The sequence below is a fragment of the Collinsella sp. BG-O-102 genome (genome assembly GCF_023656745.1).
In the GTDB taxonomy this organism is placed as follows: Bacteria; Actinomycetota; Coriobacteriia; order Coriobacteriales; family Coriobacteriaceae; genus Collinsella.
In genome coordinates, this window is sequence record NZ_JAMOKO010000002.1 from 173,015 (window position 1) to 219,586 (window position 46,572).

Here is a 46,572-nt window from a genome sequence, read left to right on the forward strand (position 1 = left end):
ACGCAGTTTCCGCCAAAGACCGCAAAAGGAAAGCACATCCCATTCTGACGCCGGATTCCGGGTCGCGCTTTCCCAAGCGGCCTCAAAGCGGAAAACGCATCCCACTCTGAAGCCAAATTCCGGGACGCAATTTCCGCAGAGCCCTCAATAAAAGAAAAGGACCCCTTTGCAGAGGTCCTAGTCAATTCAAGGTGGCGGGGAAGGGAATCGAACCCCTGACACGAGGATTTTCAGTCCTCTGCTCTACCAACTGAGCTACCCAGCCATTTGAGGTGTGCCTTGTTTCAAGGCTTGATTAGTATAACCAAGGACGCGTTCCGGTCAACCGAGAATTTTAAAAAAGTTTTTGAGCACAGCCTCGGTTCTATAAATCGGCACGTCAGAGGCATCAGCCGGCAGCAAGAAGTTTTTCGCTCAGAGCCGCACGGGCAAACTCACTTGGCGTCATCCCCTCGGCAGCCGCCCGTCGACGAATGGCCTCCTTCATTCCCAGAGGAATCTTGACCGACAGCGTTGCCGTCCCCTCACCTGAGAGCGGGGGCCGTCCACGCACGATCCCACCAACGGTGTGTTCGCCATCCGGAAACTCTCCGCGCTCGTACGACTCGCACCACGCGTCAATCATTTCATCCGTTACAACCTGACCATTAGCGGCCGTATACGTCTTGCCCATCATCGACCCCTCTGCCGAGCTCGCTCGATCTCTTGCCAGAATTTCTTCTGGACTGGAGACAAGGCATGAATGATAAGCCACCCACGGACAAGCTCGACCGCAACAAGTTCCACACTTCGACCATCTGGAAGCCATCCAATGGCAAGCCATCTCGGCGGCTCGTCCTCCGACTCGCGGCGAATGCACTCAGTAACCGCGAACCAGGCACCTAGTACCTGCTTTTCCGTCAAGTGTTTTTTGGCGTTCGGATGGATCTCAACATCCATGCACCTTCTCCTCCATCTTACCCAATTTCGTATGACGAAAGTCCGCTGTCGCCAATCTCTTACGCCGGCACTTGTTGGAGGGCGGGAGGTGTAGCGAGGATTGAAGGGCGTTCCAATACCGCCCAGGCGCCGGGGCAGGAGCACATACACCAGGGACATACGTTTTCGTAGCGCGCGAGGATATTGCCGCGTGCATCGATGAAGGCGATGTCGATGGGATAGGCCATAAAACACGTATGGACCGAAGAGCAGCGTGGAAACGCCATGACGAGCGGCAGGCCGTTGGCGGCAACCGGACGCCGTCCCAGCATGCCGCGCAGGCGCACGACAAACGACTCCGCCACCACAAACTCGGCCGGCGTCCAACCCAGCCTATTGAGTGCCCGCGCGTAGACGATGTAGGACGAGACCGCGGTCACATGACCACCCCCGGACGCCATGGATCGACCGTCACCGCACGCTCGTGCGACAACGTTGTCGGCGCCCCCAGCGGAACGCCAGCGATGCTGAGAGAAGTCGGCCACGGCTCATAGTGCATGGTGCAGGTGTAGGTCCTAAACGTACCGGATAGGGAGAGCAGGCCACCATCCGATGCCTTCGCGCCTTGCTCGCTCGACACTTCGATCTGTAAGTCATAGCCTTCCATGGCATTCAGAATTTGAGTCTGAACCGTCGCCGAGGCATCGGCAGAGCTTTCGTCGCCCTCCCCCTCCGACGCCACGGCATGCGCTAGCACGATGTCGGGCACCACGCGGTCGAAGCGCGCGACAGCGCTGGCAAAGATCATGACGTTGTACACGATGAGTGCCAGCGCCAGCAAAACGGGCGTAACCACTGCCATCTCCACCGTCGCTTGGGCGTGCTCCTCGCGCAGACGCATGCGGATACTCATTACGACCCGCCGCCCAGAGCGCCAACCAGCGTGGCGACATCGACGGTGAGCGGGATGGAGCCGCCGCCGGGCAGAGGAATCTCCGCAAGCGTGAACACCGTACCGCTAATGGTGCGTTCGACTTGATATTCCAACGCCTCGCAAAGCGCCTTGGGATCGGTCACGCCCAACGGAATACTTCGCAGCTTGTCTTGAGCTTGAGAGAGACCAGCAATGTCAGACCCCGGACTCTTAATGACGTTGGCGGAATCGGTCAGCACCGGCTTTCGCAGGCGCAAGTCGCACGGTTCCAGACCCAACGCCGCCACGGACGCCGAAACGGTATCGCCAAGCCACGACGCAATGGAGCCCAACGCGCCGCTGCCCCCTCCTAGGCCTTTAATCATCTCGCCCATTAGTTCGTCGGCCGAACCTTGGATATCACCGTATCCCACAAGCAGCCGTCCCCAAACATCCATGACGCCATCGAGTACGCCGGCAACGCCACCCGAGCGTTCCTTCAATGTCGAGAAAAATCGCGAAAGCACGTTGTTTTGCGCCGTCGCCTCATCGGGCGCCAGCACCGCGGCAGAGATGGCACCGCGACCGCCAAGCCTGACTGCCGTGTTAAACGAAGAGTTGAGCTCATCGGGGCTCGAGATGGTACCCGAAACCGCAAAGGCAACCACGCCGTTGCGACCGGGCGGAGCGATACGCGGACGCTCGCCCGAAAGCGCTTTAATGGCCTGGTCAAACGCATTGCCTGCACGGTCGGCCTCGTCCTCGGTCTGACGCATGAGCTCAAGCTCTTTGTTCCGACATTTGACGTATTCCTCCAAGGCCTTTTTGAACTCGTCGAAGTGATATTCGAAGCCGTTTTCGATAGAGGTTGAAGGCGCCGCAACAGCACCAAGCGACAAAACGCCAAAATGGCATTTGCTGCATTTATCCTGTCCATCGTAATCGGCAACCGAAGCAAATCCGCTCGGCGTCCCTTTCTTATAGTTAGGGCAGGTCGTCCCGTAATGCAGATACGCCTTGTCATCGTTCACGCTCGTCGGCCACACCGCATCGGTATAGAGTTCCGTCGCCCGAACCTCATCAGAGTTGCGCGGCAGCAGCGGAATATAGGAGGAAACCCTGTCTCCGTTCTCGGTTATATGTGCCCGATCGACCTCCGCGCTCGCATAGGTATAAAACGCCTTACGCGCCGCAGACTCTGCCTTCATCTCGACACTCGAGCCGTGGGGCTTCTCATTTGTCAGACGCCAATGGTAGTAGTCCTTCGCGCGATCAAGGGCAACTTGGGGCTCCCACGTAACGCTCGATGAGTAATGCGGATTTTGAACACCGGAGAGATCCGTTAGGCTTTTCGCACGCTCCCACATGCAAGAACAGCTGCCGACCGAGCCCTTGTCAGACCCACCACAATCCGCCAGCCAAGCACGCTCTTTAGCCTTCGCCGTGTCCTCAGAAGCCTTCCGCAGCTCCTCGGCCGCACACTCTAAATCATCTGATGTGTCTTTAATGGTATCGGTCGAGATCTCGGAACCCTCGAGCGCAACAAAATCAGACTCGGATGTCCTGGGCACGGCAAGCGCCGTACCGGTATAGGTCACACTATCGGTATCCTGCGCCGACACCGCCTGCGTGGCACGCGCGGCGATCAGATACGGCAGAGCCGTCTCGATTTTCTGTAAGCCTTCCGATGCGCTTTTGGCAAACTTGTTGCGCGTTTTAATGATCTCAATCCCGGTGTCGACCATATTGCCGGCAACCGGTTCGGCACCCGGGATGAGGATGGCGACCAGGCCCGTCCCGATCGTGGCAAACCCCGCCAGCCCCAGACTCAAGATGCTCGCATCAACCACCGTGGCAGCCGTGTGATAGGACGACACTACGTTGGCACCCGCCAGCGCGCCGCTATCGGCCGCCACCTGGGCGTCCCCGGCACGCGACATGCTCCATATCGCCGCGGTCGACGAAAACAACAATGTGAGCACCACTAGGATGACCACGGCAGAAGAAAGCGTGGTATAGGCGCCGTCTTCGATAAACAGATCGACACCGGCTCGACCCATAAAGCCGCCTCGCTTGCGATGGCAGCTCGGACGGTGCGTCAAAACGCGTCTAGACCAGAAACGCTTAATCCCATGCAGCAATCCACGAATCATAATCTCCCTCCAGCCATTCGGGACGCGATTGATACGAGACATCGACCTTGAGCTCAACGTAGCCGCCCTCGGCGGTGCCACCCATAGCCTGCACAAACGCACCGATCACAGGCAACGGCTTGACCTCGCCGGAAACGGACACGGACGAGGCGCCACCCGCACCGACCCGGCCAAGCTCGATATCCCACGACAACGGCCCGCCGGCATGAAAGATCGAAACGTTGGGCACTGCGGCAAGTCGGCGGCGGGTGAACTCCTTAAGATCGTCGTCCTCCGCCGTCGTCGTGGTCATGAGCCGCGCGGTCTCGGCGGCGGCAGACTCCATGACCGCGCGCGTATAGAGCAGACACACCGGTTGCAGTGCGAGAAGGATGAGCGTCAGAAACGTCGGCAGCAAAAAAGCGGCCTCGACCGTAGACTGCGCCCGGTCCTCGCGCGCGATATCAATACAACGCGATGTCCTTAGCGCCCGCAGCGGCGTCGATAAACGACGTCGAGGCAACGCCATGGGATGCCGCCCGCTCAACCAGCGCCGCCAAGCGCCCATCGGTGCCAGCACGCCAAAGCCCCGCGATCGCCAGCACGATCGATAACAGCGCCACTGTAACGATGGCGTATTCCACAGTCGCTTGGGCAACCTCTTCACGCAGAACGCTATGCATTTCACGATCCCTCCTTTGAGCTTATTGTTTGCGGGACCAGACGCACGGCGCGCAGACGACACGAAGCATCGCCGGTGTCCGCGGCAACCGTCACCATATCGACCCAGCCGCGCCCATCGCGCACGATGGCGCCCCATACGTTGCCCTTAATATCGAGATAGCCGCTCAGGGCGAGCTGGGACGTTGGCACCTCGCGGTAGGCGCGTAACATATCCGCCGCTGCCTCGGTCATCGGTCGGTCCTCGGACCATGCAAGCCGGACCGCAATCGCGTTGTCCTCAGGCGAATCCGTCGCAGTGCCAGACCGCTTGTCGAGCATCCGCAGAAAGGTTTGCGCCGTGACAGCGACATCCGAATCGTCCGCATCTCGCATCTCATCTTTTTGAGACGCCACCGCCGAATCTGAGCCCGAATCGAAGGCGGCCCCAGGACGCTGCTGCCGCGCGGCGTTTAGCCCCCAAACCGCCACTGCCACCGCCACAACCACACAGGCAAACACCAGCAGTGCGCCGACAGGCCGCCTACCCTCTACAGGCTGTTGATGCCCTCGCTGATAGCGTTCCATAGATCTTGGACCTTGCCCTTAAATGCGACAATGGCAATGATGGCGATCACCACGAGCACGCCGACCAAGATGGCGTATTCGGTGGTGCCCTGCGCACTCTCCTCCTGCAGTAGCTCCCCGGCATGCTGGCGAGCGCGAATTGACTGGCAAACAGCCCAGCTCCAGACCTTGCCAGCAGCGTCAGTCATCGTGTTCATGTATTCCTCCCTACATCATCCCGCCTGCTCCCAGCAGCGGGCCCAATATGGACAGAAGCAACGCCGGCAAGATGAGCGTGCCGGTGGGAATCAGCAGCTTGACGGGCGCACGCTCGATCTCGCGCTCGACCGCAGCGCGATGAGCCGCACGGATCTCGCGACTTTGAGCGGCCAGCGTCTCGGCAAGTGGGGCACCCAGGGCGAGCGCCTGCCCCACCGTGATGGCAAAGGTCTCGAGCGCTCGCACGTCCAGGTCGCGCGCGGCGGCCAACAACTCGTCCTCACGCGTGCCCACGCCCACCTGCCACGCCATGCAGGCCCGCTCAAGGCGAAGAGCCAGCACTGACCGGCGGTTGGCGCAGAAAATCTCAAGCGCCGCATCAAACGAAAGACCGGCCGAAAGACCCAAGCGCACAACATCGATCATCTCGGACACTTCGCCGAGCGACACTCGCGCCGGGCCGCCCACTCCAACCGCGCCCTTCACTCGCGCGGTCAGGGCATCGACCACTGAGCGACCCGCGGCAGCGACCAGCACCGCCTCGCGCTTGCAGGCCCCTGCGATCTTGCGTGCATCCGCCCGATCCAAACCCGTCGCGACAAATACACTCAGGGCGCACAGGCAAGCCGCAACTGCAACCGGGGCGCTCATAGCTCCACCCGCATAATGCGTCGGATAACCACCAGGGCAACGGCATTGAGGGCAAGACCCAGCACCACAGCGCCCACGCCGGCAGGCGTCGCAAGACCGCGACGAAAATCTGCCGAAAGCAGCGCCAACACCGCGCACATGCCCGCCGGCATCGCCGCGACCATATGCGCAGACATGCGAGCCTGCGACGTCTTGACATCCAGGCGGCGCTTGAGCTCAATGCGCTCCCCCACCATGCTCGACGCCTCGGACAGTAAGTCGGCAAGCGGAGCACCGGTGCGCTGAGACACCTTAAGCGCCAAGGTCACAAGCGAAAGGCCGGGAGCGTCGATGCGCACGAGCAAGTCATCGAGCGCGTCGGTCGCCGAGATACCGCAATCGATCGCCGCCGCCGCCCGCAAAAACTCGGTATGCACCGGTTCTTGCGCATGAGCGCCCACAAAGCGCATGCCCTGGGCCAGCGAATGTCCCGAGGCAAGCGACATGGAAAGTGCGGTAAACGCCTCGGGCATTGCCTCTTCTGCATCGTGTTGCTCGCGCCGGCTCTCAAAGCCATCCCGAGCGGCGCCAGCGGCAATCGGAGCAACAAGTCCCAAGGCAAACCCGAGGGGCGATAACGACACCATCGTTAGTAAAACGCAGCAGACACCGCTCGATAGCAGTAGAAACGCCAAACGCCCCGAAGCATCTTCGATCACGAGGCCAAGGCGATGCGCCGGAGCCAGCGATGTCCACGAACGGGCGATCTTTTTCAGCAGATCGTTTTCCACCAGCTCACGCGGCAGCCTCTCTGCCACCGTCTCGAGCGCCTGACGCGCCAGCTCCGCCGGCGGCACCTGCGGCACACGAGGTTCCGCCCCGCACGCCGTCGCAACAGAAAACCCTGCCAAACCCCCTACGACGAGGGGCACAGCGACCTCCATTCGTCCACCTCCTCTTGTGTGAGCGTCCCCGACCGCAGGCCTTCTGCGATAAACGGCGGCTCGCGGTCAAGCGTCCAGGTGCGCTCGGCGGCATCGAAAGTCACATAGCGCTCGAGCTCTACGCCGCCCGACGCGGCGCGACGCACCCCCGAATACGAGGAGACGAAACGCCTGCCATCGGCGTGGCGCTCGGACATCACGATGCCGTCGAGCGCCATGGCAATCTGCTCCTCGATGAGCTCGCTCGGCAGATCGATGCCATAACGTGCAAGCAATGTCAGACGCACCACGGTCTCCTGTTCTGAACCCGCATGAAGTGTGGTGAGCGACCCGTCGTGGCCCGTGTTCATGGCCTGCAACATGTCGCAGCACTCGGCACCACGCACCTCGCCCACCACGATGCGGTCGGGGCGCATGCGCAGGGCATTAGTTACTAGGTCGCGAATCGTCACCGCACCCTCACCCTCAATTGAAGCCTCGCGCGCCTCTAGGCGCACCACGTGCGGATGATGCGCAAACTTGAGCTCGGCAGAGTCCTCGATCGTCACGATGCGCTCGCCGGTGGAAATCTCGCATGACAACGCGTTGAGCAGGGTGGTCTTACCAGATCCCGTGCCTCCCGCAACCGCCAGGTCCTGTCGCAGCGACACCGCGCACGACAGCAGCTGCGCATACCAAAGCGGCAGCGACCCCAGCCCCACAAGCTCGTCCAGTGAGCAGATGCGGTCCGAGAACTTTCGGATGGTGAGAATCGGTCCGTCAATCGCCACAGGCGGAATCACCGCGTTGACGCGATAGCCCGTTTTGAGGCGGGCGTTGACGATGGGGCTGCGTTCGTCGATACGGCGGCCAAGTGGCGAGATGATGCGGTCGATAAGCACACGGATCTGCTCATCATCCTCAAACGCATGCTCGATGGGGTACAAGACGCCACCACGTTCAAAGAAAGCCGAGCGGCAGCCGTTGATCATGATCTCGGTAACGGTGTCGTCCTCGATGAGCGGCTGCAACGGCCCCAAGCCCACCACGTCATCCAAAATCTCGTCGATGATGGTCTCGCGCTCGGGCGTCGCGAGATCGGTCGGTTCCTCAACATTGAGCGCCGCCTCCACCGCGGGACGCAATTCCGAGCGGGCAAGTGCCGGGTCGATATAGGCGCTGATACGCGCCACTTCGTCGTAACCCATGCGGTCCATCACGGCGCGCTTGGTGCGTCGTTTCACCGCGCGGCGACGCCCCGCATCTACAGGCGCTGCCGCCGCTGCAGCGCCGGCAGCCTTAATCCTCGTTTGCAGACTCATCGCTGATCACCCTCGCGCGACCAGGGAAGGCGGATACGCGGGCGCTCGGTACGCGTTGCACGGTCGGCGACCATATCGCTCCAAGGGCCGACGGCGCACCCCAGTTCCACGAGCATCTCGCGCGTAGCCTCGCGCACGCTGGTCGCAAAAGCGCTGGTCTGCCCCACTGCCTCGTCAGCGCGTCCAAACGCCATGAGCGCGGCGAGATCCTGCCCGCCATCGGCGATATGAATCTTGGAGCTCAACGCACAGGCAATCTCAAAGCGCATGGCGACGTCCTCGTCTGCCCCGCGCGCACCGAACCGGTTGAACACGGCGCTCATGCGCGTGCGCGGCACACCTACTCGACTTGCCAGTTCAATGACGCGCGACGCCGATGTCGCGGACGACACCGCCGCATCGCCAACGACCAGGCAACGGTCGCTCGCCGCCACCGCAGCCGCCACGGCATCGCCCCAAAAGACCGAGGTATCGATAAAGACCACGTCGGATTCGCGACGCAGGACATCGAGCAGCAGCTCCACCGGACGTGCCATGAGCTCAGCTTGCTCGGGCGCCGCGACGGGACCCCAGAGCGTAACGCCCGGGGCGACGCGCATCGATGCGGCCACGATATCCGGCTCGGTGAGCGTGCCCGCCGCCGACGGCTCGATAAGTGCCGCCATATCGTGCGGAGCATCGACGCCTAACAAGTCGTAAAGGTTTCCAAACATCAGGTCCAGGTCGAGCACGGCGGCACGCAAGCCCAACAGCGACGATGTGTGTGCCATGGTGGCAACGATCGTCGACTTGCCGCAACCGCCCGAACCCGAAATGGCGCAGATGACCGGAGCTCGATGCGGCGAAGCGGCAGCGTCTGCCGGCGGCATCGGAGGCGGCGGGGCGGGCGTCGGTGACAGCGTCCCCGTCTCCCCCGCCGCAACTACACGCTGCGTCCAAGCCGGCATGGCGGCTTGTTCGGTCTGCGAGGCAGGCTCGTTCTGCGCAATCTGCTCATGCTGCATCAGCGACAACTCGCCGCACCCGGCAAAGCCCTCAACTTCGTCGAGTTCATCCGCCAGATTCACGCCGCGCACGTATCCCATATCTACAGCCGGGGAGTCGCCAGCATGCTGCGCCGGTCCTCCAGCGTCATCGTATACAAGGGGGTTCCGGGGGCGCCGACCATGCTCGGCTTCCGCTTTTCCATAATCATCAACACGCGGGCCTCTTGTAGCGCGAGGCGCCCCGGGTTCCCTATCAACAAAAGCATCGGGCTCAATCGTCATGCGCCGATCGGAATCAACCGCTCCCTCGCCCGCTCGCCCGTTGCCGCATATACTGTGCGCAGCGATGACCTCGGTCGCCCCTGCGCGAAACAGCCCCTCGATATCCGACGGATCGAGTGCTTCTATCAACACGACCACGCGACTCACGCGGCCTTCGGCCGTCAGGCGCGCAACAGTCTTGCGCACATCTTCGGTATCAAACAGAGACGCCGCGATGATGGCAGCTCCGCGGCGCGACGGAAACGCCCGCGCCATGGAAACCAGCCCGTCCAGGTCACCCACGCGAAGCACCTGTGCACCCGTATCACGGCCCTCGACTTCCCGCTGCAACAGCCCGTAATCGCCGCACGCGCAGCACGCAAGCCAGATCGCCTTCATCACTCGTCGCCTCCGCTCTTTTTGCCGCGCGCCGTGGCGGGAATCGTCAAGCTGACCGTTCCCTTGCCCGAGGCTCCCAGCAGTTCCTTGACGTCTTCGGGGTCAGCCGCCAGCGTCACCCATTCGATCTTGCCCTCGCGCGTGGCACCGGAATCCTCACTGGTATCGATCACGTACGCGCCGCACAGTCGATCGGTTACGCCGTCTTTTTGCACATACACATCCACGTAGCTGCCCACGCCCGTAGCACCGCCGACCGAGTGCTCGGCATCGACCGCCACCGAAACGGCGACCTTGCCCTTAGGCACCTCGAGCTTGTGGCTCTCGGCCTTGGTGTAGACATTGCAGATCACGGCGTTTTTGGGAATACGCGAAGTCGTCACGTCGCCGCGCACCTGGCGCAGCTCGGTCGCCGCGTCACGCGGCAGCAGACTCGTCAGCCATTCCTGGGTTATGACATTGGTCTCATCGAGGGTCTCGCCCACATCGATATCGCGCGCCGCGACGCATACCTCGGCGCGATCGCCACCGTACTTGGCCAAGGTCTCAGCCTGGACCTGTTCGGCTTGCGAGCGAATCGACGAGCCGTAAACCATGCAGAGCAGCGCAGCGAGCACGCCCGCGACCAGACTGATGGCGATGCGCTTGCTCTTGTTCACGGCCGCTCCTCTCATGGCAGTGCCGGGCGAATGCCCGTACCACCATTGTCTGGGTGGTCAGAGTGCAAAGCGGCGCAATCGCGATCTCGGTATTCGATGTCAAACCAATCGCTGACCAAAAACTAACCAGCCCGTCAAGCTCGTGGCAAGGTTTTGGTCAGCACGTCAGCAAACTGCATGTTTCGAGGCTTTTTCGCAGCAAAAAAGCCGTCTCCCGAACAGTTGGAAGACGGCTGTCATAGGAAAAATCAATTACAGGTGGACATCGGGATCGAGCATTTGAGCACTCACGCGCATGGATGACGCCAGGTTTTGGAACGTTTCCAAACGCAGGCTGTCGATCTGCCCGGCGTCCTCGGCCTCGCGAACGGCACAACCCGGCTCATGGGTATGCGTGCAATCGCCAAACCGGCACGCGCGCGATGCCTCGACAATCTCGGGGAAGGCGCGCGCCAGACCCCGCTCGTGACCCACGAGCGGTAAGCTGCGCAGGCCCGGGGCATCGGCGATCACGCCGGCGTCGCCCGGCAGTGCCACCATCACGCGCGCGACGGTAGTGTGACGGCCCTGGTCGTCGCGTTCGCGCACACCGCCAGTCGCCAACGTATCGTGGCCCAGCAGCGCATTGAGCAGCGTCGACTTGCCGGCACCCGACTCGCCCAGAATCATGGCGCAGCTCCCGGCAGGCACGCAGGAACGAACCTCGTCCAGGCCGCGCCCCTCGGCAGAGGACGTCACGATCACGCGCACGTCCGGACCCACCAGGCGGCGCACGCGGTCCAGATCGCGCTCGAGCTCCTCGGCATCGCAGCGATCAGCTTTGGTGAGCACCACCACCGGCTCGGCATCGCAGTCGAGCGCCAACACCAGCGAGCGCGCCACGCGGTCGAGCAGCACCTCACCGGCACCGAGCGCCTGCACGATTAGCACGCTATCCACGTTGGAGCAGAGCACCTGGCGCTCTCCACGGGCACGGCCGCGCCAACGCTCAAAGCTCGTACGGCGTGGCAGCACGCACTCAATCACGCCCATATCGTGCCCGGGAGCGCGGCGCACCGCCACACGGTCGCCCACGGCAGGCAGCAGGACCTCGTCCTCGCCGCGCGACTTGGCAAACCCCACGGCATGCTCGGCGCGGAAGGCGTCATCGGCAGTCGCCACCAGCGGAAACCCGCGATCCAAGCGCACCACGGCGCCAAGCTGCATCTGCTCGGGCTCCTCGGCATGTGCGCAAAAGTCGTCAAATGCCGCCTGCTGAGCTTCATCGACCGGCAGGTCATCGAACGCCGGAACATCCTGCAGCGCGTCGAGTCCCGGCACGTTTGCCAGCAGCTCCTCGGCTGATGCGGGGGCCTCGGTCGCAAGCTTCCGACGACGATCGCGCTTAGCCCGCGCCCCCGTCGTCTTTTTCTTCGCTTTAGCCTTAGCCTTGCCCACAAGCGCCTCCCAGCACCATAAATCACAACTGAGCAGGTATTTTAAATCAAAAAGAGCTGGCCGGGCAAAGCCCGACCAGCTCACAAACTTTCCCTCAGCCCTTTTCATCCGCACGGGAGAAAAGCCAGCAAGGATACCGCAGGGCCCGCCCGCCGGGAGGGGTTTCCTAAGGGCACATCCCGCAGCCGCAAAGCGGCGAGGACGTGCCCGTGGAAACCCCGCAGGCGGTCGGGCCCGGACAGGTACGTTACTCCTTCTCGACCGCGCGCATGATCGCCTTGTAGATCTCCATAAGCGGGATGATCAGGAAGGCCAGACCCAGCGCGGCAAGAACGCCCTTGAGCTCAAGCGTCACAGGGCCGAAGAACATCTCGGCAAGCGTCGGCTGCACGGTCACGATCACCGTCAGCACCAGTGCCAGCGCGGCGGAAGCCCACAGCCACTTGTTCTGCTTCTTCATGGTGAACAGCGACGCACGACGGCTGCGCATATTGAAGCAGTGGAAAATCTCGACCATGTTGAGCGTGATGAACGCCATCATCACGCCTTCCTCGTCGGCATTGCCGGCGATCATATCGGCGATGTGGATGTAGCCCATGTCAAAGTACACGCCCACAAAGAAGCTCGCCAGCACCAGCACGGTGATGATCAGGCCCTGGACCACGCAGTCCAGACCCATATGTCCGGCAAAGACGCCGTCCTTGGCGTTGCGCGGCTTGCGCTTCATGATGTCGCCCTCGGCATCCTCCATGCCCAGCGCGAGCGCGGGGAAGCAGTCGGTGACCAGGTTCACCCACAGCAGCTGCACCGGCTGAAAGATGGTAAAGCCGATGAGCGTGGCGATAAACACCGAGAACACCTCGGCAAGGTTGGCCGAAAGCAGGAACTGGATGACCTTGCGGATGTTGTCGTAGATGCGGCGCCCCTCTTCGCAGGCACCGATGATGGTGGCGAAGTTGTCGTCGGCAAGTACCATGTCGGCGACGTTCTTGGTGACGTCGGTACCGGTGATGCCCATGCCCACGCCGATGTCGGCGCGTTTGATGGACGGGGCGTCGTTGACGCCGTCGCCCGTCATGGCCACGATCTGGTCGCGTGACTTCCATGCCTCGACGATGCGGGTCTTGTGCTCGGGCTGGACGCGGGCGTACACGCCGTAGTCCTCGATGTGCGCGTCGAGCTCCTCGTCGCTCATGCGATCGAGGTCGGCACCGGTGATGGCATGGCTGCGATCGGTGACGATGCCCAGCTGCTTGGCGATGGCCACGGCGGTGTCGATGTGGTCGCCCGTAATCATGACGGTGCGGATACCGGCGTCGTGCGCCTCGCGGATGGCGTCGGCGACCTCGGGGCGGACCGGGTCAATCATGCCGGACAGGCCGCAGAAGACCAGGTCATGCTCGAGCGCGGCGGGGCTGCAGTCGGCCGGGACCTCGGTGTAGGTGCGGCTCGCCAGCGCCAGCACGCGCAGGGCCTCGTCGGCCATGGCCTTGTTGGCGGCCACGAGCTCGGCGCGACGCTCCTCGGTCAGGGGGACAACCTTGTCGCCCTCGTAGATATGGGTACACAGGCCGATCACCACGTCGGGCGCGCCCTTGGTGTACTGCTCGTACTCGCCGTCCAGGGTCTCGACGACCACGGACATCATCTTGCGGCCCGAGTCAAACGGGGCCTCGCCCACGCGCGGATGCTCGGCAGTCAGGCCAGTGAGCCCCGCCTTGCCGGCATCGTTGACGAGCGCACACTCGGTCGGCTCACCCACAGCCTCGCCCAGTTCCTCGTCCCACTGGGCGTCGGAGCACAGAGCCATGCCGGCCAGGAACTTCTCCTTAGGCGCAGCGAGCTCGTGCTTGACGACGGTCATCTTGTTCTGGGTGAGGGTACCGGTCTTGTCGGAGCAGATGGTCTGTGTGCAGCCAAGGGTCTCGACGGCGGAAAGCTTGCGGATGATTGCCTGGCGCTTGGCCATCTTGGTCACGCCAAGCGACAGCACGATGGTCACGACGGCGACCAGGCCCTCGGGGATGGCAGCGACGGCGAGCGAGACGGCGACCATAAAGGTATCGAGCAAGGCTGTCGGGTCGGTGAGGACGTTGCCCACGCCGTGACGGATGATGTCGACGCCAAAGATGACGACGCAGATGACGATAACCATGATGGTAAGGATGCGGCTGAGCTCGGCGAGCTTCACCTGCAGCGGCGTGAGCTCTTCCTTGGCCTCGGCCAGGGCGCCGGCGATCTTGCCCATCTCGGTGTTCATACCGGTGCCGACCACGACGGCGCGACCGCGGCCGTATACCACGGTGGAACCCATGTAGCACATGTTCTTGCGGTCGCCGAGCGGCACGTCGTCGATGCCGGCGGCGAGCTCAATGACGTTGGCATGCTTCTCGACGGGCACGGACTCGCCGGTAAGGGCGGCCTCCTCGATCTTCATCGTGGCGCTCTCGAGCACACGGCAGTCGGCCGGGACGGAGTCGCCCGCCTCGAGCATGATCACATCGCCGGGCACGAGCTCGGCGCTCGGCAGGTGCACGAGCTTGCCGTCGCGCAGCACCTTGGACTGCGCCGCGCTCATCTCCTGCAGGGCCTCGAGGGCCTCCTCGCTTTTAGCCTCCTGAACCACGCCCAGCACCGAGTTGACGATAACGACGAACATGATGATGGCGACATCGGCAAAGTCCGCCTCGCCCTTGACCATGCCCGTGAGCGCGCTGATGACGGCGGCAACGATCAGCATGATAACCATGGGGTCGGCCATCTGCTCAAAGAAGCGCTTCCACAACGGCGTCTTCTCGGCTTCCTCGAGCTTGTTAGGGCCTGTCTTGGCGAGGCGCGACGACGCCTCGTCGTTGCTCAGGCCGAGGTTCTCATCGACACCTTGGTCGCTGAGTACCTCCGCCGCGGCGGACAGGTATTCCTTTTGCATATAGAGTCCCCTCCTGGGATTCGGGCCACTCAGCAGATTGATGCCCGATCATAATTCCCAGGAGAAGGGCAAGGGCTCATCAAGGCTGCCGTGCTGAGCGGCAGTTGATAGTGGGGCTATGGTACCCCAAAGCGGCGCGTCTAGCCAAAACATTCCAATTGGAAACACGGCTCGAGTGCAACGATGCAGACCGTGTGATGCTCAACATTGATAAAACGTTTTTTCTTCGGTGCATCATCAAACTGAAATATCGCCCAGATAGCAGCGGTCAGAACGGTTGGTAAAGATTTTTCATATACCGTTTTTACCGCAAAAAATGAACTTCTAATTCGGCATACGGTCGATTTTTTGAGGTATTCGGTCGGCATTTCGTTATAATCATCTCAGTTTAATTTCTTATGGTTTATCTATCAGCGCAAGACGATGTCAGATGGAGGTCTGAATGTACAAGCGCACCAAGATTGTATGCACCATGGGTCCCGCCTGCGATAGCGACGAGACCATCCGCGAGATGATCAAGGCGGGCATGAACGTCGCCCGTTTTAACTTCTCGCACGGATCCTACGACGAGCACCACGGTCGCATCGAGCGCGTCCGTCGTATTTCCAAGGAGCTCGGCATGCCCGTCGGCATCCTGCTCGACACCAAGGGCCCCGAGGTCCGCACCGGCCTTTTGGTCGACGGCAAGAAGGTTGCCGTCAAGACCGGCGACAAGATCGTCGTCACCGCTCAGCCCACGTCCGAAGATTTCCACGGCACCTCTGAGCACATCTCCCTCGACTACCTGGCTCTGCCCTCCGAGGTCGAGAAGGGCTCCCTTATCCTGATCGATGACGGTCTGGTTGCCCTCGAGGTCGAGTCCGTCGACGGCCAGGACATGACCTGCGTCGTTAAGAACGACGGCCTGATCGGCGAGCGCAAGGGCGTCAACATGCCCAACGTCAACATCTCGCTGCCCGCCATCACCGAGCGCGATCGTCAGGACATCCTCTTTGGCCTGACCGAGAACATCGACTACATCGCCGCTTCCTTCATCCGTGACGGCGAGTCCGTCCGCGGCATCCGCGAGCTTTGCCGCGAGAACGGCGGCGAGCACGTGACGATCTTCCCGAAGATCGAGTGCGCCCTGGGCGTCGAGAACTTCGACGAGATTCTCGAGGCTTCCGACGGCATCATGGTCGCCCGTGGCGACCTGGGCATCGAGATCAAGCCCGAGCTCGTTCCGCACATCCAGAAGGAGATCATCGCCAAGTGCAACGCGGCCTACAAGCCCGTTATCACCGCTACGCAGATGCTCGACTCCATGCAGCAGAACCCGCGCCCGACGCGCGCCGAGGTTGCCGACGTTGCTAACGCCATCTACGACGGCACCGACGCCGTTATGCTCTCTGGCGAGTCCGCTGCCGGTAAGTACCCGGTCGAGGCCGTTAAGATGCAGGCCAGCATTGCTCTCGAGACTGAGAAGTACCTCCCGGCTCACGCTCCGCTCGAGGTTCCGGCTGACGCTCACGGCACCCGCGTCGTCAACAACGTTGTGGGTATGTCCGCTGTGAACATGGCTACCACCGTTGGCGCCAAGTGCATCACCGTGCCGACGACCACCGGTCGTACCGCTCGCCTGATCTCGCACTTCCGTCCCAACATGCCGATCTGCGCGTTCTCCCGCCACGAGTGGGCCGTCCAGCAGATGATTATGTACTGGGGCGTTATCCCGCACCAGGCCGAGATCACCCAGGGCACCGTCAACGGCACGATCGTCAAGGCGATCGAGACCGCTAAGGAGCTCGGCTACGTCGAGACTGGCGACCTGACCGTCGCTACCGCCGGCGATCCCCGCATGAGCGTCCAGCTCGAGGACAAGGTCTCCTCGACCAACGTCGCTTACGTCGCTCAGGTGCGCTAAATCGCACTTGCAAGCAGACTTGCATTGCAAAGGGCCCGGAAGGCTTCGCCTTCCGGGCCCTTTTTCTGTGCGCTAAAGCCGGGGCACGGCAAAACACGCGCCCATTTCTTTACCAAAAGCGCGAAATCCACCCTTCGAGACCCAATGAATAAAGTCCCAAGCGCTAAAAGTGTTCGCCCGGTGGCAAACCCACACCTTAACCGACGCTGCTAAATCGTTTTAGCAAGAGCCGGATTGACCTGCTTTTCGGAAGTATGCGGCAAATTCTGATACCTCCGAGCACACCCCGTTTTTTCGCAACAAAATGCCTGATAAACTAGCCTCAAAAGCCAGGTCTGCTCACAAGGTTTAGATTTTGCCGCATACTTCCGAATTGACACTGGCATCGCACGGTCCAAAAGCATATTTCGACCAGGAGGACGTCATGGACCTGACGCTATGCGGTCAATCCGCTTTTTACTATCACCGTATCCCGCCACAGATATTAGGCCTTTACCCTGCCATTAGCCTTGGCAATATGGATCGCAGATGTTGCGGCCTCGGAAGTCATGCAGTTGTAAAAGACCTGCTTCACGCACCGCTTCACAGGATTGTATTCACTCGGGCACAATCCGGGTCGCGAAGCCTGTTTAAATCGCACCTCCTGACCCAAGAGCCGCCTCCCGGGTCGTTTAGGCAAACCGAGCATGGGTTTGATGTCACATCGCCCGAGTTCACACTGCTCAACCTTGCTACGCAGGTCTCACGCAACCAGCTGCTTATGGCGTGTTATGAGATGTGCAGCTCGTTTGCTGTGCATACACCCTGCAAACGAGCGCAACGGCAACTTGATGAAGCTATTTCGCTTAAGCTCATTCCACCCAACTGCGGCTGGGAGCGGGTTATCGACGTCAACGGCAAGGATACCAACCTGTGGAAGCGCACGCCGCTTCTTTCCGCAGCGGATATCGCCGCGTTCGCCAAGCAGGCCGCAGGCCTGCGCGGTGTTAAGCAGCTCCGCTGGGCCGCCGAACGCATGACAGGACAGACCGCCTCGCCCTTCGAAGTACAGACCTCCATGCTTATCTCGCTCCCCCGCGACGAGGGCGGCATGGGCATCAACATCGCAAACAACGTGCGCATCCCACTCAGCGACGCCGCGCGCTCGCTGTATGACAAAACCTGCTGCTACGCCGATATCCTCATCGAAAGCGCCACCGACAGCATGGGTGTCATCCTTGAATGCCAAGGCCGCTCCGCCCACGACAGCGAAGCCGCGAGCCTCTCCGATGCCGAGCGCGCCACCGCGCTCACAAGCATGGGCTACGACGTCATCCAAATTACCTTTGGCCAGATTAAGGATAAGAAGAGCTTCGACCACATAGCCGAGCTCATCCATAAAAAGGCTGGACTTTCCTACACCCCAAAGACCAAACAGGAGCGCGCCGCCGAAGTCACCCTGCGGCAAGAGCTACTTGTCAATTGGGTTGAGCTATTCACCGCCAAGCCGGCCAGCTAGCAGCTAGCAATCAGGGGAAGCGCAGGCATATCGGGCGATTCGACGCGAGCCGCAAATCCCGCCTCGGTTAGCTCGATGACCTCGGTAAACGTTGTATCGAAAAACTCCTCGGTTAGCAGGCGATACGGCGGATGATCGGACTCGCCGGGGTTTTCGCGTACAATCTCGTGCATAACGCCGATGGTCTTGAGCACATACTCCTTATGGATGGGATACTGACCAAAACGGGTCGCCGCAGTATACAGGCGATCGGTCGCGCGCGGTATCGAAACGATGCCGAGTGTCTTGCCAAACCAGTCAAAGTCGCCTTGCTTTTTAATGCGGAATTCCTCGCACGGCTTGCCGCCATGCGCCTCCAGGTACTGATTCACACGCGTATTCCATACGGTATCGGCCACCAGATGCGACCAAACGCCCAGCGTCAGATCGAGCAGCGACTGCGCCACGTCATCGGGCGCGAGCGAAAGCTCGCTAGCACCGGGACCGGCGACCGGCTCGGCGTCCTTGTAACGTTGGGGATAATGCACGCGATTCAGTCGCTCGCGCTCCTCGACAATCGAGGTAGCCGCGGCTGGCGCACCGGTGGGCGAACTTTTAAGCAACGGTGCCACATAGGTATCCCAGAACTCATGCTCACGAGGCTTAGGGATAGGCTCGGGCTTTGCAAAGTGCGTAATGCGGTACGGGATGGGATCGGCGATGCCAGGGACCATATAGCCCACGAAGATATCCGGAACCACGCAGCCAAACAAAAAGGCATTGCGGTCGCGCACGCTATTGGCAAGTGCACCGGTGCGCTCCAGCAAACGCTCCGTCTGAGCGATATGAATGTTCCAACTTGGCATAGCCACCCCCATAAAAAACCTGGATAACTATACCATCACGGCAAAGCCGCGCGGGCGGCTACGCACGCTCTACGCAGCAACTAGTCCGTAGTACCGCTTTCGGTTCCATACGACGGCGAAGGCGCCTCGACCACATGGTGATATCGATCGATATAGATTGCACGGGCACCCAGGCGTCGCACCAAATCCTGGTGATGCGTGCTCATCAAGACCGTCTTACCCGCCGCGACGTAGGCCAGCAAGAAGTTGACCACGATGTCGCATGAATCCTCGTCGAGCCCATTGGTGGGCTCATCGAGCACTAGGATATCGGGGTTCATCGATACAACTGCCGCCAGCGCCACACGCTTCTTTTGCCCGCCCGAGAGCTGATAGGGAGAGGCGTCGGCAAGGTCGGCAACCTGGAACAGCCCCATGGCATCGCGCACGCGGCGCTCGAGCTCGTCTGCCGGCAGCCCCATCTGCGCGGGACCAAAAGCAACTTCCTCGTCCACCGTGGCGCAGAACAGCTGGGCATCGGCGTTTTGGAACACGAAGCCCACGCGCTGGTGGAACTTCTGAGCAGCAGCAGAATCCTTCAGATACGCCGCATTGACCACGTGCCCGTCAAACAGGTATGCCCCTGCGTCCGCGAGTTCAAGGCCGTTAATAAGACGCATAATCGTCGTCTTGCCGCAGCCGTTGGGACCGAGCAGGGCAACGAGTTCACCACGATCGACCTGCAGCGACACGCCATCGACAACCGTATGCCCCGCATAGGAGAACACCACGTCGCGCAGCTCGATGAGCGGAACGACCTCGGCGCCGCCCACACCGTTCGTGCCCGCCGCACTATTCATATCGATCGTCAAAACGTCGCCCTTCCCCATTTGCATCCCCAGTCGGAACCAGCAGCGCCTACAGCACGGCGCACAACACTGTCAGCAGCGCCACGCCGGCCGCATAGGCCGCATCGCGCCAGCCAAACCTGGCGCGCGCGGGAGCCGGATACGCACCGGCAAAGCCGCGGCAAAGCATAGCCTCGTCCATCGCGCGGCTGCATTTCATCGCCTTGATAAAGGTCATGCCCATGATACCCGCGATCGAATCGGTACGCGAAAATCCCTCGGGCGCACGGCCAACGCTGCGCAGCATGACCGATTCGCACAGATCGTGCGCCGTACGACCCAGCACCTCGATGTGCTTGAGCGCCATATCAAACGTAAAGATAACTTCGTCGGGTAGATGCAGCATCTTGAGCGCCGCCGACATGCGGCTCCACGTGAGGGTCCACGAAGCGCCCAGCACCAGCGACACATTAATGAAGGTCTTGAGCGCAATCTTGAGCATGGCGCCCGTAGCGGAAGCACCCAGCAGCAGGGCAGGCAGCGCCAAAACCACTGCGAGCCCCGCGGCGCCAAGCGCCGGCACAAAGGTCGCGCGCAGCCCGCGTATGGGACGCACGGCAACGAGCACCAGCGCAATGGCCGCCATCAACATGAGGTACAGCGGGCTTTGTGTCAGGCACACGCACAGGACGCAAACGAATATCCCCACCAGGCGCACCGGAGCCGAAACGCAAGAAAGGGCGCGGTCGACCATCGACCCGCCCTCGTGCGCGCCTCCACCCAGGCGAACCCGCTCAAGCAGGCTCGCCAGGTGCAGGACGTTCTTTTGCATCACGCGATGACGAGCGCCCGTGGGCTCGTATCGCTCCTCGGCCGCAAGCCAGCTAGGCAGCTCGACCATCGCCATGGGCTCCGCTTTCCTTGACCGTCAGCGAGATCAGACGGAATGCGATGGTGAGCACCGCCACGCCAATCACGCCGGACAAGATATACATGGCAGCCTGACCGGCAAAGCCGAGACCCTGCTCCTCGGAATAGGCCTGCAGGTAATCACCCGTAGGCAGAGCGTCGGCAAAGGTCGGGGTGTCGAGACCGACCGAAGCCTGCAGGCTGTCGTCGCCAGCCTCCTGAACGGCGGTCGCGGCGCCCTCGGCGTCCCACTCACCCCAGGCGTCACCCGTGGCCAGCAGGCCCAGCGGCGTGGCCACGACAAGCACGGCAACCAAGATGAGCGTGGGGACCAGCGAGGTCTTCTTTGCAGCAGCGCCCTCGGCAGCAAGCTGTCCATCGGCGGCTTCGGGGCCGACGATAACGCTCGGCGCCGTCTTCTTGATAAAGCCGTAGATCGCGGCAGTCGCCACGCCCTCGACCACGCCGGCTACCAACATATGCGGGATCATCATGGCCGGAATGGCAATGGACAGCGGGAAGGGGCAGTATAGCGGGGCACCCGAGGCGTTGGTGAAGAGCATCGGCTGAATGCCGAACTCGATGGCAGCGCACAGGGCAGCCACGCACAAGCCGATCCAGCCGCTCACGATGGCAGAAACCGAAGTGCCCCAGCTCTTGTCGTGCAGGCGGCCGTTGAGCGCACGGAACACGATGGCTGCCACAAACGGCAGCACAAATGCCATGTTAAAGCAGTTGGCTCCAAAGGACAGGATGCCGCCGTCGCCAAACAGCAGCGCCTGCAGTGCCAGTGCGACCGAAACCGCAATGGCCGCGGCCTCGGGGCCCAGCAGCAGCGCGATGAGTGCACCGCCGACGGCGTGACCCGTGGTGCCGCCGGGCAGCGGCACGTTAAACATCATGAGCAAGAAGGAGAACGCAGCGCAGATGCCCAGGAAAGCCATGTGCTCGCGATCGAGCGTGGCGCGTACCTTTTTGATGCAATGGACCCAAACGGGCACCATCGCCACCGCCATAACGGCATCGGTCTGCGGGGACAGGTAGTTATCTGGAATGTGCATATACGCCTCCCGGTTATCGACGCACAGAATTGCAACGCCGCTTGAATCACCTTGTCAGTGTTACGCATTGTCAGATTCGTAACACGCCGCGGGCTATCATAGCAAAACGGCGCACTGCCGACAAAGCAGCACGCCGTTATGTAATGCGCGTGTCATATATGAAGGCTCAACGGTGCCTTATACCGAAAACAGCAGTCACGTAAGACTCGGCGGCAGCCGACGCTGGTCTATATCCGGCGCAGGACCTAGCCGCGGACCTCGCCGTTTACGCCCTTGCACACCTTGGTGACGATCTTCTGGTGCGCCTTTTCGACCTCTTCGCTGGTGAGCGTGTGGTCGTCGGAGCGATACGTAAGCGCAAAGGCCATGGATTTCTTGCCCTTGCCGATGCGGACCGGATCGCGGTAGACATCGAACAGGCGCACGCCCTCGAGCAGCTTGCCGCCGGCACTCGTAATACGACGCTCAAGATCCTCGCAGGTCACAGTGTTGTCAACCACGATAGCGAGGTCGTGCTCAACGGCCGGGTACTGCGAGAACTCACGGTAGTTCTCCTGGTTGCGGGCGCCCTTGATCAGCTTATCCAAGTCGAGCTCAAAGGCGACGACGACCTCGTCAATGCCCATAGCCTCGCGCGCCTCGGGGTGGATCTCGCCGACCCAACCCAGCACGGTGCCGCCGGACAGGACCTCGGCAGCACGACCCGGCTGCAGGAAGGCATAGCCCTCGCCCTCGACGGGACGGAAGCGAACCTTCTCGATGCGCAGCTGGGCGAGCAGCTCCTCGACGATGCCCTTGCCAAAGAAGAAACGCAGCTTGCGGTACTTCATGCTCCAAGACTGCTCGCTCCACTGGCCCGAGAGCACGCCCGCGACGGACTTGGTCTCCTTGGGCAGGCTGGCGTTCTCGCGGCCATGGAACAGGCTGCCGACCTCGTACAGGTGTACGTTGGGCGTACCGTGCGCCTCGTTATAGGCAACGGACTGCAGCAGACCCGGCAGCAGCGAGCGGCGCATCTCGGTCTGCTCGGCCACCAGCGGGTTCATGAGCACCACGGGGCAGCCGCGGCCCTCGGTGGACATGCCGATCTTCTCCAGGTCGCCCGGAGCGGCAAAGCCAAAGGTCGTGGTCTCGTTGAGGCCGCAGGCGCGCAGGATCTCGCCGACCTTGCGGGTGAGCTTCTGCTCGCGAGTCAGGCCGCCGATGTGGTTCTTGGCAGCCGGAATGGTCGCCGTGACGCGACCCATGCCCCACAGGCGCAGAACCTCCTCGATCAGGTCGATCTCACGCGGCAGGTCGGGACGGAAGCTCGGCGGCGTGACCATAAAGTCCTCGCCGTCGCGCTCGACGGTGCAGCCCAGGCGGGTGAGCGAGCGCTCGATAAAGTCGGGCTCGATGTCGGCACCGCAGATGGCGTGCACGCGGGCCAGGCGCAGCTTAATGCTGTCGATGGTCTTGGGCGCGGGGAAAACGTCGACATAGCCGGGAGCAACCTCGCCGCCGGCGATCTCCTCGATCAGCGCGCAGGTAACGTTGGCGACATCCACGCAGCCGGTCTCGTCGACCTGGCGCTCAAAGCGAATGGAGGCGTCGGAGATCAGCGAAAGGTCGCGGCTGGTGTGCGAGGTGCGGCCGGCATTGAAGCAGGCGCTCTCGACCATCACGTCAACGGTATCGTCCTCGATCTCGGAATCCATGCCACCCATAACACCGGCCAACGCCACGGGGCGCTCGCCGTCGGTGATGAGGCCCATGCCGGCGTCAAGCGTGCGCTCCTCGCCGTCGAGCGTCGTGAACTTCTCGTCCTGCTGGGCGGCGCGAACCACCACACGACGGTGGCCATCGCGCTCGGCAAAGGTGTCCAGGTCAAAGGCGTGCAGCGGCTGACCGGTGAGCATCATCACATAGTTGGTGATGTCGACGATGTTGTTGTGCGGGCGCACGCCCAAGGCGTTAAGGCGCTTGACCATCCAGTCGGGCGACGGGCCGACCTTGACGTTGCGCACGATGCGGGCAACGTAGCGGTCGCACAGGCCCTCGTCGGCAATCTCGACCGAAAGCTCGTCGTCGGTCGCGCGGCCGGTCTCGGCCTTGATGGCGGGCAGCTCAACGTGGAAATCGCGGTCGAAGATGGCGCCGGTCTCGCGGGCCATGCCGATCATGGACAGGCAATCGGGACGGTTGGGCGTGATCTCGCAGTCGAGCACGGTGTCGCTCGAGCCCACGTACTCGGCAAACGGCATGCCGCAGGGCGTATCCTCGGGCAGGATCATGATGCCGGAGTGGTCGCCGCCCAAGCCGAGCTCGCGCGCGGAGCAGTTCATGCCCATGGACACGACGCCGCGAAGCTTGCTCTTCTTGATCTTGACGCCGCCGGGCAGGACAGCGCCGATCATGGCCGCGACGATGTGGTCACCGGCCTCGAAGTTCTGCGCGCCGCAGACGATCTGCAGCGGAGCGGGGTTGCCGTCGGCGTCGAGGTTCTTGTCACCCACGTCGACCGAGCACACATACATGTGGTCGCTATCGGGGTGCGGGGTCTTGGTGAGCACCTGGGCGGTCACCACGTGGTCGAAGGACTCGCCCACGGTGTCGATCGCCTCGACCTCGGTGCCGGTACGGATATATTCGTCCGAAAGGGTCTTGGGATCCTCCGGAATATCGATCATGGTCTTGAGCCAGTCGTAAGAAACACGCATCTAGCTCTCCTTTCATACTGAAAGCCTGCGAAGAGATGCAGGTGGAAACTTCAACTTTGTGAACATTCCTTACAAAGCGAGGGTTGTCCAAGTGCGGCAGATCGGCCCGAAAGAGGAGCGCCGCGTACTTTGGTACGCAAGCGACGAATGAGCGCCGAGGTGTCGTGCTTGGGCAAGCCGCAGCCTAGAACTGATTCAAGAAGCGCATATCACCCGTCATGAGAGTTCTGAGGTCGGGCAGGTCGTAGCGCAGTGCCGCGACGCGCTCGGCGCCAATACCAAAGGCGAAGCCGGTGTACTTCTCGGGGTCGATGCCACAGTTGATCAGGACGTTGGGGTCGACCATGCCGCAGCCCAGAATCTCGATCCAGCCGCTGTGCTTGCAGAAGTTGCAGCCCTTGCCGCCGCACACGTGGCAGCTCACGTCCACCTCGCAGGAAGGCTCGGTGAAGGGGAAGAAGTGCGGGCGATAGCGCGTCTTGCGATCCTCACCAAACATGCACTTAACAAAGTAGTCGAGCGTGCCCTTAAGATCGCCAAAGGTGATACCCTCGTCGACGACCAGGCCTTCGATCTGGTTGAACTGCGGCAGGTGGCAGGCGTCGGCCGTGTCGGGACGATAGACGGTGCCCGGGCAGATCATGTAGATGGGCGGCTTTTGCGACTCCATGGTGTGGATCTGCACGCCCGAGGTCTGGGTGCGCAGCAGCACGTCGGACTCGCCGTGAGCGTGAGCCTCGGGATGCGCAACGCTGCCGGGGTTGTTGTCGACCACATAGAACGTGTCGCGAGCCGAGCGGCTCGGGTGATCCATGGGCGCGTTGAGCGCGGTGAAGTTGTAGTAGGAGGTATCGACCATGGGGCCGGACTCGACGGTGTAGCCGATGCCGCAGAAGATGTCCTCGGCCTCCTCGATGATCTGCTTGATCAGGTGCTGGTGACCGATCTGCGGACGGATACCCGGCAGCGTGATGTCGACGGCCTCGTGCTCGAGTGCGTGCTTGAGGGCGGCGGCCTTCATCTCGGTGGTGCGCTCGTCGAGCATGCCCTCGATCAGCTGGCGCATCTCGTTGGCGCGTTTGCCCATCATGGGACGATCCTCGGGGGCGAGCTTGCCCATCATGCGCATCAGGCCGGTGATGCGGCCCTTGCGGCCGAGCAGCTCAACGCGCGCGGCCTCGAGCTTGGCGGCGTCGTCGGCACCGGCGACGAGCTCCTTGGCCTCTTCCTCGAGTTTGACCAGATCATCAATCAGACTCATGTCTTCCCTTTCGTCTCTCGCGCTTTCCGCCTGCCGGGACGACTGTCGCCGTCTGGCACTGCGAAAACGCGGCCCGGTTCGGTAACAAAAAACCGCCCTCGGGCATGTGCATTGCCCAAGGACGGTTGAATTCCGCGGTACCACCTTGTTTGACCCGGCGGATGTCTGGCCCGCCGTGCCCACTCTGCGCCTCTTGTCGCGAGGCTCACGGCTTCCCTACTGGGGCTTTGCTGCCACTGGCCGCGCGCCCGTTGAGGTCGCTGCTCGGGAGTGAACGCTTGGCCCTTGCCACCGCAGGAAGGCTTGCAGCCCATGACCTTCCCTCTCTCGCCGGCGACGCGGCGGGCAAAACCCTCTCCGTCAACGCATTGGGCTATAGGATAACACATTTCGCGAGCGCATCGCCGCGTTCCGTTTTGTTCGCGCTGGGTACAAGGCAAGTAGCTGTGCAAACTGGCCGTGCACCCGCCTGCGGCGCTCGGCCTGCGAGATTAAGGATATGGTATGGGAAAGAAGTACGATAAGAAGGCCAAGCCCGCAGCGGGCAAGACGCCCAAAGGCATGAAGGTCGATAAGGCCGTCAAAAAATTCCGCAAGCTCGAGGGCAAGCTGTGGACCCGCGAGTACCTGCTCAAGATTGCCGAGTTTGACGGCGCGACCATTGCTCCCGCCAACGGTGCCGCCGCCCGTGCCGACGCCATGGGCACCCTTGCCGGCGAGCACCATAAGCTCCTGACCAGCGAAAAGTCTGTCGAACTTGTACGTTCGCTGGCACGCGAGACCGTCACCGGCGGAAAGATCGACGACCCGCAGCTGCTTGACGAGATTCGCGTGCTCGGCCGCGACCAGCGCGAGGCAAGCGTCATCCCCACCGAGGAGGCCGAGGCCTGGACCAGGCTCACCTGCGAGGCCGACGCCGTGTGGCACAAGGCCAAAGCGGCCAACGACTGGGCGAGCTTTGAGCCCTATGTGGACAAAATCGTCAGCCAGCTCAAGCATCAGGCCGAGCTCATGGACCCCAAGCGCGACCCATACGACGTGTGGCTCGACCAGTACGAGCGCGGCCTTTCCACCGAGAGCTTCGATGCGTTTTGCGACGAGGTTAAGGCCACGGTCGTGCCGCTCGTGCACGCCATCGGCGAGCGCGGCCAGCAGCCCGCTGCAGACTTTTTGCACGCCCGCGTGCCCGAGGCCGCCCAGCGCGCCATGAGCTTCGACCTGATGAAACTCGTCGGCCTGGACCTGGACGACACCACGCTTGCCTTTACCGAGCATCCGTTTAGCGAGGGCTTCTCGGTGGGCGACGCGCGCATCGCCACGCACATCTACGAGGACGATTGCATCTCCAACGTCTACAGCATCATCCACGAGGCCGGCCACGCCATGTACGAGCTGGGCGTGAACCCCGCCTACGCGCGCACGTGCCTGGAGGGCGGCACCTCCATGGGCATCCACGAGAGCCAGAGCCGCTTTTTCGAGAACACCGTGGGCCGCAGCCGCGCCTTTATGGGACCGCTGCTCGAGGTGCTGCGCCGCCACGCGCCCGAGGTCTACGGCAACGTGGACGAGGACACGCTCTACCGCGCCGTGAACATCGCTCAGCCGTCGCTGATCCGTACCGAGGCCGACGAGCTCACCTACCCGCTGCATATCATGGTGCGTTACGAGATTGAGCGCATGCTGTTTGCCGGCGAGGCCACGGCCAAGGACATCCCCGCGCTTTGGAATCGCTTTATGGACGAGTACCTGGGCATTCCCGTTCCCGACGACACACGCGGCTGCCTGCAAGATACGCACTGGAGCGGCGGCTCGTTTGGCTACTTCCCCACGTATGCGCTGGGTAGCGCCTACGATGCCATGTTTGTGCCGGCCATGTGCCGCGACGGCGTCGACCTCAATGGCGCCTGTGCGAGCGGCGATCTGGCGCCCGTCCGCGCCTGGCTGGGCGAGCACATTTGGCAGTGGGGCCGCGCCAAGGACGCGCCGGAACTCATCAAGGGCGCATGCGGCATGGCGTTCGATGCCCGCTACTACTGCAGCTACCTGCAGGACAAGTTCACCACGCTCTACGAGCTGTAAGGCATAACCGACACGTCAACGCAAAGGGGACGCCGCGGAACCAATCCGCGGCGCCCCCTTTCCACCTAGTTGTTTAAGAACGTCCCCAATGACTACCTTACAGAGCCTCGAGTGCGTTGGCGATGCGCTTCATGGCGGCATCGGCGGATGCCTGGTCGGGGGCTTCGGCCAAAATGCGAATCACCGACTCGGTTCCGCTCTTGCGCACGAGCACGCGTCCCTCGCCCGCCAGCGATGCCTCGGCCTCGGCGATGGCGGCCTGCACACCCATGTTGCCCAGCGCGGCGTCCTTGTCCGCCACGTGCACGGCCACCTGCGCCTGCGGCAGCAGCTTGCACGGAGCCGTGAGCTGCGAGAGGGTCTCGCGCTCGGCGCGAATCACTTCCATCACGCGCAGCGAGGTCATAATGCCGTCGCCCGTGCGCTCGATATCGCCAAAGATCGTATGGCCCGTCTGCTCGCCGCCCAGGCTGTAGCCGCCCTCGCGCATCTTGGCATACACGTGACGGTCGCCCACGCCGCTGGTCACGGCACTTAGGCCGGCAAGCTCCAGCGACTTGACCAGGCCAAAGTTGCTGGCAATCGTCGGCACCACGGTACCGCCCGAAAGGCGACCGTGCTTGTTCAGATACACGCCACACACGTACAGAATCTGGTCGCCGTCTACCACGCGACCGCGCTCGTCCACGGCCAAGCAGCGATCGGCATCGCCGTCATAGGCAAAGCCCACGTCCAGGCCCTGCTCCACCACATGACGCTGCAGGCGCTCTATATGCGTGGAGCCGCAGTCGACGTTGATGTTAAAGCCATCGGGCGCGGCGTTGATCACGCGCACGTCGGCACCGAGCGCGTCAAACACCGGCTTGGCCACCGAGGAAGCCGAGCCGTTGGCGCAGTCGATACCGATCTTGACGCCCTGCAACGAAAAGTTCGCGCTGGCGATGAGCGAAGCAATGTAGCGGTTGCGGCCCTGCATGTAGTCCACCGTGGCGCCGATGTGGTTGCCCGTGGCCAGCGGTACCTCGCTCTTACCATCGATGTAGTCCTCGATGAGCTCCAGTACGTCCTCGTCCATCTTAAAACCGTCGCTATTGACGAGCTTAATGCCGTTATCGCAAAACGGGTTGTGGCTCGCGCTGATCATGATGCCGCAATCGAAGCAGCCTTCCACGGTCTGATGCGCTACGCCCGGCGTGGGGATCACGTGCAGCATATAGGCGTCCGCACCGCTCGCGACCAGGCCGCTCACCAGCGCCGCCTCGAACATATAGCTCGAGCGACGAGTGTCCTTGCCCACGATCACGCGCGCCTTGCGCTCGCGGTTGGCGCCGTAATACCAGCCCACAAAACGGCCAATCTTATAAGCGTGCTCTACCGTCAGCCCAACGTTGGCCTCACCGCGAAAGCCATCGGTGCCAAAGTACTTCATGCGCTCTCCTTACAAAATAGGGGCGGACAGATTGCCTGTCCGCCCCAAAATGGTACTCGATTATCTGCGCTACCAGAAAAACCCTACGCCGACGCGCTGTCGCGAGCCGCCTGGCATGTAGGAGTCTGACGCAGCGTAAGCGGCTTGTCCCTCGCCTCGGCCGACGTGGTCAGCGTATACGTGATCGTCGTCGTCTCGCCAGCATGCAGGTCAACGGTGCCCGAATAGAAGGGAATTCCATGCCACGTAGCGGCGCCAAGACCAAACTGGGCGCCCTCGACGGTCAGATCAGTAATGTTGCCGCCCGTCGGGGCAAACAGTGAGACATTCAGACGCTCGTCGTCGCGCGCGGCATCGGGCGCGCTCGCCGCGACGTAATCGGGCAGCTTGCCTGCCTCCTCCTGCGTCATGATGTTCGTCAGGGTAACGGTGATGCGATACGAGCACGTGCCGTCGCCGTTCTTGACGCCCTGGCCAATCTGCGTGTCGGCGTTCAGATACCAGTCGAGCTTGGAGAAGCTCAGGTTGTTAAAGTAAACGCCGGCAACGGGATCGGCACTCGGATCATCCGGATCGGGCAGCGAAGCGTCAATGCCCGTCTCTTTGATGGCATTCTGCTCATCATCGTTTCTCATCCAAGCAATCAGACGGCCCTCTTCGGCACCGCGCTCGAATGCACCGACAAGCTTTGTAACGTCGACATCACCGATGCCACCGAGAATCTTGTCGAAGGCGGCGCTGGCAACAGCCGCAAAGATGCCATCCGATTCCTCGACCGGATAGTTCCAATACACATCGTGCATGAGAACCTTCGCCGCGTTGGTACCGTCGACGACCGTACCATCGGGCAGCGAGACATTACCGACAAGGCCCAGCAGGTACTGCAAGAACACAGGATCGATGCCGACGACGCCATCAACGTCCTGCCCATACTGGGACTTCCACAGCGCGGCGACACGTTGCGAGTTGCGGGGCCAATCAGGCGAATAGGTATTGCCCGAGTTGTACAGGTTACTGTGGTTGCCGAACAGCGCCTCATCCTCTTCGTCGACGCTCTCGACTGCCTCATCCTCGCTGAGTCCAATGCGGGGAACAAACTCGCCAATCGACATCTGGCCGTCGGTGACCGAAATCAAACCTTGCGAACCGCCAAAGCCGCCGCAGGCACGAATCTCGACGTTGTTCATGGCGTACACAAGGTAGTTGCGCGTCTGGCCGTTGGCGCCGAGCATCTGGGGAAGGACGGGGGCGACCTTCTCCGCCGCGTCAACCGCGCCGTTGAGGGTGGCAAAGCCGTCCTTGGCCTTATCGACCAACTCGGTCACCTGGGAAATATGAGTATCGCCAATGCCCTGGATCTTCTCGTTGACGCTCTTGAACACCTTCGAGCTATCGGAGAGCGAATCGGCGACCGCCTGCAGTGCGGACACGTTGATGGTCCCATCCTGGAACAGCTTGCCGGGCGTGGCCTGCGAAAGGTTATCGGCCATGGGAACCAGCGCGTTGCTCGAGACATCGGACAGGGCGTCGATCATGGTGCGGGCCGCATTGATATCGCTGCCATACACCGGGATAAATGAAGCCGCCGTCCACAGCGGGCTCGAGGTCTCCGCCTTCATGCTGTCGCAGAGCTCATCGATCTTCTTCGCGTCGTCAGGCAGCGTCGAAAAATCGCCCGACGTGACCTTGTCCTTAAGGCCACCGACGATCTCGACAGCCTCCTTCGCTTCGCTCTTTACGGTCTTTGCCGAGTTAAGCAGCATAAAGCCGCTTGCGCCAAGCGCAACGAGAAGCACCGCGACTACAGCGGCAATAATGGCGCCAGTGTGACGCTTTTTGCGCTCGCCCTTGCGATGGCGATGACGGACCAGACCGTCAGAGGTCGAACTCGACGAAGCGTCGCCACCGTAGTTCAAGCCAAAATCGTAATAATCTTCCTTGGAACCCGAGCCCGCAAACTCGACACCGCTATCATCCAGGCGGGCGAACGTGCCAGTCTCGGAGGCGCCGGTGTAAATCGTGCCAAGGTTACCCGTAAGCCCCACGCCACCGGAAGAGGGAGTATTGTTGGCGGCCCTGCCGGCATTAACGTTGCCGTCGGTATTCGCGGCGTTGACAGCACCTGCGTTGTTCGCAGGTGCCGAAGGAGCCCCGCTCGGCTGCGACGTGGAGGTTGCACCGCCCGCAAAGACATTCCCTCTTGCACGGCCGGTCTTTTTTGCCTTTTGAGACTGCTCGTACAGAGCGGTAAACATCGCCGTCTCGCCCGGGGACACGCGCTTACCAGAACCGCCCTGTCCAGCGCCGCCCGGCGTGCCGGCCTTACCAGCCCCGTTCGGACGCGGCGGAACTGCAGGACGGCCGCTATCGCTGCCCTTAAAGTGATTACCAGCCATAAAGAAATCCTCGCAATTGAGTCGCAATGAAAAAGTCCATAACGTTGCTAGTTTATGGCATTTTGGGCATCGACAGCTAAACTCCAGACACGGACATCAATTGGCGAAAATGTGGCACAACACCTTTTCTGTCTTGGCGGCGGCGCCAGCTACACCGTGAGGAACATCATCACGATGATCATGGCAAAGCCGATAAGGTCGGTCGGCAAAAACACCGTGCCCAGCATAACGGCGCTGGTGATGGTCGCCGAAACCGGCTCCACAGTTCCGATGAGGCTCGCACGTACCGAGCCGATGTCCTTAACGCCCTGCATATAGAGCATGTAAGCAAAAAACGAGCCGATAACCACGAACACCGCGAGCGCCTCGACGCCGGCAGCGTCGAGCGCCGGCATATGCGCCCAAGGCTGCACGAAGACACACGAGACCACGCCCGCCGTGAGCATTGCCGAGCCCGTGACGATGGGGCTGCCGTATTCGGGCAGGATCTTGGCGGGAATCACCGCCATGCATGTAGCGCTGACCGCACACATGAGACCCGCGATCAGGCCGAGCGGCGAGATATTCAGGCTGGTGGGGTCGCCACCGGTGGCGATTAAAAAGGTGCCACCCAAAGCCAGACCGATGCCGATGACTTCGCGAGTACGCGGCATGCGGCGATCGGTCACGCAGGTGTAGCCCATGATGATAACGAGCTGCAGGCACTGGAGCACCGTCGCGGTTCCGGCGTTCGTCAGACGCACGGCCGAAAGATAGCAAAACTGATTGAACAGCAGGCCAAAGGCGGTAAAGAGCAGCAGCTGCTTGCGATCGGCGGCTGTGGTCCAGAGCTTAATCAGGCGCTCGCGGTCGCGCGTAACAACCACGGCCATAAAGAGTAGACCGGCGAGAATCTGACGCACGCTCATAAGCCACAAGGTATCGACGTGGTAGGTATCGAACAGAAAGCTCGCGCTGGTGCCCGAGAAGCCCCAAAACGAACCGCCCACCAGCGTAGCCAAGACGCCCATGATCAACTTGCGCGTCGAAGCGCTGTTCAGGCGGTCGCGCCATGCACGGCGGGTGTTGCGGCTGAGCTCGTCGGTGCCCTCGGGCACATCAATGTTCGATATATCGGTCATCGGCACCGAAGCTCCTGCGCCTTCGACCTGCTCGACGCACTCTTTGCTCATTCCACTCCCCCGAAACAGCCTGGAAACAATTCGGCTTACCTTACCACGGCGAAGGCACCAGCCGGAGGCTTGTCCGCTTATCGGTAGGACAATTCCGCAGGCGTCTTTCCATAGCTCGGTACCGCAATGGCCTTGCATTATGCGACAGTCAAATCGCGGCAGCAGGCTCTTTTGAAATGGATATGACAAAGCCCCCGAATTCCACAATGCAAGGGTTGATTTCCGATCTCAGCCGAACACATTGAGCAAATAGGCCGTTCCCGCACCTAGCCGAACGCCCCCGCGGCCCCTCCTGGGGTCCGGGGGCGCCGTTTTCCCAGTTGAAGGAACGGTGGAGATGTGTTTCGATGGGTCCGGTGGCCATGCTCCGCCCGCCGCCCGGCACCTCTTCCCAGACTCAGCCGGACGGTCGGTCCGTCTATTCCGTTTTTCCTCTAGGCTAGGCCAGCGGGGCATCGCCCCTCTCGGCGCGCGCCCGCGCGATGAGCCCCGGCGTCAGGTCGAGCTCGCCGACGGGCACGTCCTCCACGCCGTACGCATCCAGCAGCGCCTCCGCGTCGGCGCCGAGCACCGCCCGGAAGGCGCGGGCGGGCGTCGCGAAGCCGAGCGCGCCGCGCGGCTCGGAGTTCACGTGCGACATCGCCAGCGCCAGGTCGGCCGGGGCCAGCCGGTCGAACCTGAGGCCGCGGCCCTTGGGGGCTGCTCGAAGCAAAAACGAACGATCCCACGGACCTCGCGCGCGCCGTCGAGCTCATCGAGATCGGCGGGGGCATCGACGCGTGTCGTGATCTCGCACTCAAGCTCGCGCAAGAGGCGCAAGACACCAGCCGTGCGCTCGCCGAGAACGGCGTCATTTCGCACAACGCCGCTGACCTGCTCTGCTCCATGGCCGATTTCTTCATCAATCGGAGCGTATAGCGGAGTCGCAAGCGCGTAAACCCTCGAAACCTCCCCCAGCAGTGCATTTTGCTCGCGTTTCCGCAAGATTTCGATTTCAGAATGCACATGTTGGGGAGGTTTTGGATTGCTGTGGCGACCGGCGGTCCGATGTAGCCGCAAAAGGCCCATCAGCCGCCGTACATCCTCGCCGGCCGCCTCAGCTCGCCTTGGCACGCAGGCGACGATACAGCAAGCCGCCCAACGCCACGCACAGCAGTGACACGGCAACGACGACACCAACCACCAGCCAGTTTCCGCTGCCCGCAGCGGATGCCGCGGCCGTCGAAGTCACAATGGAGGGAATGCGCCCAAACGTTGCGATGAGCACCACGGGGGCGAAGCGCATCTTGGTGAGGCCGGCGAAATACGTCAAGAAGTCCTTCGGGGTTCCCGGGATCAAGAAAATCACCAGCATGACCAGCTCGAGTCGCTTCGCATTATTGAGCCACGAAAACTGGTCGAGAAGGCTGCGGTCGAAGAAGAGGCCAACCAGGCTCCAGCCCCATCGACGCGTCGCCCAATAAATCGCCGACGTCGCCAGCCCCGAGGCGACGAGACACAGCGCCGTCCCCTCCCAGAAGCCAAACGCGTAACCACTCGCCAGCTCCACAGGCTCGCCGGGCAAAAAGGCCAAGAAGATCTGAGTGACGTTGATTCCAAGCATGACGAGACGACTTATCACGCTGTGGCCGGCGACGAACGACCGAACCGCCTGAGGGTCTGCAAGCCATGCCAAGATCCCCGGAAGGTATTCCCAGCATGCAGTCGCGAGGATCGCGACCGAGGCTGCAAGCGCCAAAAGCACGCGACGGCGCAGGATTCGACGGCGGGCATCGAGACCATCGTCCTCTGCGACGGCCTCGGCCGACATTGCCGCAGCGGTCGCGAATGAGGGGGCGTTTGCGGTCCGCGCGCCGGCAGAAGAGGCGTCGTCCAGCGCGTCATGAGCGCCCGCGACTCGATTGCGAAGCTCGCTCAAGGCGCTTACGTCAAGACGGCGAGCAGCGCCCCCGCAAGAAACCTGACCGGAATACCCTTCGGCTTCGGGCCGCATCCTCATCATCGCGTTACCTCCTTGTGTACCTGACAAGGACAGTTTCGCAACTTGGTGTCTATGTTTTGTCTACCAGCAATGACAATTCAGTAAGCCTTACGTTGAGGTAAGCCATTCTTAAGGTAAGAGCAGGTAACTGGTTCGCCGACGGTTCGATGAGCCCGGCGACGCCCGCCCGCGTAGCGCGCGAGCCCTCGTCACAATTCCCCTGTTTCGTCCCCATCGCCGCCCATGCTAAACGTCGCCGTCACACGTGCCCCGCCGGTCGAACCATTCCCTAACTCAAGCGCTCCCCCGTGTAAACCGCACAAAATGCTCGACACATTCAAGCCCAGTCCAAAATGCTCGGCAGATTTGTTCTCGCTAAAGAACGGATCGCACCCGCGCCGCAGGGCTTCGGGCGTAAAGCCCGGACCATCATCGGCAACGCTCAGGGCCAACCTGCCCTCTCGAACAGAAATCTCAACCTCGATGACGCCCTTCGCATGGCCGCACGCATTGCTCAAGAGGTTGTCGAGGACCTCTTCGACCAGGGGTAGATCGATGTGGGTCATGTCGGCGCGGGCGCCATCTTCACCTTCGTCAGCTGCAACCCTCAACGCGAGCCCTTCCCCGCGCGCCGCAACAACCTCGTTCGCATGCGACTCGAGCTCATCCACAAGAGACCGCGACGCCAGCGGCTTGCGGTCTACAGGCCGATCTTCGAGCTTGCTCAGCCCTCCCATCTCCGTTGCGTACCGCTCCAAACGCACCACCTGGGCCGACAGGGCATCCAACGAACCAACATCGAGCTCATCGCCGCGACGCAGGCGCATCTGCGCCATCTCGACCGTCCCCTTGAGCACCGTGATCGGCGTTCGGAGATCGTGCGCAAACGCCGCATTGAGCTGACGCCGCCCTTCGGCGGTGCGCCACAGCTCGCGCTGGGCATCGAGCAGCGACGCCCTCATATTCTCCAGCGTCTCAGACAGGCGACCAAGTTCTTTGCCCCGCACGCGCTCGATCGAGAAATCCAAATCCTGACCGGCGATGCGCCCCGCGGCGCTCGCCAGCTCCCCCAAGGGCCCGGCGATGTGAACGCGGTAGAAGTGCTTGAACGTGAGCCAACCCAGGCCGCCGTACGCCAAAACGGGCACAAGCCCCGTCGCAAGCGTGAGGACCCAAGGCATCGGACCATCGGGAGGCGGTGAAGCCGCATAATAGGCAGTGTTCGAGACGAGCCCCTCGCCAAACGTCTCCTCAAGATCGGCTCCCGTCATGTTTTCAAACAGCTCCACGCTCTGCGCGCGGCCCGCGCGGCTCAACGCGTCGTAGTGGGCGAGGTTCTCCGCTGGAATCGTGCTGTTCACCTCGAGAATCTCCTCCTGCGGATAGCCCTCGTTGTAATTGAGCCCCCAGTCGTAGAGCTGCACCTGGCCGCTACGAACCATGTCGACGGTCGCGTACAGCGTGCTGATGGTGCGCCCGCCCTCCGGCACGTAATCGCTACCGGTCCCCCAATCGCCCGTCGCAATGAAGACCGCGTACGACCCATCGCCTGGCAAGTTGAGCTCGGATGCGGGAAGCAGCTGCTGAGAGGTGGGGTCGTAGATGTATGGACCCGAATCGATCACGCCGTGCTCGGTCAAACCGTTGTCGAGCGTCACCTCGAGTTCGTAATATCCATTATTCCAAGCCGCGAATACCTCAATGGCGCTCAGCGCAAGCACCGTGGCGACAACAAGATAGGCGACCAGATACGCCGTGAAGATCACGCCCAACGGCCGCAGGCTCCACCAGGCACGCAGGCGCTCTTTTCGCGGCAGGCGTTTCAGCCGCTCGCGCTCAAGCTCGCGGGCCGCGCGTCGCTCGGCGCGGCGAGCTGCGCGGCGGTCGCGCCTGCGGACAGAACCGCCATTGTCCCGACAACCGTCCTCGCAAGCGACAACTCGGCCGTCTTCGTGAGGCGCATGGCGCCCGCGTGGGCCCTTACCAAAACCCGTCACTTTGCCACCCACTTGTAGCCCACGCCCCATACCGTTGCGATCGGATCGTCCGCGATCCCCGCCGACGTAAACTTGTTGCGAATGCGGCGAATGTGCTCGCGCACCTGCGACGGGTCACCCGCGGCATCCCATCCCCACACACGCTCGTAAATCACATCGCGGTCAAACACCTGGCCAGGGCGCTTGCTCAACAGGGCGATGATGTCGAACTCGAGCTTGGTCAAGTCGACGGTCACCGCGTTCGAATCGCCCCCGGCGGACGAATCCCGATTACCACCCGCACCGTGAACCTCAACGATGCGCTGAGCGTAATCGATGGTCATCTCGCCAAAAAAGCGGACGGCGCCGTCGCTTTGCCGATCGCGAGCCCTTCCCTCGCGCGCCATGTGCGCCGCCACGCGACGACCCAGAACCTCGAGAGAAAAAGGCTTGAGCACGTAGTCGTCGGCGCCCGCCGCAAAACCATCAAGCTGGTCCATATCCTCAACGCGCGCCGTTAGAAAGATGATCGGGCAGCTCACATGCTCCCGCACGCGGCGACAGACCTCGAAGCCGTCCATCCCCGGCATGTTTACATCGAGCAGCATGATATCGGGGGCGGGGCCAGAAGAAGCCGCCGCCAGGGCCGACGGCCCGTCATGGGCAACCGAAACCTCGTAGCCCTCCATGCGGAAAAACTCCGCGAGCATATTTGCGATATCAACCTCATCATCTACGACCAGCATGTTCATGGTCGGCCCCCATACTACTCAAACAACGGCACACGCCTCGTGCAATCGTGCGCAAGACGGCGAAGCCAGCACATACTTCCCTGAAACCTTGCCACAAACCTGTCTACGCTTTGTCGATAATTTGACCGCAAACGGTCACCTGCAGGCGGCGAGCGGCTTTTTCTCACCAGACCACAATGCAAGCGATTTTTAAAAATGTTCTTGCCACCGAGTTCAGGCTCCGTTATATTATCCCTTGCGCACTTGCGCACCCTTGATCGGGCGTTTAGCTCAGGGGGAGAGCGCTTCCCTGACACGGAAGAGGTCAGAAGTTCAAATCTTCTAACGCCCACCAAATGTTCACAGCTCAGAGGCTATGTCTCTGGGCTGTTTTGTTTTATGTCGCCAAATCCGCTGGCAGCTCCAACCATCATCGCAACGTAGCATCAATTCACCTGACGAATGGCTGCCAAATAAATTCAATACCCCAACATCAACAATAGCCAGGCACAAAACTGCGCCGCAAACTGCTCCAACCGCTCAAACAACCACCCTGCCCATGCACAAAACCGCGTCAGCAACCCAAGTGCCTATCCCGGCTGACTCCGCAGTCAATCAAAACCGCCCCAATAGCCACCGAGGCCGAGACCAACGCGTCTCGAACCCATCCGAACCGCAACTTCTCAGCAAAACGCCGCGATGTCTGCGCTCTGCGGTATCCTTGAGCCACTTGCACCTGCAGCACCAAGGAGCCGCCATGCGCACCGAGCTCGATGTTCCCTTTTCGCACAAAGAAGAAGCCAAGGCGCTGGGCGCCAAATGGGACCGAACCAAGAAGATCTGGTATGTACCTAGCGGCGTCAACCCCGAACCCTTTGCCGAGTGGCTGCCCGGTGTTGACCGATCCGACCTCTCGGCGCCATATATATATCTAGTACTGGGCAAGCGCGAGTGCTGGAAGTGTCACAAAGAGACCTCGGTCGCGGCCTTCGGCATTCCCTATCGAACCGATAACGACGAGAGCACCGCCATCGCGCACGCGCCCAACAAAGCCGGGCACATTGCCATCGACACGGCCAACGCCAACGCACTCGCCATCGTGCCCGCTCTTGGCTGCGCACCGGGCGAGATCCGCGACTACCTTCATAAGCGCTGCGGCTACAAGCCCGTGGGCGCGCGAGCCTCCAAAGCCCCGTCACTCGGCAACACGTGCACCAGTTGCGATGCGCTGCAAGGCAGCCGCTATCTGTTCGAGGAGCCCTCATCCCCGTTTGCCCTCACTGCCATCAACAAGCTGCCGGCACTGGAGTTTGTGCGCGTCGAAGTTGCCGGCGTCTTTGGCGTCCCGGCCGCGCGTACCGACTTTGACCAGGCGCTCTTTACCTGGGCACGCGACCATCACGCCGAGTTCCACAAGCAGCTCGGTGAGGGGATTTATTTGTAGAGGCAAAAGACACTCACAGCCAACTCCTCCGCATCACCTGTCCCTCGTCGCCGGCGTCGTACACGATATCGAGGCCACAAACAGGGCATTTCTCCGGATACACCGGCATATGAACGCCTGTCCGTTTTCTCACTTCGTCGCTGAGTCTGTCGCGCGCATCGATGAACCGAATGTCGAGACACGGTATTTGCGAGCCGCAGCAAGGGCAGGTGACGACAAACGACCCGCAATCAACCTCTACGCTCGGAAACATATTGTTGTCTATAAGGGCACACGGCAGTTTTCCGTACTTCCCCATCGCAATATCGCCTCGCCAGCTCATACACGCTCCCCTCTCGCTATACAAATCAGGAAGAGCATGCACCAGCAGGTGGGCGCGATATTGCATCGCCACGCGATCCGATCAAACAACACGATCGTCAAAGAATGCCAAAGCCAAATACGCTAATACGGCAGAAGCCCCGCCTTTTCACGCTTCTTTTCCGAGCGATCGAACTCAATGCGATGGGCCTCAAGAAACACCGTATTGGGTCGCCACTGACGCTCATTCGGCTGCCTTAGCGTCGCACCCGCAAAGGAAACGTAGTCGGTCTTATCCAGCAGGTACGATCCGCACAGCCGATATTCGCCGCAAACAGGCTCAAACGAAATCAGGTGAGCATCAAATAGGGAATGAAGATCGCGCCGAAGCAGAATGCCGTTGCTGGCAACCTGCGATTTGGGTCCCGAGTAATTCTCGATATGTGCAGCTTCCAGAGCTTCGCTGACGCCGCAGTCCGACACCGCGCAACGGCCATCATAGGCGGCAACGAGCTGCTTGCGGAACCATTGCTGCCCCAATCGCTCGCGCCTTAACGCATAGCGGACCTTTTCGTCGTCGGTCGTACCCTGTCCGGTAAACTCAATATCGACGGGCATGTGCTTCAGATAACTCATGTCGGGTGCAAAACGAGGGTCCGGTCCGCCTTTATGAACAGGACCGTGCAGAACAAACCATCCGTTTTCGGGCTCGAACCGCTCAACAAACGCAAGGCCGAGCACCTTGTAGCCTACCTCGGTTGCAAATATGACTCCGACTGGAACGCCACATTCCATGCAGTTGAGCATTTTACGGTTGTAATTCTGGTCTCGAAAACCAACGGTACCCGGCGCTTGAACCGAGTACTTAATGACCCACGTACCATCGTCCAAATAGAGCGGAGGCACATCGGTGTAGAAGCTCTTTTTAGAGTTATGGACCGAAAGCGCAAAGATCTTATTGGGATCTTGCTTCACCCGATCCTGGCCCGGCCAGAAGATCCCTGAATCCCGCGTTACGGGAAAGAAGTCCGAGCCAATTCTCAAACGGTACTGATACTGAGGACTATCTTCCTTGGTGTGGTGCGGAAGGCTGGTCCAAACGCCGCCGCGCTGTTCCTCACCCAGAAACCACTCCCATGCCTCAACGTATTCGGAAGGCACGAGACTGCAGGCGCGGTCATAGCTTGGTCCATCCATCAACGGAACAGCAAGGTCAATGTCGTTCATCGCCAGCACCTACAACCATACGAACGCGAGTCATGCCCCTCAATAATATGGCCGAGAGTCAATTATTACGAGATCTCATTCCGCGATCGGCACATCGTTGATGCTCTCGGTTTGCCGCTGGCGCGCTTGTACCCCGCTACCCCACTTCCCTGTATACTGATGTAGCACGTGTTTCATCCGGGCTTGTTGGGCCGGGTCGTTCATGGGAGGTTCTTGTGGCTGTTTCGAATCCGCCTAAGGGAAGCGTTTCTTCTTCGTCCATCAAGCCGGTTACGCGCAAGGCCGTGCGTTGCCAGCGCGAGGTCGCTTGGCTTGTCACACAGGCAGCAGGCAGACTCGTGGCGAGCACGGAGGACGTCAATGCTCCCACACCGAGCTTTGTGCTGGCAGCGGCGCTGAATCGAGTACGCCAGCTGGAACTCGTCGCACAAGAAGACGGCAGCCATCTTGGCTACCAGGACGCTATGGCGCCCGACCTGCAAACGTTCTGCCACATGGCCAAGTTGCCCGCCGCACCCAATGCGCTTTCAGACGCAGGCTACATGTTTACGCTTTCGGGCGCGGACCTTATCCGTGACATCTATGCATACTGCAGCGAGCTCGCCGAGCGCCACGTCTTTGACGCGGCAGAAGTCAAACCGGGATATGTCATCAAGCTGGTTCTTAGGCTGTTCTTGATGGACGGGTTCGGGGCCATGCCAGCGTAAGCCGAGTCTTTAGCATCACCGTCGACTGAGCAACAACCGCTTTACCTTAGTGGGCGCCAATTGAGGGTCGATTATTGGGTCGCCTCGTCCACTAGCGCATTTATTCCACGCGCTCTGACAGTCGATACTTGCGGTTGCGGCTCGTCGCCGGCGCCGTGGGCTCAAGCTCGCCTTGAGCAATGAGCGCGTTGACGCGCGACCTTACCTGGGAAATTGTAAGCCCCGTACGTTCTGCCAGCTCACGCGTCCCCAGCTCGCCGTAGTGTTTGAGTGCCGTCACAATTAAGCCCCCGCCATGATCGACCGGCTCGATCTTTGAACGGTAAAGTACGACCTTGAACCGATCGAACCCCGGGCAGAACAGGGGCTCGGCCAGACCATGCGCGCGCATGGCATCGATCATCATCGGGATGCCCGAGCCATTGCCCTCAGCCGGCGAACCTGCGCCATCCGGCAGCGGGACAATCGACATGAGTTTCACGAGCGTCGCGTTACGGCATCGGGAGCTGCCGTCAAACAAGTTCTCGCGAGTCTTTCCCCCGTATAGGCCGCCGGGGTTCGTCACCTCGATACGGTCATCAAAGACGTCAACAGCGATCGACTGCCCACAGAACCGATCTCCGTATTCTCGGTGGATTACGGCGTTGGCGATTGCCTCGCGCAGGACTTCCTCGGGAATCTCCAGCGAGTCGACACGCGAGACGCCTTGGATCGTCGAGGTTCGCCGCAAATTCTTGGCGATTGCCGCGACGGCATCCGAGATCATTTCGCCCAACGTTCCCTCGCAGATCGTACGGTCCATGAACCTCAACGACCCCGCCGCGCCCTTCTGCGTTCCGGCATAGACCGCCACATCGATAAAGAGCTTGGGATAGAACTGCTGAGGATAGGCACCCGCGGCCAGGAGCCCGGCCTTAGTAACATTGCCCTGGGAGTCGAGGAAATTCAGGCGCTCCAGCTTCGTTTTCTTGTCCGGCGCGCCGCGCATTGCACGGGGTGTCAGCGAGAAAGCACGCTCTATCGTGCGGTCGACCAGGGCCTCGTCAAGATCGCCTGCGACCGCGCCGGGTACTGCATCGCGATCACTGGGGCTCGTCCGTTCATACGATGACAAGGACAGGACCTCGGTCGACGAGAGCGGAACATCTTTGTCATCGATGCGTTTGTAGCTGCCGCCTTGAGCGCCCCGCTCTATGACATAACACGGCTTGCTCGACGGGTCGAGCTCCTCAATCGTGATGACCAGAACCACGGTGCCCTGGAGCTCCACGCGTTCAATGGTGTATTTGGGCGGATTGGCCAGTTTTCCGCGACCGCCGGCATCACCCATGCCCGCTACGAATTGGTTGAGCACCTTCTCGGTCTCAAAGTTCTCAACCGGGACAAAGCCCGCGCGCTCGCTCACGCCGAGCACGATAATTCCGCCAGCGGTATTCGCGAATGCGCTAACCGTTTCCCATACGTCGCGGGAAAGCGTCGTGGCGCTCTCCTTGACCTCGACGTTAAGATCGTCCGAGCCCATGCGCTTTAAAGACTCGAGCAGACCGGTCAGCTCGTTTTCGTTCATCTGCATGTCCTTTCGCTCGGCCCGGCGGAGAATGCCGCGAATAGATTTCCTTCGTCTCTCAGTTATCTCTCGTAATTATCTCTCATCTTACTGCTATCTCTCATATTAGAGATAAGTGAGAGATGAAAGATAAGATGTCTGCCATTTGTTTCATTTAAACATGTTTTTGCTGGTAGAACAATCAGTATTGAGACAATACCATGATTGCCTGTCTCTTTGCTGATCAGTTATCTCTCGTAATTATCTCTCGTCTTTGTGCCATCTCTCGTATTAGTGACAAATGAGAGATGAGAGATACGTGAGTGATGGACGAGCGTGGATTTTTGGACGGTCGGAAAATCCCTCAAACAAAAAAACGGGGCCGGCCTTACGCCGAACCCCGTTTTCAAACGGACAGTTAGTTATCCAACGCGCGAGCATAGCAGTCAACTTTACGCCGCCGCGAACACTCCCAAGCCCGTTCCGATGATGCAGATCGCGAAGATGCCAATAATAATCCAAATGGTCTTGACACCCTTTTTGTACAGGGCAACGCAAGCGAACGTTGCCAGCAAGGGCAGCAGACCGGGGAAGATCGAATCGAACAGATCCTGCAGGACAATCTCGGAACCACCCACATCAAAGGTCAAAGCCGTGGACAGCGAGACCTGTGCCGCAATCATGGCGCCGATAACGGTCATTCCGAGAACGCCGGCAGCATGCGTCATGCGAGACATAAGGTTGTTCTCTTCGGACTGCTGCAGGAACTTGGTTCCCAGGTCGTATCCCAGATGGGCGGCGACGATACGCGTTGCAAAGTTAATCACGGAGTAGAGAAGGAAGACGGAGACGGGAAGGGCGAGCGCGACGGCAGTTGCCGTGCCCGTACCCGTAATGACGGCAAACGCGCAGCCAAGCACGCCGAAGGCATAGACCTCAGGAGGAACCGCCGCGCCGACCATGATGGCGCCCATGAACATGGACTCCAAAGCAGCGCCGACGATAACTCCCTGCTGGACATCGCCAAGGATCAAGCCGACAAACAGGCTCGTAAACAGCGGACGACCAAGCATCGTAATGCCAAATGCTTGCTCGTCCATAGACGCCATAATGCGACCAGCGCAACTTGGAGGTACTGGGCAACTATTCTGATTAACCCCAGAAATAAGCCTGCAGGCGAGACGTTCAGAACAGCTCGCCTGCAGGCAACAGCAGCAATTTGAAAGGATTAGTAGTTCATCTGGTGATAGTAGCGACGCGTGGTGAGCGGGTGGTTACGGACGTGCTCGAGATGGCAGCTCAGACGCTCGGTGATGGTGTAGGTGACCATCGGGGAGACGATCTTGCGGAACTCGGGGTCGCTGAACGGCAGCTCGACCTCGGCGGTGTCGAACTTGTTCACGCGGACATGGACGCCCTTCTCGTCGGCGAGCATGTGGGTGAAGTTGTCCACGCGGTCCATGAGCTTGCGGGTGTCGTCCTCGCCGTAGAGCATGATGAGGCTCGTGCCCTCCTCGCACAGCTCGATGGTGCCGTGGAAGAACTCGGCGGCGTGGATGGACTTGGTCTTGATCCACTGCATCTCCTCGAGGATGCACATGGCGTAGTCGTAGGCCTCGCCCCAGAGCATGCCGGAGCCGATCACCATGTGGTAGTCGGTGTCCTTGAAGTCCTCGGCCATGGCGGCGCAGCGCTCGTCCTGGGCGTCCTTGGCCTTGATGAGGTACGGGGCGATGTTGCCGAACTCCTCCATGAAGGTGTCGTACTTGGGGAAGGCGCCGGCGTTCTTGAGGAAGCGGGCGACCAGCGTGATCTGGTAGGTGTAGATGGCCTCGCACAGGACGTCGTCCTCGGCGAAGCTGAAGAACTTGTAGTCGGCGTACTCAGTGGCCGGGGTGTTGTCGTTGGAGACATACATCAGCGTGCGGGCGCCCTGCTCCTGGCAGAACTTGGCGGCCTCGATGATCTCGGGGGTGGTGCCGGTACGGGTGGAGAAGACGCAGACCGAGTCCTTGTTGAAGGTCTTGGGCGGGCATGCGAGGAACTCAGCGGCGATCTCGCAGTGGACGTCGACGTCGGCCGTGGTGGTCTCGACCCAATACTTCATCGGGAGCGTGTGTGCCCAGGTGCCGCCGCAGCCGATGAAGAAGATGTTGGAATAACCCTGCTCGCAGACCTTGTCCACGGCAGCCTCAATCTGAGGACGGAGAGCGAGGGCATCGCTCACAACCTTCTCGTAACGAGGCTCATCGAAATTGAACATCCCTTACTCCTAACTCACTTGGATGAACCCTTCATTCATCCCATGACGTTATAATACTTTATATAACTAACTATGCAAGAGCTATTTCAGATTTTTTTGATTTTTCTTTAATAAAAAGCCCGCCGATCAAATGATCGACGGGCATAGACATAGAGCATCGGTTCAATAAAAACCGAACACCAACATGTTTTCGGCTAAAAAACGTCCTTGGCAAACACCTTTGAGTCATTGGGGACCTGACGGATTTCGATAACCACGCCATCGTTCACAAGCTCTTGGATATGCTCGGCATCGGTTTCGGTCGCAAAGATCGCGGGGGTCGGATGAAGCGTGGTCTCGGGAGACTTTCGAGTTCCGCCCAGATTGATCTCCTTGATGTCTTTGCAACCCTTAGCAAGGCGATAGGCATCCTCGATCGTCTCGACAATGATAAACAGCGAATACTTGTCGGTAACGCCGCTGTTGAGCGCCTCGATAGCAGCGTCAACATCCTTGATGACGAGTTTAACGCCGCTGGGGCGGGCGAGCCTCAAAGCGGCTTTTCTCATATCGTCTTTTGCCACGGCGTCGCTGGCACACAGGATGCAATCGACATCCAGCGCATGTGTCCAAGACATGGCGACCTGGCCGTGAATCAATCGGTAATCGACCCTCGTAAGCTTAATCATCAAAAACATCTCCACACGTAATAAAGGTAATGACAGGGTTGAATTATTCGTTGAAGCTTGAGCTAGAACTCTTCTTCTTCGACATCGGAGAGCATATCCGCCGCCTCACAAAGCTGGATAAACGAACGTGATCCCTCGACCGCGGCTTTAGCCTTGTCCGCATCCAGGGAGTCCAGCTGTGTAACCATTTCCACCAGCAGCGGCAAGTTCATTCCGGTGATCAACGTAAACGATCCGGTGGCCTGCCTCTGGATGAATTCGTTGTTTACAGAGCCGCCAAAGATGTCAGTCACGACAAACCAAGAGTCGGCAGGGTCCCTCGTCTCCATCCATGCATCAATCAACGCCGCGACGTCCCTTGAATCGTCATCGATATAGGCGCACAGGCACTCGATTCGGTCGTTAGTGCCCATCAGAATCTCCAGAGAGCTTTTCATGCCTTGGGCGAGATAACCATGACTCGCTAGCAATATCTTATTCATAGTTCTCCAATACCAATAGGACGTACTATATTGTCATAACAAAGTATATTAGCAATCTGCCCTACGTGGTGTGTCTATTTTCCAAATCCGGGTTGATTTCCGATCTCAGCCGAACACATTGAGCAAATAGGCCATTCCCGCAGTTAGCCGAACGCCCCCGCGGCCCCTCCTGGGGTCCGGGGGCGCCGTTTTCCCAGTTGAAGGAACGGTGGA

General features: G+C 60.8%; 40 protein-coding genes and 2 tRNA genes. 6 read left to right on the plus strand and 36 right to left on the minus strand.

Going from position 1 to position 46,572, the window contains the following annotated elements; all coding sequences use genetic code 11:
• Positions 1–192: 192 nt before the first annotated feature.
• The 17 genes from NBH09_RS01900 to NBH09_RS01980 all read right to left on the minus strand — a co-directional run bounded on the left by NBH09_RS01900 (position 193) and on the right by NBH09_RS01980 (position 14,955).
• A tRNA-Phe gene (locus NBH09_RS01900) sits at positions 193–265 on the minus strand.
• Between the two features lie 123 nt (positions 266–388).
• Positions 389–673 carry a ribbon-helix-helix domain-containing protein gene (locus NBH09_RS01905; RefSeq protein WP_099432624.1) on the minus strand — a complete coding sequence of 95 codons (285 nt, stop codon included), beginning with the start codon at positions 671–673 and terminating at the stop codon, positions 389–391.
• Positions 673–939 (minus strand): hypothetical protein, encoded by a 267-nt coding sequence (locus tag NBH09_RS01910; RefSeq protein WP_250786894.1) that lies wholly within the window; start codon positions 937–939, stop codon positions 673–675. The genes NBH09_RS01905 and NBH09_RS01910 overlap by 1 nt, the downstream gene beginning before the upstream one ends.
• Before the next feature lie 59 nt (positions 940–998).
• Complete coding sequence (locus NBH09_RS01915; RefSeq protein WP_250786895.1) at positions 999–1,358, minus strand: DUF192 domain-containing protein; 360 nt, start codon at positions 1,356–1,358, stop codon at positions 999–1,001.
• The gene (locus NBH09_RS01920; protein ID WP_250786896.1) at positions 1,355–1,831 is read right to left on the minus strand and encodes a hypothetical protein; all 477 of its coding nucleotides are present in this window, start codon (positions 1,829–1,831) and stop codon (positions 1,355–1,357) included. Before NBH09_RS01920 ends, NBH09_RS01915 begins: the two co-directional genes overlap by 4 nt.
• Positions 1,831–3,891, minus strand: a complete 2,061-nt coding sequence (locus NBH09_RS01925; protein WP_250786897.1) for a hypothetical protein — start codon at positions 3,889–3,891, stop codon at positions 1,831–1,833. The genes NBH09_RS01920 and NBH09_RS01925 overlap by 1 nt, the downstream gene beginning before the upstream one ends.
• A gap of 64 nt (positions 3,892–3,955) precedes the next feature.
• On the minus strand, positions 3,956–4,492 hold the full coding sequence (locus NBH09_RS01930; protein ID WP_284703069.1) for a TadE/TadG family type IV pilus assembly protein: 537 nt from the start codon (positions 4,490–4,492) through the stop codon (positions 3,956–3,958).
• Positions 4,428–4,646, minus strand: coding sequence for a hypothetical protein (locus NBH09_RS01935; RefSeq protein ID WP_250786899.1), 219 nt, complete (start codon positions 4,644–4,646; stop codon positions 4,428–4,430). Before NBH09_RS01935 ends, NBH09_RS01930 begins: the two co-directional genes overlap by 65 nt.
• A gap of 1 nt (position 4,647) precedes the next feature.
• Positions 4,648–4,878, minus strand: coding sequence for a hypothetical protein (locus tag NBH09_RS01940; RefSeq protein WP_250786900.1), 231 nt, complete (start codon positions 4,876–4,878; stop codon positions 4,648–4,650).
• Positions 4,879–5,174: 296 nt separating this feature from the next.
• Positions 5,175–5,408: a hypothetical protein gene (locus NBH09_RS01945; RefSeq protein WP_117746902.1), complete on the minus strand. Its 234-nt coding sequence runs from the start codon at positions 5,406–5,408 to the stop codon at positions 5,175–5,177.
• Between the two features lie 10 nt (positions 5,409–5,418).
• The gene (locus NBH09_RS01950) at positions 5,419–6,060 is read right to left on the minus strand and encodes a type II secretion system F family protein (protein ID WP_138374414.1); all 642 of its coding nucleotides are present in this window, start codon (positions 6,058–6,060) and stop codon (positions 5,419–5,421) included.
• A complete protein-coding gene (locus tag NBH09_RS01955; RefSeq protein WP_250786901.1) occupies positions 6,057–6,983 on the minus strand; it encodes a type II secretion system F family protein in 927 nt (308 codons plus the stop codon). Before NBH09_RS01955 ends, NBH09_RS01950 begins: the two co-directional genes overlap by 4 nt.
• On the minus strand, positions 6,956–8,284 hold the full coding sequence (locus tag NBH09_RS01960) for a TadA family conjugal transfer-associated ATPase (RefSeq protein WP_006235095.1): 1,329 nt from the start codon (positions 8,282–8,284) through the stop codon (positions 6,956–6,958). Before NBH09_RS01960 ends, NBH09_RS01955 begins: the two co-directional genes overlap by 28 nt.
• The gene (locus NBH09_RS01965; protein ID WP_138374412.1) at positions 8,281–9,930 is read right to left on the minus strand and encodes a nucleotide-binding protein; all 1,650 of its coding nucleotides are present in this window, start codon (positions 9,928–9,930) and stop codon (positions 8,281–8,283) included. The genes NBH09_RS01960 and NBH09_RS01965 overlap by 4 nt, the downstream gene beginning before the upstream one ends.
• A complete protein-coding gene (gene cpaB / locus NBH09_RS01970; RefSeq protein WP_249360913.1) occupies positions 9,930–10,589 on the minus strand; it encodes a Flp pilus assembly protein CpaB in 660 nt (219 codons plus the stop codon). Before cpaB ends, NBH09_RS01965 begins: the two co-directional genes overlap by 1 nt.
• Before the next feature lie 252 nt (positions 10,590–10,841).
• The gene (gene rsgA / locus NBH09_RS01975; protein ID WP_502799833.1) at positions 10,842–11,795 is read right to left on the minus strand and encodes a ribosome small subunit-dependent GTPase A; all 954 of its coding nucleotides are present in this window, start codon (positions 11,793–11,795) and stop codon (positions 10,842–10,844) included.
• 478 nt (positions 11,796–12,273) lie between these two features.
• Entirely contained in the window at positions 12,274–14,955 is a 2,682-nt protein-coding gene (locus NBH09_RS01980) for a cation-translocating P-type ATPase (protein ID WP_138113960.1), read from the minus strand.
• Positions 14,956–15,397: 442 nt separating this feature from the next.
• On the opposite strand from NBH09_RS01980, the gene pyk reads away from it, so the two are divergent.
• Together pyk and NBH09_RS01990 are read left to right on the plus strand one after the other, a co-directional pair.
• Entirely contained in the window at positions 15,398–16,858 is a 1,461-nt protein-coding gene (gene pyk, locus NBH09_RS01985) for a pyruvate kinase (RefSeq protein WP_138113958.1), read from the plus strand.
• Positions 16,859–17,618: 760 nt separating this feature from the next.
• Positions 17,619–18,356 carry a hypothetical protein gene (locus NBH09_RS01990; protein WP_250786902.1) on the plus strand — a complete coding sequence of 246 codons (738 nt, stop codon included), beginning with the start codon at positions 17,619–17,621 and terminating at the stop codon, positions 18,354–18,356.
• Here NBH09_RS01990 and NBH09_RS01995 read toward each other — a convergent pair.
• From NBH09_RS01995 to pheS, 6 genes are all read right to left on the minus strand, one after another.
• Positions 18,353–19,201 (minus strand): hypothetical protein, encoded by an 849-nt coding sequence (locus NBH09_RS01995; protein WP_052044001.1) that lies wholly within the window; start codon positions 19,199–19,201, stop codon positions 18,353–18,355. The genes NBH09_RS01990 and NBH09_RS01995 overlap by 4 nt on opposite strands.
• A gap of 80 nt (positions 19,202–19,281) precedes the next feature.
• Complete coding sequence (locus NBH09_RS02000; protein ID WP_250786903.1) at positions 19,282–20,070, minus strand: energy-coupling factor ABC transporter ATP-binding protein; 789 nt, start codon at positions 20,068–20,070, stop codon at positions 19,282–19,284.
• A gap of 28 nt (positions 20,071–20,098) precedes the next feature.
• Positions 20,099–20,935, minus strand: a complete 837-nt coding sequence (locus NBH09_RS02005) for an energy-coupling factor transporter transmembrane component T family protein (protein ID WP_006235106.1) — start codon at positions 20,933–20,935, stop codon at positions 20,099–20,101.
• Positions 20,913–21,998 carry a cobalt transporter CbiM gene (gene cbiM / locus NBH09_RS02010; RefSeq protein ID WP_250786904.1) on the minus strand — a complete coding sequence of 362 codons (1,086 nt, stop codon included), beginning with the start codon at positions 21,996–21,998 and terminating at the stop codon, positions 20,913–20,915. The genes NBH09_RS02005 and cbiM overlap by 23 nt, the downstream gene beginning before the upstream one ends.
• A 245-nt stretch (positions 21,999–22,243) precedes the next feature.
• A complete protein-coding gene (gene pheT / locus NBH09_RS02015) occupies positions 22,244–24,697 on the minus strand; it encodes a phenylalanine--tRNA ligase subunit beta (RefSeq protein ID WP_138113946.1) in 2,454 nt (817 codons plus the stop codon).
• Positions 24,698–24,881: 184 nt separating this feature from the next.
• Positions 24,882–25,958, minus strand: coding sequence for a phenylalanine--tRNA ligase subunit alpha (gene pheS / locus NBH09_RS02020; protein WP_035136801.1), 1,077 nt, complete (start codon positions 25,956–25,958; stop codon positions 24,882–24,884).
• A gap of 504 nt (positions 25,959–26,462) precedes the next feature.
• On the opposite strand from pheS, the gene NBH09_RS02025 reads away from it, so the two are divergent.
• Complete coding sequence (locus tag NBH09_RS02025) at positions 26,463–28,037, plus strand: carboxypeptidase M32 (protein WP_250786905.1); 1,575 nt, start codon at positions 26,463–26,465, stop codon at positions 28,035–28,037.
• Positions 28,038–28,134: 97 nt separating this feature from the next.
• On the opposite strand, the gene glmM is transcribed toward NBH09_RS02025, so the two are convergent.
• The 7 genes from glmM to NBH09_RS02060 all read right to left on the minus strand — a co-directional run bounded on the left by glmM (position 28,135) and on the right by NBH09_RS02060 (position 37,743).
• Positions 28,135–29,466: a phosphoglucosamine mutase gene (gene glmM / locus NBH09_RS02030; RefSeq protein WP_250786906.1), complete on the minus strand. Its 1,332-nt coding sequence runs from the start codon at positions 29,464–29,466 to the stop codon at positions 28,135–28,137.
• A gap of 83 nt (positions 29,467–29,549) precedes the next feature.
• Positions 29,550–31,862, minus strand: a complete 2,313-nt coding sequence (locus tag NBH09_RS02035; RefSeq protein WP_250786907.1) for a DUF4012 domain-containing protein — start codon at positions 31,860–31,862, stop codon at positions 29,550–29,552.
• A gap of 149 nt (positions 31,863–32,011) precedes the next feature.
• Positions 32,012–33,034 (minus strand): DMT family transporter, encoded by a 1,023-nt coding sequence (locus NBH09_RS02040; protein ID WP_195404620.1) that lies wholly within the window; start codon positions 33,032–33,034, stop codon positions 32,012–32,014.
• A 439-nt stretch (positions 33,035–33,473) separates the two neighbouring features.
• Positions 33,474–33,746, minus strand: a complete 273-nt coding sequence (locus NBH09_RS02045; RefSeq protein WP_250786908.1) for a hypothetical protein — start codon at positions 33,744–33,746, stop codon at positions 33,474–33,476.
• 384 nt (positions 33,747–34,130) lie between these two features.
• Complete coding sequence (locus NBH09_RS02050; RefSeq protein WP_250786909.1) at positions 34,131–35,036, minus strand: TVP38/TMEM64 family protein; 906 nt, start codon at positions 35,034–35,036, stop codon at positions 34,131–34,133.
• Positions 35,037–35,224: 188 nt separating this feature from the next.
• Positions 35,225–37,024: a sensor histidine kinase gene (locus NBH09_RS02055; RefSeq protein WP_250786910.1), complete on the minus strand. Its 1,800-nt coding sequence runs from the start codon at positions 37,022–37,024 to the stop codon at positions 35,225–35,227.
• Positions 37,009–37,743 (minus strand): response regulator transcription factor, encoded by a 735-nt coding sequence (locus tag NBH09_RS02060; RefSeq protein ID WP_117743134.1) that lies wholly within the window; start codon positions 37,741–37,743, stop codon positions 37,009–37,011. Before NBH09_RS02060 ends, NBH09_RS02055 begins: the two co-directional genes overlap by 16 nt.
• A 259-nt stretch (positions 37,744–38,002) precedes the next feature.
• Here NBH09_RS02060 and NBH09_RS02065 point away from each other — a divergent pair.
• Together NBH09_RS02065 and NBH09_RS02070 are read left to right on the plus strand one after the other, a co-directional pair.
• Positions 38,003–38,077 (plus strand) — tRNA-Val (locus tag NBH09_RS02065).
• Positions 38,078–38,479: 402 nt separating this feature from the next.
• Positions 38,480–39,166, plus strand: a complete 687-nt coding sequence (locus NBH09_RS02070) for a DUF5710 domain-containing protein (RefSeq protein ID WP_250786911.1) — start codon at positions 38,480–38,482, stop codon at positions 39,164–39,166.
• A gap of 444 nt (positions 39,167–39,610) precedes the next feature.
• On the opposite strand, the gene NBH09_RS02075 is transcribed toward NBH09_RS02070, so the two are convergent.
• Positions 39,611–40,693 carry an HNH endonuclease gene (locus NBH09_RS02075; protein WP_250786912.1) on the minus strand — a complete coding sequence of 361 codons (1,083 nt, stop codon included), beginning with the start codon at positions 40,691–40,693 and terminating at the stop codon, positions 39,611–39,613.
• Between the two features lie 215 nt (positions 40,694–40,908).
• Here NBH09_RS02075 and NBH09_RS02080 point away from each other — a divergent pair, with 215 nt between their 5' ends.
• On the plus strand, positions 40,909–41,400 hold the full coding sequence (locus NBH09_RS02080; RefSeq protein WP_250786913.1) for a hypothetical protein: 492 nt from the start codon (positions 40,909–40,911) through the stop codon (positions 41,398–41,400).
• A gap of 100 nt (positions 41,401–41,500) precedes the next feature.
• Here the strand turns inward: NBH09_RS02080 and NBH09_RS02085 are convergent, their stop codons facing one another.
• From NBH09_RS02085 to NBH09_RS02105, 5 genes are all read right to left on the minus strand, one after another.
• Positions 41,501–42,967: an ATP-binding protein gene (locus NBH09_RS02085; protein ID WP_250786914.1), complete on the minus strand. Its 1,467-nt coding sequence runs from the start codon at positions 42,965–42,967 to the stop codon at positions 41,501–41,503.
• 431 nt (positions 42,968–43,398) lie between these two features.
• The gene (locus tag NBH09_RS02090) at positions 43,399–44,046 is read right to left on the minus strand and encodes a PTS system mannose/fructose/sorbose family transporter subunit IID (RefSeq protein WP_229030343.1); all 648 of its coding nucleotides are present in this window, start codon (positions 44,044–44,046) and stop codon (positions 43,399–43,401) included.
• A gap of 128 nt (positions 44,047–44,174) precedes the next feature.
• Complete coding sequence (locus NBH09_RS02095) at positions 44,175–45,209, minus strand: SIS domain-containing protein (protein WP_022094037.1); 1,035 nt, start codon at positions 45,207–45,209, stop codon at positions 44,175–44,177.
• 194 nt (positions 45,210–45,403) lie between these two features.
• On the minus strand, positions 45,404–45,877 hold the full coding sequence (locus tag NBH09_RS02100; RefSeq protein WP_250786915.1) for a PTS sugar transporter subunit IIB: 474 nt from the start codon (positions 45,875–45,877) through the stop codon (positions 45,404–45,406).
• A 62-nt stretch (positions 45,878–45,939) separates the two neighbouring features.
• A complete protein-coding gene (locus NBH09_RS02105; protein WP_250786916.1) occupies positions 45,940–46,359 on the minus strand; it encodes a PTS sugar transporter subunit IIA in 420 nt (139 codons plus the stop codon).
• Positions 46,360–46,572: the final 213 nt, after the last annotated feature.

Coding starts and splice junctions, on each gene's coding strand:
- NBH09_RS02090 (WP_229030343.1), bottom strand. CDS start 44,046: ATGGACGAGCAAGCATTTGGCATTACGATGCTTGGTCGTCCGCTGTTT.
- NBH09_RS01940 (WP_250786900.1), bottom strand. CDS start 4,878: ATGACCGAGGCAGCGGCGGATATGTTACGCGCCTACCGCGAGGTGCCA.
- pheT (WP_138113946.1), bottom strand. CDS start 24,697: ATGCGTGTTTCTTACGACTGGCTCAAGACCATGATCGATATTCCGGAG.
- NBH09_RS02035 (WP_250786907.1), bottom strand. CDS start 31,862: ATGGCTGGTAATCACTTTAAGGGCAGCGATAGCGGCCGTCCTGCAGTT.
- NBH09_RS01910 (WP_250786894.1), bottom strand. CDS start 939: ATGGATGTTGAGATCCATCCGAACGCCAAAAAACACTTGACGGAAAAG.
- NBH09_RS02095 (WP_022094037.1), bottom strand. CDS start 45,209: ATGTTCAATTTCGATGAGCCTCGTTACGAGAAGGTTGTGAGCGATGCC.
- NBH09_RS01920 (WP_250786896.1), bottom strand. CDS start 1,831: ATGAGTATCCGCATGCGTCTGCGCGAGGAGCACGCCCAAGCGACGGTG.
- NBH09_RS02105 (WP_250786916.1), bottom strand. CDS start 46,359: ATGAATAAGATATTGCTAGCGAGTCATGGTTATCTCGCCCAAGGCATG.
- NBH09_RS02100 (WP_250786915.1), bottom strand. CDS start 45,877: ATGATTAAGCTTACGAGGGTCGATTACCGATTGATTCACGGCCAGGTC.
- glmM (WP_250786906.1), bottom strand. CDS start 29,466: ATGAAGTACTTTGGCACCGATGGCTTTCGCGGTGAGGCCAACGTTGGG.
- NBH09_RS01950 (WP_138374414.1), bottom strand. CDS start 6,060: ATGAGCGCCCCGGTTGCAGTTGCGGCTTGCCTGTGCGCCCTGAGTGTA.
- NBH09_RS02075 (WP_250786912.1), bottom strand. CDS start 40,693: ATGAACGACATTGACCTTGCTGTTCCGTTGATGGATGGACCAAGCTAT.
- NBH09_RS01945 (WP_117746902.1), bottom strand. CDS start 5,408: ATGAACACGATGACTGACGCTGCTGGCAAGGTCTGGAGCTGGGCTGTT.
- pyk (WP_138113958.1), top strand. CDS start 15,398: ATGTACAAGCGCACCAAGATTGTATGCACCATGGGTCCCGCCTGCGAT.
- rsgA (WP_502799833.1), bottom strand. CDS start 11,795: ATGCAGCTTGGCGCCGTGGTGCGCTTGGATCGCGGGTTTCCGCTGGTG.
- NBH09_RS01925 (WP_250786897.1), bottom strand. CDS start 3,891: ATGGGTCGAGCCGGTGTCGATCTGTTTATCGAAGACGGCGCCTATACC.
- NBH09_RS02005 (WP_006235106.1), bottom strand. CDS start 20,935: ATGGCGATGGTCGAGCTGCCTAGCTGGCTTGCGGCCGAGGAGCGATAC.
- NBH09_RS01965 (WP_138374412.1), bottom strand. CDS start 9,930: ATGAAGGCGATCTGGCTTGCGTGCTGCGCGTGCGGCGATTACGGGCTG.
- NBH09_RS01935 (WP_250786899.1), bottom strand. CDS start 4,646: ATGCATAGCGTTCTGCGTGAAGAGGTTGCCCAAGCGACTGTGGAATAC.
- NBH09_RS02050 (WP_250786909.1), bottom strand. CDS start 35,036: ATGATGAGGATGCGGCCCGAAGCCGAAGGGTATTCCGGTCAGGTTTCT.
- NBH09_RS01960 (WP_006235095.1), bottom strand. CDS start 8,284: ATGAGTCTGCAAACGAGGATTAAGGCTGCCGGCGCTGCAGCGGCGGCA.
- cbiM (WP_250786904.1), bottom strand. CDS start 21,998: ATGCACATTCCAGATAACTACCTGTCCCCGCAGACCGATGCCGTTATG.
- NBH09_RS02070 (WP_250786911.1), top strand. CDS start 38,480: ATGCGCACCGAGCTCGATGTTCCCTTTTCGCACAAAGAAGAAGCCAAG.
- NBH09_RS01905 (WP_099432624.1), bottom strand. CDS start 673: ATGGGCAAGACGTATACGGCCGCTAATGGTCAGGTTGTAACGGATGAA.
- NBH09_RS01990 (WP_250786902.1), top strand. CDS start 17,619: ATGGCGTGTTATGAGATGTGCAGCTCGTTTGCTGTGCATACACCCTGC.
- NBH09_RS02025 (WP_250786905.1), top strand. CDS start 26,463: ATGGGAAAGAAGTACGATAAGAAGGCCAAGCCCGCAGCGGGCAAGACG.
- NBH09_RS02060 (WP_117743134.1), bottom strand. CDS start 37,743: ATGAACATGCTGGTCGTAGATGATGAGGTTGATATCGCAAATATGCTC.
- NBH09_RS02000 (WP_250786903.1), bottom strand. CDS start 20,070: ATGGGGAAGGGCGACGTTTTGACGATCGATATGAATAGTGCGGCGGGC.
- NBH09_RS02085 (WP_250786914.1), bottom strand. CDS start 42,967: ATGAACGAAAACGAGCTGACCGGTCTGCTCGAGTCTTTAAAGCGCATG.
- NBH09_RS01930 (WP_284703069.1), bottom strand. CDS start 4,492: ATGGCGTTGCCTCGACGTCGTTTATCGACGCCGCTGCGGGCGCTAAGG.
- NBH09_RS01995 (WP_052044001.1), bottom strand. CDS start 19,201: ATGCCAAGTTGGAACATTCATATCGCTCAGACGGAGCGTTTGCTGGAG.
- NBH09_RS02040 (WP_195404620.1), bottom strand. CDS start 33,034: ATGAGCAAAGAGTGCGTCGAGCAGGTCGAAGGCGCAGGAGCTTCGGTG.
- NBH09_RS01955 (WP_250786901.1), bottom strand. CDS start 6,983: ATGGAGGTCGCTGTGCCCCTCGTCGTAGGGGGTTTGGCAGGGTTTTCT.
- pheS (WP_035136801.1), bottom strand. CDS start 25,958: ATGAGTCTGATTGATGATCTGGTCAAACTCGAGGAAGAGGCCAAGGAG.
- NBH09_RS01980 (WP_138113960.1), bottom strand. CDS start 14,955: ATGCAAAAGGAATACCTGTCCGCCGCGGCGGAGGTACTCAGCGACCAA.